Annotated in this window: 48 protein-coding genes; 27 read left to right on the plus strand and 21 right to left on the minus strand. The window is 66.8% G+C overall.

Annotated features, from left to right (window positions below; genetic code table 11):
- A partial coding sequence (locus BMY06_RS34630) for a 4Fe-4S dicluster domain-containing protein (RefSeq protein WP_208608916.1) occupies positions 1 to 318 on the plus strand: 318 nt, incomplete at its 5' end.
- Positions 319 to 411: 93 nt separating this feature from the next.
- Here BMY06_RS34630 and aroC read toward each other — a convergent pair.
- The 3 genes from aroC to BMY06_RS34645 form a co-directional block, all read right to left on the minus strand.
- The gene (aroC, locus tag BMY06_RS34635) at positions 412 to 1,512 is read right to left on the minus strand and encodes a chorismate synthase (RefSeq protein ID WP_065065852.1); all 1,101 of its coding nucleotides are present in this window, start codon (positions 1,510 to 1,512) and stop codon (positions 412 to 414) included.
- Positions 1,513 to 1,616: 104 nt separating this feature from the next.
- Positions 1,617 to 3,614: an MFS transporter gene (locus BMY06_RS34640; RefSeq protein WP_074987432.1), complete on the minus strand. Its 1,998-nt coding sequence runs from the start codon at positions 3,612 to 3,614 to the stop codon at positions 1,617 to 1,619.
- Positions 3,615 to 3,709: 95 nt separating this feature from the next.
- On the minus strand, positions 3,710 to 4,165 hold the full coding sequence (locus BMY06_RS34645) for a CBS domain-containing protein (protein WP_065065854.1): 456 nt from the start codon (positions 4,163 to 4,165) through the stop codon (positions 3,710 to 3,712).
- A 323-nt stretch (positions 4,166 to 4,488) separates the two neighbouring features.
- On the opposite strand from BMY06_RS34645, the gene BMY06_RS34650 reads away from it, so the two are divergent.
- The 3 genes from BMY06_RS34650 to BMY06_RS34660 all read left to right on the plus strand — a co-directional run bounded on the left by BMY06_RS34650 (position 4,489) and on the right by BMY06_RS34660 (position 7,177).
- The gene (locus BMY06_RS34650; protein WP_074987433.1) at positions 4,489 to 5,814 is read left to right on the plus strand and encodes an O-acetylhomoserine aminocarboxypropyltransferase; all 1,326 of its coding nucleotides are present in this window, start codon (positions 4,489 to 4,491) and stop codon (positions 5,812 to 5,814) included.
- Positions 5,811 to 6,647 carry an alpha/beta fold hydrolase gene (locus tag BMY06_RS34655; protein ID WP_074987434.1) on the plus strand — a complete coding sequence of 279 codons (837 nt, stop codon included), beginning with the start codon at positions 5,811 to 5,813 and terminating at the stop codon, positions 6,645 to 6,647. The genes BMY06_RS34650 and BMY06_RS34655 overlap by 4 nt, the downstream gene beginning before the upstream one ends.
- A 206-nt stretch (positions 6,648 to 6,853) precedes the next feature.
- Entirely contained in the window at positions 6,854 to 7,177 is a 324-nt protein-coding gene (locus tag BMY06_RS34660) for an Mpo1-like protein (protein ID WP_065065857.1), read from the plus strand.
- 51 nt (positions 7,178 to 7,228) lie between these two features.
- Here BMY06_RS34660 and BMY06_RS34665 read toward each other — a convergent pair whose 3' ends face one another.
- Positions 7,229 to 8,536: a YihY family inner membrane protein gene (locus BMY06_RS34665; RefSeq protein WP_173816803.1), complete on the minus strand. Its 1,308-nt coding sequence runs from the start codon at positions 8,534 to 8,536 to the stop codon at positions 7,229 to 7,231.
- A gap of 120 nt (positions 8,537 to 8,656) precedes the next feature.
- On the opposite strand from BMY06_RS34665, the gene wrbA reads away from it, so the two are divergent.
- The 4 genes from wrbA to BMY06_RS34685 all read left to right on the plus strand — a co-directional run bounded on the left by wrbA (position 8,657) and on the right by BMY06_RS34685 (position 12,421).
- A complete protein-coding gene (wrbA, locus tag BMY06_RS34670; protein ID WP_074987435.1) occupies positions 8,657 to 9,265 on the plus strand; it encodes an NAD(P)H:quinone oxidoreductase in 609 nt (202 codons plus the stop codon).
- A gap of 128 nt (positions 9,266 to 9,393) precedes the next feature.
- Positions 9,394 to 9,837 carry a DUF2069 domain-containing protein gene (locus BMY06_RS34675; RefSeq protein WP_065065859.1) on the plus strand — a complete coding sequence of 148 codons (444 nt, stop codon included), beginning with the start codon at positions 9,394 to 9,396 and terminating at the stop codon, positions 9,835 to 9,837.
- A gap of 299 nt (positions 9,838 to 10,136) precedes the next feature.
- Positions 10,137 to 11,573, plus strand: coding sequence for an FAD-binding oxidoreductase (locus BMY06_RS34680; RefSeq protein ID WP_065065860.1), 1,437 nt, complete (start codon positions 10,137 to 10,139; stop codon positions 11,571 to 11,573).
- 41 nt (positions 11,574 to 11,614) lie between these two features.
- Positions 11,615 to 12,421, plus strand: coding sequence for a metallophosphoesterase (locus BMY06_RS34685; protein ID WP_074987436.1), 807 nt, complete (start codon positions 11,615 to 11,617; stop codon positions 12,419 to 12,421).
- Between the two features lie 134 nt (positions 12,422 to 12,555).
- Here the strand turns inward: BMY06_RS34685 and BMY06_RS39795 are convergent, their stop codons facing one another.
- Positions 12,556 to 12,708: a hypothetical protein gene (locus BMY06_RS39795; protein ID WP_167371430.1), complete on the minus strand. Its 153-nt coding sequence runs from the start codon at positions 12,706 to 12,708 to the stop codon at positions 12,556 to 12,558.
- Positions 12,709 to 12,874: 166 nt separating this feature from the next.
- The gene (locus BMY06_RS34690; protein ID WP_065065862.1) at positions 12,875 to 13,816 is read right to left on the minus strand and encodes a LysR family transcriptional regulator; all 942 of its coding nucleotides are present in this window, start codon (positions 13,814 to 13,816) and stop codon (positions 12,875 to 12,877) included.
- A 156-nt stretch (positions 13,817 to 13,972) separates the two neighbouring features.
- Between BMY06_RS34690 and BMY06_RS34695 the strand changes: the two genes are divergently transcribed.
- The 6 genes from BMY06_RS34695 to BMY06_RS34720 all read left to right on the plus strand — a co-directional run bounded on the left by BMY06_RS34695 (position 13,973) and on the right by BMY06_RS34720 (position 21,972).
- Positions 13,973 to 15,604: an efflux transporter outer membrane subunit gene (locus tag BMY06_RS34695; RefSeq protein WP_074987437.1), complete on the plus strand. Its 1,632-nt coding sequence runs from the start codon at positions 13,973 to 13,975 to the stop codon at positions 15,602 to 15,604.
- An 11-nt stretch (positions 15,605 to 15,615) separates the two neighbouring features.
- Positions 15,616 to 17,874: an FUSC family protein gene (locus tag BMY06_RS34700; RefSeq protein ID WP_074987438.1), complete on the plus strand. Its 2,259-nt coding sequence runs from the start codon at positions 15,616 to 15,618 to the stop codon at positions 17,872 to 17,874.
- The gene (locus BMY06_RS34705) at positions 17,861 to 18,064 is read left to right on the plus strand and encodes a DUF1656 domain-containing protein (RefSeq protein WP_173816805.1); all 204 of its coding nucleotides are present in this window, start codon (positions 17,861 to 17,863) and stop codon (positions 18,062 to 18,064) included. The genes BMY06_RS34700 and BMY06_RS34705 overlap by 14 nt, the downstream gene beginning before the upstream one ends.
- A 17-nt stretch (positions 18,065 to 18,081) precedes the next feature.
- Positions 18,082 to 18,945, plus strand: a complete 864-nt coding sequence (locus tag BMY06_RS34710; RefSeq protein WP_065065866.1) for an efflux RND transporter periplasmic adaptor subunit — start codon at positions 18,082 to 18,084, stop codon at positions 18,943 to 18,945.
- Between the two features lie 302 nt (positions 18,946 to 19,247).
- Entirely contained in the window at positions 19,248 to 19,889 is a 642-nt protein-coding gene (locus BMY06_RS34715) for a HyaD/HybD family hydrogenase maturation endopeptidase (protein ID WP_231957815.1), read from the plus strand.
- Positions 19,890 to 20,058: 169 nt separating this feature from the next.
- Entirely contained in the window at positions 20,059 to 21,972 is a 1,914-nt protein-coding gene (locus tag BMY06_RS34720; protein WP_074987439.1) for a propionate--CoA ligase, read from the plus strand.
- A 3-nt stretch (positions 21,973 to 21,975) separates the two neighbouring features.
- On the opposite strand, the gene BMY06_RS34725 is transcribed toward BMY06_RS34720, so the two are convergent.
- Positions 21,976 to 22,773 (minus strand): 5'-methylthioadenosine/adenosylhomocysteine nucleosidase, encoded by a 798-nt coding sequence (locus tag BMY06_RS34725; RefSeq protein ID WP_074987440.1) that lies wholly within the window; start codon positions 22,771 to 22,773, stop codon positions 21,976 to 21,978.
- Positions 22,774 to 22,847: 74 nt separating this feature from the next.
- A complete protein-coding gene (locus BMY06_RS34730) occupies positions 22,848 to 25,226 on the minus strand; it encodes a UvrD-helicase domain-containing protein (protein ID WP_074987441.1) in 2,379 nt (792 codons plus the stop codon).
- 354 nt (positions 25,227 to 25,580) lie between these two features.
- Between BMY06_RS34730 and BMY06_RS34735 the strand changes: the two genes are divergently transcribed.
- Both BMY06_RS34735 and galU read left to right on the plus strand, forming a co-directional pair.
- Complete coding sequence (locus tag BMY06_RS34735) at positions 25,581 to 28,448, plus strand: valine--tRNA ligase (RefSeq protein ID WP_074987442.1); 2,868 nt, start codon at positions 25,581 to 25,583, stop codon at positions 28,446 to 28,448.
- 65 nt (positions 28,449 to 28,513) lie between these two features.
- Positions 28,514 to 29,395 carry a UTP--glucose-1-phosphate uridylyltransferase GalU gene (galU, locus tag BMY06_RS34740; RefSeq protein WP_065065871.1) on the plus strand — a complete coding sequence of 294 codons (882 nt, stop codon included), beginning with the start codon at positions 28,514 to 28,516 and terminating at the stop codon, positions 29,393 to 29,395.
- Positions 29,396 to 29,487: 92 nt separating this feature from the next.
- On the opposite strand, the gene BMY06_RS34745 is transcribed toward galU, so the two are convergent.
- The 4 genes from BMY06_RS34745 to BMY06_RS34760 form a co-directional block, all read right to left on the minus strand.
- Complete coding sequence (locus tag BMY06_RS34745; RefSeq protein ID WP_027815106.1) at positions 29,488 to 29,715, minus strand: sulfurtransferase TusA family protein; 228 nt, start codon at positions 29,713 to 29,715, stop codon at positions 29,488 to 29,490.
- A 152-nt stretch (positions 29,716 to 29,867) separates the two neighbouring features.
- Positions 29,868 to 30,923, minus strand: coding sequence for a Gfo/Idh/MocA family oxidoreductase (locus BMY06_RS34750; RefSeq protein WP_074987443.1), 1,056 nt, complete (start codon positions 30,921 to 30,923; stop codon positions 29,868 to 29,870).
- 100 nt (positions 30,924 to 31,023) lie between these two features.
- On the minus strand, positions 31,024 to 32,040 hold the full coding sequence (gene iolG, locus BMY06_RS34755; protein WP_074987444.1) for an inositol 2-dehydrogenase: 1,017 nt from the start codon (positions 32,038 to 32,040) through the stop codon (positions 31,024 to 31,026).
- Entirely contained in the window at positions 32,033 to 32,923 is an 891-nt protein-coding gene (locus BMY06_RS34760) for a MurR/RpiR family transcriptional regulator (RefSeq protein WP_074987445.1), read from the minus strand. Before BMY06_RS34760 ends, iolG begins: the two co-directional genes overlap by 8 nt.
- A 270-nt stretch (positions 32,924 to 33,193) precedes the next feature.
- Here BMY06_RS34760 and BMY06_RS34765 point away from each other — a divergent pair, with 270 nt between their 5' ends.
- From BMY06_RS34765 to iolB, 7 genes are all read left to right on the plus strand, one after another.
- Complete coding sequence (locus BMY06_RS34765) at positions 33,194 to 34,255, plus strand: sugar ABC transporter substrate-binding protein (protein ID WP_074987446.1); 1,062 nt, start codon at positions 33,194 to 33,196, stop codon at positions 34,253 to 34,255.
- Positions 34,256 to 34,397: 142 nt separating this feature from the next.
- A complete protein-coding gene (locus tag BMY06_RS34770; protein WP_065065876.1) occupies positions 34,398 to 35,573 on the plus strand; it encodes an ABC transporter permease in 1,176 nt (391 codons plus the stop codon).
- A gap of 13 nt (positions 35,574 to 35,586) precedes the next feature.
- Positions 35,587 to 36,450: an ATP-binding cassette domain-containing protein gene (locus BMY06_RS34775; RefSeq protein ID WP_244144456.1), complete on the plus strand. Its 864-nt coding sequence runs from the start codon at positions 35,587 to 35,589 to the stop codon at positions 36,448 to 36,450.
- Between the two features lie 39 nt (positions 36,451 to 36,489).
- Positions 36,490 to 38,523, plus strand: coding sequence for a bifunctional 5-dehydro-2-deoxygluconokinase/5-dehydro-2-deoxyphosphogluconate aldolase (locus BMY06_RS34780; RefSeq protein WP_074987447.1), 2,034 nt, complete (start codon positions 36,490 to 36,492; stop codon positions 38,521 to 38,523).
- Entirely contained in the window at positions 38,520 to 40,526 is a 2,007-nt protein-coding gene (gene iolD / locus BMY06_RS34785) for a 3D-(3,5/4)-trihydroxycyclohexane-1,2-dione acylhydrolase (decyclizing) (RefSeq protein ID WP_074987448.1), read from the plus strand. Before BMY06_RS34780 ends, iolD begins: the two co-directional genes overlap by 4 nt.
- 33 nt (positions 40,527 to 40,559) lie before the next feature.
- Positions 40,560 to 41,483: a myo-inosose-2 dehydratase gene (iolE, locus tag BMY06_RS34790; protein ID WP_074987449.1), complete on the plus strand. Its 924-nt coding sequence runs from the start codon at positions 40,560 to 40,562 to the stop codon at positions 41,481 to 41,483.
- The gene (gene iolB / locus BMY06_RS34795) at positions 41,480 to 42,283 is read left to right on the plus strand and encodes a 5-deoxy-glucuronate isomerase (RefSeq protein WP_065065880.1); all 804 of its coding nucleotides are present in this window, start codon (positions 41,480 to 41,482) and stop codon (positions 42,281 to 42,283) included. Before iolE ends, iolB begins: the two co-directional genes overlap by 4 nt.
- A gap of 87 nt (positions 42,284 to 42,370) precedes the next feature.
- Here iolB and BMY06_RS34800 read toward each other — a convergent pair whose 3' ends face one another.
- Entirely contained in the window at positions 42,371 to 44,083 is a 1,713-nt protein-coding gene (locus tag BMY06_RS34800; protein ID WP_373681713.1) for a methyl-accepting chemotaxis protein, read from the minus strand.
- 503 nt (positions 44,084 to 44,586) lie between these two features.
- Between BMY06_RS34800 and BMY06_RS34805 the strand changes: the two genes are divergently transcribed.
- From BMY06_RS34805 to BMY06_RS34815, 3 genes are all read left to right on the plus strand, one after another.
- Positions 44,587 to 45,858, plus strand: coding sequence for an MFS transporter (locus BMY06_RS34805; protein ID WP_065065882.1), 1,272 nt, complete (start codon positions 44,587 to 44,589; stop codon positions 45,856 to 45,858).
- 149 nt (positions 45,859 to 46,007) lie between these two features.
- Complete coding sequence (locus BMY06_RS34810; RefSeq protein ID WP_074987450.1) at positions 46,008 to 46,493, plus strand: adenosine-specific kinase; 486 nt, start codon at positions 46,008 to 46,010, stop codon at positions 46,491 to 46,493.
- Positions 46,494 to 46,519: 26 nt separating this feature from the next.
- Positions 46,520 to 47,425: an ATP adenylyltransferase family protein gene (locus tag BMY06_RS34815; RefSeq protein WP_074987451.1), complete on the plus strand. Its 906-nt coding sequence runs from the start codon at positions 46,520 to 46,522 to the stop codon at positions 47,423 to 47,425.
- Between the two features lie 13 nt (positions 47,426 to 47,438).
- Here the strand turns inward: BMY06_RS34815 and BMY06_RS34820 are convergent, their stop codons facing one another.
- The 7 genes from BMY06_RS34820 to BMY06_RS34850 form a co-directional block, all read right to left on the minus strand.
- Entirely contained in the window at positions 47,439 to 48,161 is a 723-nt protein-coding gene (locus tag BMY06_RS34820) for an ABC transporter ATP-binding protein (protein ID WP_074987452.1), read from the minus strand.
- Complete coding sequence (locus tag BMY06_RS34825; protein WP_074987453.1) at positions 48,158 to 48,919, minus strand: ABC transporter ATP-binding protein; 762 nt, start codon at positions 48,917 to 48,919, stop codon at positions 48,158 to 48,160. Before BMY06_RS34825 ends, BMY06_RS34820 begins: the two co-directional genes overlap by 4 nt.
- Complete coding sequence (locus BMY06_RS34830) at positions 48,916 to 50,211, minus strand: branched-chain amino acid ABC transporter permease (protein ID WP_390971679.1); 1,296 nt, start codon at positions 50,209 to 50,211, stop codon at positions 48,916 to 48,918. Before BMY06_RS34830 ends, BMY06_RS34825 begins: the two co-directional genes overlap by 4 nt.
- A 4-nt stretch (positions 50,212 to 50,215) precedes the next feature.
- Positions 50,216 to 51,154, minus strand: a complete 939-nt coding sequence (locus tag BMY06_RS34835) for a branched-chain amino acid ABC transporter permease (RefSeq protein WP_074987468.1) — start codon at positions 51,152 to 51,154, stop codon at positions 50,216 to 50,218.
- 25 nt (positions 51,155 to 51,179) lie between these two features.
- On the minus strand, positions 51,180 to 51,653 hold the full coding sequence (locus BMY06_RS34840) for an acyl-CoA thioesterase (protein ID WP_074987455.1): 474 nt from the start codon (positions 51,651 to 51,653) through the stop codon (positions 51,180 to 51,182).
- A gap of 64 nt (positions 51,654 to 51,717) precedes the next feature.
- Complete coding sequence (locus BMY06_RS34845; protein ID WP_065065890.1) at positions 51,718 to 52,248, minus strand: NUDIX domain-containing protein; 531 nt, start codon at positions 52,246 to 52,248, stop codon at positions 51,718 to 51,720.
- A gap of 266 nt (positions 52,249 to 52,514) precedes the next feature.
- The gene (locus BMY06_RS34850) at positions 52,515 to 53,783 is read right to left on the minus strand and encodes a YbfB/YjiJ family MFS transporter (RefSeq protein ID WP_074987456.1); all 1,269 of its coding nucleotides are present in this window, start codon (positions 53,781 to 53,783) and stop codon (positions 52,515 to 52,517) included.
- A 157-nt stretch (positions 53,784 to 53,940) separates the two neighbouring features.
- On the opposite strand from BMY06_RS34850, the gene BMY06_RS34855 reads away from it, so the two are divergent.
- On the plus strand, positions 53,941 to 54,858 hold the full coding sequence (locus tag BMY06_RS34855) for a LysR family transcriptional regulator (protein ID WP_074987457.1): 918 nt from the start codon (positions 53,941 to 53,943) through the stop codon (positions 54,856 to 54,858).
- A 79-nt stretch (positions 54,859 to 54,937) separates the two neighbouring features.
- On the opposite strand, the gene alaS is transcribed toward BMY06_RS34855, so the two are convergent.
- Complete coding sequence (alaS, locus tag BMY06_RS34860; RefSeq protein WP_074987458.1) at positions 54,938 to 57,562, minus strand: alanine--tRNA ligase; 2,625 nt, start codon at positions 57,560 to 57,562, stop codon at positions 54,938 to 54,940.
- Between the last annotated feature and the right edge of the window lie 109 nt (positions 57,563 to 57,671).

A 57,671-nucleotide genomic window follows, 5' to 3' on the forward strand; every position in this document is an offset into this window, starting at 1 on the left:
GGCAAGCTCACGTTCGATCGTCTTTCTTCTGTGTTTATTTCGAACACGAATCACGAAGAGAATCAGCCCGCGCATCTGACGCTCAAAGATGCGAAGGTGCCGGTCGATGTGAATCTGCGCACGTATGCGGGTCCGGAAGCGCGCTTCTGTCCGGCGGCGGTCTACGAGTTCGTGAAGAACGACGACGGCAGCGACCGTCTGCAGATCAACGCGCAGAACTGCGTGCACTGCAAGACCTGCGATATCAAGGACCCGACGCAGAATATCGTCTGGGTCACGCCGGAAGGTGGCGGCGGGCCGAATTATCCGAATATGTAAGCCCGATCACAGGCATAAAAAAACCGCTCCTCAGAGCGGTTTTTTTATTGCGGCGCCGAAAGCACCCGGCGCACTGCATGCGCACGCAACGAATCACTCGTCGCTGGCCGCGATCTTCGGCGTCGTCACCACGACGTCGCCGTTCTGGGCGCGATGACGCATCGCGTGGTCGATCAGCACGAGCGCGAGCATGGCTTCGGCGATCGGCGTCGCGCGAATGCCCACGCACGGATCGTGGCGGCCGAAGGTTTCGACGACCGCGGGCTCGCCGGCTTTGTCGATCGAACGGCGCGGCGTGCGGATGCTCGACGTCGGCTTGATGGCGATCGACACGGTGATGTCCTGGCCGGTCGAAATGCCGCCGAGCACGCCGCCCGCGTGATTGCCGTGGAAACCGTTCGGCGTGAGTTCGTCGCCGTGCGTCGAGCCGCGTTGCGCGACGCTCGCGAAGCCCGCGCCGATCTCCACGCCCTTCACCGCGTTGATGCCCATCATGGCGTGCGCGATGTCGGCGTCGAGGCGGTCGAACAGCGGTTCGCCCCAGCCCACCGGCACGCCGCTCGCCACCACGTTGATGCGCGCGCCGATCGAGTCGCCGTCCTTGCGCAGCGCGTCCATGTAGTCCTCGAGCTGCGGCACGACGTCGGCGTTCGGCGCGAAGAACGGATTCTCGTGCACATGCTGCCAGTCGACGAACGGCACCGCGATCTCGCCGAGCGCGCTCATGTAGCCGCGCACTTCCACGCCGAAGCGCTCGCGCAGCCACTTCTTCGCGACCGCGCCCGCCGCGACCGTCGGCGCCGTCAGACGCGCCGACGAACGGCCGCCGCCGCGATAGTCGCGAATGCCGTACTTCTGCCAGTAGGTGTAGTCGGCGTGGCCCGGCCGGAAGGTCTCGACGATATTGCCGTAGTCCTTGCTGCGCTGGTCCGTGTTGCGGATCAGCAGCGCGATGGGCGTGCCCGTCGTGCGGCCTTCGAACACGCCGGAGAGAATTTCGACCTGATCGGCTTCCTGGCGTTGCGTGACGTGACGCGACGTGCCGGGACGGCGGCGGTCCAGATCGATCTGGATGTCGGCTTCGGTGAGCGCCATGCCGGGCGGGCAGCCGTCAATGACGCAGCCGATGGCCGGGCCGTGGGATTCGCCGAAGGTGGTGACGGTGAAAAGCGTACCGAGCGTGTTGCCGGACATGGCGGTCGTCCAAAGTGAATCGGGGAATCCGACATTATGCCAGTCCGCGCGGCGGGCCGCCCGGCTTGCCTCGCCCCACGCGCACACGCCGCGCGCGCAACCCGCTAGCGGCGCGCGCCGCGCAACTCCGCCACGATCTCCTGCAAACCGTCGACAGTCACGTCGGCGGGCGCGATCGGCTCGCCCACCGCCAGCGTGAGCCGGCTCGTCAGCCCGCGCCGCACCGGCCGCTCCTGCCCCGACGCCGCATGCCGCGAAAACGCGCTGCCCCACAGGCCGCGCAGCGCCATCGGCACCACGGGCGCGGGTGTGCGCTTGAGGATTTCCGTCACACCGTGGCGGAACGGATTCATGTCGCCGGTTTTCGTCAGCTTGCCTTCGGGGAAAATGCAGACCAGATCGCCCTCGGCGAGCGCCTGAGCGCAGGTGTCGTACGCTTTCGCAAGCAGCGTCGCGTCTTCGTGCGCCGGCGCGATCGGAATTGCCCTCGCGTGACGGAACAGCCAACCGAGCAGCGGCGAACGGAAAATCCGGTGATCCATCACGAAACGGATCGGACGCGGACTTTCGGCCATGATCACGACCGCATCGACATAGCTCACGTGATTGCAGACCAGTACCGCCGGACCTTCTGCGGGAATACGCTCCGCATGCACGAGGCGCACGCGATAGATCGTATGCACGAGCACCCACGCGACAAAACGCAGCAGAAACTCGGGCACCAGCCCGTAGATGTATGCGGCGACGACGATATTGAGCAGCGACGTCGTCAGAAAAATGCCCGGAATGCCGACGCCCGCTGCCGTGAGCCCCATCGCCATCAGCGCCGAAACGATCATGAACAGCGAGTTCAGGATGTTGTTCGCGGCGATGATGCGTGCGCGGTGGCTCGGTTCGCTGCGGCTCTGGATCAGCGCGTAGAGCGGCACGCTATAGAAACCGCCGAACATGGCGAGCAGGAACAGGTCCGCGAGCACGCGCCAGTGCGCGGGCAGACTGAGGAATTCGCCGACCGACAGCAAATGCGGCGCGGCGGGCAGCGCGTGACTCGCAAAGAACAGGTCGATGCCGAACACGCTCATGCCGATCGAGCCGAGCGGCACGAGCCCGATCTCGATGCGTCGCCGCGACAGCTTTTCGCACAGCAGCGAGCCGAAACCGATTCCCAGCGAGAACATCGCGAGCAGCACGGTGACGACATCGGCATCGGCGAACAGCACGTCCTTCGCGAAATTGAAGAACGACGCCAGAAAGGTCGCGCCCACGAACCACAGCCACGAAATGCCGAGCAGGCTCAGGAAAACCGTGCGATTGCCGTGCGCGAGCCGCAGATTGCGCCAGGTTTCCGAGAACGGATTCCAGTTGATGCGCAGCCCGGGCTGCGACGGCGCGCACGGCGGCACGAACGACGAGGCCACGCGCCCGATCAGCGCAATCGCGATGCACATGCCGCCCAGCCACCAGGCGCCCGCGGGCGTGGCGCTCTGCATGGCGGCTTGCGTAACCGTGACGGCGGCGCGAGGCGCATCGCTCGCGCCGATGCCCGCGGCAATACCGCCCATGATCGTGCCGATCAGAATCGCCACGAACGTGCCCATTTCGACGAGCCCATTGCCGCCGACGAGTTCGTCCTCAGCCAGATTCTGCGGCAGATACGCGTACTTGACCGGCCCGAACACGGTCGAATGCACGCCCATCAGAAACGTGCAGACATACAGCAGCGGCGCGCTGTGCATCCAGAAACCCGCCGCGCCGACCAGCATCACCGCGATCTCGAAAGTCTTGACCCAGCGCGTGAGCACGGCCTTGTCGTACTTGTCTGCGATCTGGCCCGACGTCGCGGAAAACAGCACGAACGGCACGATGAAAATCGCCGAAATCAGGAACGCGACGGTCTTCGGATCGACGCCGGAAAAACGCGCCGCCTGATACGTGACGAGCGACGTGAAGCCGATCTTGAACACGTTGTCGTTCATCGCGCCGAGGAATTGCGTCCAGAAAAACGGTGCGAAACGGCGCTGGCGCAGCAGCGCGAACTGCGAAGCGTGGGCGGTCGCCGCGCGGTCGGTGGTTTCCGTCGCAGGCAAGGAACGTTCGTTCATTGAGTTGGATTTATGCTGTCAGAGTCGAGCGCCAGACGTGAAAAAGCGCGCTTGACGCGCGCTTTTTGATGCTGGTTCGGACGGGCTCGCGCGTTTCAACGCGCCGGCTGACGTTCCTCTTCCGGCCAGTCGCGAATATAGGCCTTGAGCAGCTTGTTTTCGAAGCCTTGGGCCTCGACCACCGCCTTCGCCACGTCGTAGAACGAAATCACGCCCATCAGCGAACGGCTTTCCATGACCGGCAGGTAACGCACGTGATGCTCGAGCATCATGCGGCGCACTTCGTCCACTTCGGTTTCAGGCGTGCAGGTAATGGGATGGTCGTCCATGACCTTGCGGATCGTGCTGGTGCCGACGCTGCCGCCATTCGTACGCAGCGTCATGATGATCTCGCGGAACGTGAGCATGCCGACCAGATCGCCGTACTCCATGACGACGAGCGAGCCGATGTCGTGTTCGGCCATGGTGTTCACTGCTTCGTGCAGCGACGTGTCGGGCGTGACGGTGTAGAGCGTATTGCCCTTGACCTTGAGAATATCGCTCACACGCATGATGTGTCTCCTGTGCGGGCCCGGGCGCGTCCGACTCGGGTCCCTGGCAAAAAGGTCGACGGAAAAACCGTCAAATCGTGGGGGGAGATGCTGAAAAGATACCTACCTGTTTTCGATCCTAGCGGAAAGGGAGGCAAAAGAAAAGTCGCGGGACGGCGCGCCGATCGGCCCGAAACCCCTATGAATCGGCCCTGAAATGCTTTTCGCCGACGTATTTTTGCCGATGAGGCCGGGGTTTCCGATGCGTCCCCGCACGCCCGGGCCGGTGATACGATGCCCTCACCTTTCACCCATCGCCGGTTCGCGCCGGCCGTGCTGCCAGAATGTCCGATCCCCGCTTCGACACGCTCGCGCTGCATGCCGGCGCCGCCCCCGACCCCGTCACCGGCGCGCGCGCCACGCCGATTTATCAGACCACGTCGTTTTCGTTCCGCGATACCGACCACGCCGCCGCGCTCTTCAACATGGAGCGCGCGGGCCATGTGTACTCGCGCATCTCGAATCCCACGGTCGCCGTGTTCGAGGAACGCGTCGCGGCGCTCGAAGGCGGCGCCGGCGCGATTGGCACCGCCAGTGGCCAGGCGGCGCTGCATCTGGCGATCGCCACGCTGATGGGCGCGGGTGCGCATATTGTCGCGTCGGCGGCGCTCTATGGCGGCTCGCACAACCTGCTCGACTACACGCTGCGCCGCTTCGGCATCGAGACCACCTTCGTGAAACCGGGCGATCTCGACGCCTGGCGCGCGGCGTTGCGGCCCAACACGCGTCTGCTGTTTGGCGAAACGCTTGGTAATCCCGGCCTCGATGTGCTCGACATCGCCGCCGTCGCGCAGATCGCACATGACCATCGCGTGCCGCTGCTCGTCGACTCCACCTTCACCACGCCGTATCTGCTGCGCCCGTTCGATCATGGCGCAGATTTTGTCTATCACTCGGCCACCAAGTTTCTCGGCGGCCACGGCACGACCATCGGCGGCGTGCTGGTGGACGGCGGCACCTTCGACTTCGAGGCGTCGGGGCGCTTTCCCGAATTCACGGAACCCTACGCGGGCTTTCACGGCATGGTGTTCAGCGAGGAAAGCAGCGTCGCGCCCTTGTTGCTGCGCGCGCGCCGCGAAGGCCTGCGCGACTTCGGCGCCTGTCTGCATCCGCAAGCTGCGTGGCAGTTGCTGCAAGGGATCGAAACGCTGCCGCTGCGCATGGAACGGCATGTGGCCAACACACGGCGCGTGGTCGAGTTTCTCGACTCGCACGACGCGGTGGAGACGGTCGCCTATCCGGAACTGCCGGACCATCCCGACCACGCGCTCGCCCGGCGGCTGCTGCCGCGCGGCGCGGGCGCGGTGTTCAGCTTCGACCTCGCGGGCGGCCGCGACGCGGGCAAGCGGTTCATCGAATCGCTCACGCTGTTCTCGCACCTCGCGAATGTCGGCGACGCGCGCTCGCTCGTGATCCATCCCGCCTCCACCACGCATTTCCGCATGGACGAGGCGGCGCTTGCCGCGGCGGGCATCGGCGCGGGCACGATCCGTCTGTCGATCGGTCTGGAAGACCCCGACGATCTGATCGACGACCTCAAGCGAGCGCTCAAGATTTCGCAGAAAGCGCCGGCCAAAACCGGCGCGGCCGCGCGCAAGGAGGTGTCATGATCGTCGATGTCGCGGGCAAAGCGGCTTACGCCTACACGGGCGGGCGGGCGTTCGATCCCCAACGGCCCATCGCCGTTTTCGTGCACGGCGCGCAGCACGATCACAGCGTCTGGGCGCTGCAATCGCGCTATTTCGCGCATCACGGCTTCAGCGTGCTGGCCGTCGATCTGCCCGGCCATATGCGCAGCGCGGGTCCGGCGCTCAAGAGCATCGGCGCGCTGGCCGACTGGCTGGCCGCGCTGCTCGACGCGGTGTGCCCGGCCGACAAGCAAGATATTTTCGTCGCGGGCCACAGCATGGGTTCGCTCGTCACGCTCGAATTCGCGGCGCGTTATCCGGCCCGGGCCGCGTGCATCGCGCTGCTCGCCACGGCCTTCCCGATGGCGGTATCGCCCGCGCTGCTGGAAGCGGCCCGCGAGCGCGAGGACGAAGCCATTGCGCTCGTCAACGCGTGGTCGCATTCCACGCTCGCGGCCAAGCCGTCGAGTCCGGGACCGGGCGCATGGCTGCGCGGCATGAACCAGCGGCTGATGCAGCGTGTGTCCGCGCACGGCGAGCCGCAGCTTTTTCACACCGACTTCGCTGCCTGCAACGCGTACGCGGACGGCCTGACCAGCGCCGCCGAAGTGCGCTGCCCGGTGCGGCTGATCGTTGGACAGCGCGACGCCATGACGCCGCCGCGTGCCGCCCGCGCCATCGCTGACGCGTTGACTCAGGCGCGTGAAGTGGACACCGTCGCGCTCGACGCCGGACACGCGCTGATGACGGAGCAGCCCGACGCCACGCTCGACGCACTCTATCGCTTCGCCGCGCCAAGGGTCGGAAACGGCTGAGCAGCGGGCATACAAGCATGTGAAACGCTGCCGCCGGACGCGCGCCAACCCGCCACGCATCACCTGCCGTTTGTCCGGGTTGCACGGTCGTTCGATTCGCCGCAGAATGGTTTCTGGCCGCGCAGCGAGGCGGCTTTCGGGCGCGCAGCTTGCGCCTCGGCCCTCAAGCGCTCGCCGGTCAAGCCGGAAGCGCAACGGAGGAGACAATGAGCCACGCCACCCACACCGAGCAACACTTCGCGAATTTCGCGCAGTTCTATCCGTTCTACCTGAGCGAGCACAGCAACCTCATGTCGCGGCGCCTGCATTTCGTGGGCTCGCTGGGGGTGATCGGCTGCGTCGCCATGGCCATCGCCACCGGCAACTGGCTCTGGCTGCCCGCCGCCGTCGTGTGCGGCTACGGCTTCGCGTGGGTCGGGCATTTCGTGTTCGAGAAGAACCGCCCCGCCACGTTCCGCCATCCCATCTATAGCCTGATGGGCGATTGGGTCATGTTTTCGGATATCTGCCGCGGAAAGATTTCGCTCTAGCCGACGCGGCCAGTGCCCAATGCAAGCGGCCGTTCGCGCCGCTTGCCCGCCTCAACCCGCAGGATGCGGCAGCGCAGGGGGGGAGTCGCCCGCCTCCGCCAGCCGCGCGAGTTCGCGGCGCGCGGCCAGCAAGGAAGCCAGCGAGATCGACAGCTTGTCGTTTTCCAGCGCGGCCAGCAGCGTATGCGAATCGATATCGCTCGACTTGAGCTGATACGCCAGCTCCTCGCGGTCGATCACGAAACGCCCGAAAATCCGCTCCACGGAAATGCGCGCGGGATTCGCGATCAGCACGTAATGCGGCTTCGCGCCGTCCATTTCCAGCCGGGCGATCAGTTCGTCGTCTTCGAGACCGGCTATAAGCCGTGTCACTGTCGCGAGGTCGCGGCGCAGCAGTTGCGCGAGTTGCTCGCCGGTCATGCCGGGTCGGCCGGCGTCGCGCGTTTCCGCGAGACCCGCCAGCAATTCGAGCGCATCGAGCAGATCGCTACCCGGAAAGCGCGGACGGTTGAATCGCCCGGTGCGGATTTCCGGCAACGCCGAGGTAATCATCGCGCCCACCAGCGTGATGAACCAGCTCAGATACATCCAGAGCAGGAACATCGGCGCCGCCGCGAACGCGCCGTACACCGCCGTATAAGTGGGAATGCGGCGCACGTAATAACCGAAGCCGCGCTTGGCCAGCTCGAACGCAATCGCCGCCGCCACGCCGCCCACCAACGCGTCGCGCCACTGCACGCGGCAATTCGGCAGATAGACATAGAGCATCGTGAACGCGAGCGCCGTCAGCGGCAGCGAGGCGCCGATCAGCAGCCAGTCGAACACCATCGAGACATGCTGCTCGGTGGCAATCGCGAGCGAGCGCGTGAACAGATACGACGAAATCGACAGACTCACGCCAATCAGGATCGGCCCGAGCGTGAGAATCGCCCAGTACACCAGCACGCGCTGCGCGAACGGGCGCGCCTTGCGCACGCGCCAGATCAGATTGAAGGCCGATTCGACCGTCATCATCGTCATGACGGAGGTCACGAATAGCACGATCATGCCCATGGTCGTGAGGCCCTTGGCCTTCGACGCGAACTGGTTCAGGTATTTGAAGATCTGACTATTGATCTGCGCCGGCATCAGGTGGTCGGCGAGAAAACCCTGAAGGGAATTCTGGAACGACGCGAAGATGGGAAACGCCGTAAACAGCGCGAACGCCACGGTGGCGAGCGGCACGAGCGAGAGCATCGTCGTGAACGTGAGGCTGCCCGCGACCTGGGGAATGCGATCCTCGCGACTACGCCGCGCCGCGAAGCGCGCGAGACGCTTCACGATATCGAGATCGATCCGGACTTTCGACAACACATCCATTGGCCTGCCCTGCTGAAACGATGCGTCTAACGAGGTGCGTCTGACGAGGAAGCATCAACCGTTGGGCCGCATCGGCGGCGAACCCAACCCCTATAATATCCCGTCCACCGACGAGGTCCGATGAAACCGATTCTTGTGCTCTACTACAGCCGCCATGGCGCCACGCGCGAACTCGCGCGCGCCATCGCCCAGGGCATCGACAGCGTGCCGGGCGCCGAGTCGCGCGTGCGCACGGTCCCGCCCGTGTCCAGGGTCTGCGAAGCCACTGCGCCCGACATTCCCGACGACGGCCCGCCCTACGCGGAGCTGCGCGACCTCGAGGAATGCGCCGGCCTCGCGCTCGGCTCGCCCACGCGCTTCGGCAACATGGCCGCGCCGCTCAAGTATTTTCTCGACGGCACCACGCCGCAGTGGCTCGCGGGCGCGCTCGCGGGCAAGCCTGGCTGCGTGTTCACCTCCACCGGCAGCCTGCACGGCGGCCAGGAAAGCACGCTGCTCTCGATGATGCTGCCGCTGCTGCATCACGGCATGCTGCTGGTCGGCATTCCCTACACCGAAAGCGCGCTCGCCTCGACCGAAGGCGGCGGCACGCCTTACGGCGCCTCGCATCACGCGCGCCCGGACGGACGCAACCACGGCCTGAGCGCCGACGAAAAAGCGCTCGCGGTCGCGCTGGGCGTGCGGCTCGCACGTTCGGCGCTGGCGCTCGCTCAAGGCGAACGGCCGTGAATCGCGCGGACGAAGCGGACAAACCAGCGAACGCTGATCATGCGGCCAAGGCTGCTTCCACCGCCTCGTCCGCCACGGAGCCGCGCACTTTACCGTCATCGGGCAATTCGCGTCGCGACGATGTGCCGATGCGCGACATCGGACCGGAATCGACATCAACGTTTGCCAGCGATCTCGCAGCAATCGGCGCGCCGGGCCGCGTCGCCGGCCGACGCTTTGCCGCGCTCGGCGCCTTTGCGATGCTGGCCGCGCTCACGCTGCTCTGCCTTGCCTGGGAATGGCGGCTCGCGCCGCTGCGCCCCGGCGGCAGCGCGCTCGTGCTCAAAGCGCTGCCGCTCGCCTGCGCGCTGCCCGGCGTGCTGCGGCGACGGCTTTATACGCTGCAATGGGCGTCGATGCTGGTGCTGCTCTACTTCGCCGAAGGCATCGTGCGCGGCATGACCGATCCCGCGCCGGGCAATCTGCTCGGCTGGGTCGAGGTGGCGCTGTCGACCGGCTTCTTTGCCTGCGCGCTGGCTTACGTCGCGCCTTACAAGCGGGCAGCGCGGCGCGCGAAACGCGGGGCACAATAAGGCTGCGCGTCTGGGTACGACAGTTGGGTGCGACAACTGGGGACGACATCTGGCGCGCCGTCAACAAAGTCTCAAAGCAGCCACGATAAGCGCACTGCCCGCGCCGCGCCCGGCAGCGCGTCCGACGTGTCAAACTAGCCCTTTGGCCGTCCCGCCACGCCGCGCCGACATCACGCCACGCGCAGCAAGCACCCGCCCCGAACAGCACCGATCCGCACCGAACAAGCCCAACCGACATCGAACAACAGCGCCCGCACGCCGCCACCGCCGACGCGCCCGCCCGAGACACCCGACTCACCATGACCGACACCCAAGCCTCCGTCCAGCCCGCCTTCCTCGACGCCTGCGCCGCCGCCATCGGTGCGCAGCACGTGCTCACCGACGCCCACGACACCGCGCCCTACCTCGCCGACTGGCGCAAGCGCTATCAGGGCGCGGCGTTCGCGGTGCTCTGCCCGGCCAACGCCGATGAAGTCGCCGCCATCGTGAAACTCGCGCACGCCCATCGCGTCGCGATCGTGCCGCAGGGCGGCAACACGGGCCTGGCAGGCGGCGCGACGCCCGACACGAGCGGCGCGCAAGCGGTCCTGAGCCTGCGCCGCCTGAATCGCGTGCGCGAGATCGACGCGCACAACAACACCATCACCGTCGAAGCGGGCGTGATCCTCGCCGAAGTGCAGGCGCGCGCCGCCGACGCGGGTCGTCTGTTCCCGCTCTCGCTCGCCGCGGAAGGCAGCTGTACGATCGGCGGCAATCTGTCGACCAACGCAGGCGGCACCGGCGTGCTGCGCTACGGCAACACGCGCGAGCTGTGTCTCGGTCTCGAAGTGGTCACGCCGCAAGGCGAACTCTGGGACGGCCTGCGCGGACTGCGCAAGGACAACACGGGCTACGATCTGCGCGATCTGTTCATCGGCGCGGAAGGCACGCTCGGCATCATCACGGCGGCGGTCATGAAGCTGCATCCGCAACCGGCGGCGCGCGTCACCGCGCTCGCGGCGCTCGGCTCGGCCCACGCCGCGCTCGACTTTCTCTCGCTCGCGCAGCGCTACGCGGGCCCGCTGCTGACCGGCTTCGAGCTGATGTCGGACTTCTGCATGCAGCTCGTCAATCGTCACTTCCCGCAACTGCGCTATCCGTTCCAGGCGCGCCACGCGCAGGTCGTGCTGCTCGAACTCTCGGATAACGAAAGCGAGGAACACGGCCGCGCGCTGTTCGAGAAGCTGATGGAAGCGGCGCTCGAACAAGGTCTCGTCGACGACGCCGTGGTCGCCGAAAACCTCACGCAGTCGCAGGCGTTCTGGAATATCCGCGAGCACATTCCGCTCGCGCAGGCGCAGGAAGGGCTGAACGTGAAGCACGATATCGGCGTGCCGATTTCGCGCATCGGCCACTTCATCGAGGAAACCGACGCCGAAATCGCCCGCACGGTGCCCGGCGCGCGCATGGTCACGTTCGGCCATCTCGGCGACGGCAATCTGCACTACAACGTGCAGGCGCCCGAGGGCGGCGACCCGAAGCGCTTTCTTGCGGAAAACGAGAAAACGCTGAACCGCATCGTCTACGACAGCGTCGCGCGTCATCGCGGCACGATCAGCGCGGAACACGGCCTCGGCCAGTTGAAAGTCGACGAAAACGCGCACTACAAGAGCGAAGTCGAAATGGCGATGATGCGCGCGATCAAGCACGCGCTCGATCCGCTCGATCTGATGAATCCGGGCAAAGTGATTCGCTGAAGACGTCGCTGAACCCGTCGCTGAACGCGCAAGGAGCCGATGTGAAAGTTCGCGTGCTGTCCGATCTGCATCTGGAAAACGACGAGCCGGACCTGATCCCGCACGCCGACGCCGACCTCGTCGTGCTCGCGGGCGACATCCACAATCACGGGCTCGGGCTGCGCTGGGCCGCCGAGACCTTCGACGCGGACGTGCCGGTGATCTACGTGCCGGGCAATCACGAGTATTACGACGGCGAACTCGGCGCGCTCGAAGCGGCGATGCGCGACGCCGCCGCGACGCTCGACAACGTACACTTCCTGAACAACGGCGTCTATGTCGATCCGCAGGGCCGCTATCGCGTGCTCGGCACGACGCTGTGGGCCGACTTCGCGCTGTTCGGCGCGAGCGACGCGGCGCGCGAGGCCGCCATCGCATCGGCGCTGCGCGTGATGCTCGATTTCAAGGGTTTGATTCAGGTGTCCTGGCCGGACAGTCCGCAAGCGGGCGCGCGTGATTTCACGCCCGCGGATTCGCTCGCGCTGCATGCGCGCTCGCGCGCGTGGCTGGAGGCGGAACTGGCGAAGCCGTTTGCGGGCAAGACGATCGTGGTGACGCACCACGCGCCGCATCGGCAGAGCCTGGCGGCGCGTTATGCGACCGATCCGGTGTCGGCGGGATTCGTGAGCGATCTCGGCGCGCTGGTGGGTGCGCCCGCCGCGCTCTGGGTGCACGGCCACACGCATACGTGCTTCGACTACACGGTCGGCGGCACGCGCGTGGTGTGCAATCCGCGCGGTTATCGCGACCGGCGCACGGGCCTGCCGGAGAATCCGGCCTTCGCGTGGGACAAGGTCGTGGAAATTTAAGTCAGACGAAGCGTTGCCGCTTCATGGCAGCCGGCTCGCGAACGGAGCCGGCTCGGTGAGGCAAGGAAAGCTGGCGCGCGCTAAATTGGGCTCGATCGCGCTAAATCGCGCTAAATCGCGCTTGATCGCGACAATCAGCGCAGCGGCCGCGAACGATCAACCGGGCGCTGCACGCGCAGGGCGACGGGCTGGAGCTGCGCGCGGCGCATGCGCAGCAGGTCGCGCGATGCGGCGATGCCGATCAGGCCCATCATCACGGCGATGCCGATCATCAGATGCGTATCCATGGAAATCCTCAGGTTCTGGCGAATTGACGTTTCAGTCCCGATACCTTACCAAGCCGCCCCGCGGCCGTGCGTAAGCAAGTGTTGCGAGAACCCGATCCTGTAACAGCGTGTCACGGTCCGCCCCAATAACGGGCCGGGCCGGCGCCCTGCGCGTTCAGGTATTCACTCAGGTGCGCGCGAAACGACGCAGTTCGGCCTGATCCTCGGCGAGCGTCGTCGGCAGCTTTTCGCGCAGCAGCTCGACCCATGTGCGGATCTTCGCATCGAGATACTGGCGCGACGGATACATCGCGTAGACGTTCATCTCCTGCGAGGTGTACTCGGGCAGGATCCAGACGAGTTCGCCGCTGCGCAGACCGCTGATCGCCGAATAAATCGGCAGCAGCCCCACGCCCATGCCCTCGCTCACCGCCACGGCCAGCGCCTCGGCCACGTTCACCTGGAACGTGGGCGCTGCGCCCAGATCGATCGTCTCGTTGCCGTTCGGGCCGCTGAACTGCCATTGCGACACTGGAAACACCGGCGTCACGAGTTGCAGACAGGTGTGGTTGACGAGATCGGCGGGCTTTTGCGGCACGCCGCGCCGCTCCAGATAGGCGGGCGATGCGCACGCAATGCTGAACGCGCTCGTCAGCCGCTGCGAGACGAAACCCGAATCGGGCAGATCGGTCGCCAGCACGAGCGCGACGTCGTAGCCCTCGTCGAGCAGGTCCGGCATGCGCTGCGCGAGCGTCAGCTCCACCTGCACGTCCGGATACATCTGTTGATACTGCCCCACCGCCGGCACCACATAGTGCTGGCCGAAGCTCGTCATGGCATGGACTTTGAGCTTGCCCGACGGACGCGCATGCGCGTCGCCGGCCTCGGCTTCCGCCTGATCGACGTACGCCAGGATCTGCTCGCAACGTTGCAGATAACGCTCGCCAGCCTCGGTGAGCGCGATGCGGCGCGTCGTGCGGTTCAGCAGACGCGTGCGCAGATGCGCCTCCAGATCGGAGACCGCGCGCGACGCGTACGCCGTCGTCGTATTCAGGTGCTGAGCCGCGCCGGTGAAGCTGCCGGCTTCGACCACCCGCACGAATACCCGCATGTTTTGAAGCGTATCCATACCAATCCTCTATCTGACGGACGAATTGTTACACGTTTCGTAAAATCTATTATCTCACATCCCGTAAAAATGCCTTGCATCCTTACCAGTTATTCGCCAATCGAGCAAAAAATATAATGACGCACAGTGATCTATAGCCAAGTTAAGGAGTAAAACGTGCAGTCACCGGTACCGAAAGGACTCGCCGCACTCACGGTTCTTACGTTCTCGTTGATAATCGCGGGCTGCGCCAGTACCGGGGGAATCGCACCGCAAGCGAAACACGTGGAAGCGGCCGATCTGGACGCGGGCACGGCTATCCGCGCCGCCAATACCGACGCGCAATGGCCCGCCAGCGACTGGTGGCGCGCCTATAACGACCCGCAGCTCAATGCCTGGATCGAAGCCTCGATCGCGGGCAATCCGACGCTCTCGGGCGCGCAGGCACGCGTTCGCGAAGCGCGCGCGATGGCGGGCGTCGCCCAGGCCGGCCTGCTGCCGCAAATCAACGGCAGTATGTCGGTGCAGCGCCAGCACTGGTCGGACAATATCTACTACGGTCCCGGCTCGCTCGCTAATTCGAATACGTGGAACAACACGGCCTCGCTCGGCCTGTCCTATCACCTCGATCTCTGGGGGCAGGACAAGAACAACGCCGAGCGCGCGCTCGACATGGCGCACGCCACGGCCGCCGACGCGCGCGCCGCACAGCTCGAACTCGAAGCGAACGTCACGCGCGCCTACATCGAAATGTCGATGAACTACGCGCTGCTCGACATCGCGAAGCAGACGCTCGGCGAACAGCAGAAAATTCTCGCGCTCGCGCAGCGCCGCCTGAAGGGCGGTATCGGCACCCAGCTCGAAGTGAGCCAGGCCGAAACGCCGCTGCCCGAGTACGAACGCCAGATCGACGCGCTGGAAGAATCGATCGCGCTCGGCAAGAACCAGCTCGCGGCGCTCGCGGGCAAGGGTCCGGGCGCGGGCGAATCCATCACGCGTCCGGCGCTCGTGCTGTCGGCGCCGGCCGGCCTGCCCTCGGCGCTGCCGGCGGAGCTGATCGGCCATCGCCCGGATGTCGTGGCGGCGCGCTGGACCGTCGCCGCCCAGGCGCGAGGCATCGACGTGGCGAAGGCGGACTTCTATCCGAACGTGAACCTGCTGGTGTCGATGGGCGGCTATGCCGCCGCCGGCCCGCTATTCCAGTTCCTCAAGTCGATGAGCGGCAGCTACGCGGCCGGTCCCGCGTTGTCACTGCCGATTTTCGACGGCGGACGCCTGCGCGCGCAACTCGGCGCGCAGTCGGCGGAATACGACTTTGCGGTCGATCAGTACAACCAGACGATCGTCACCGCGCTCAAGGAAATCGCCGACCAGGTCGTGCGCATGCGCTCGCTGGCGACCCAGGAAGAGGACGCGCATCGCTCGGTCGCGGCCGCGCAGCGCAACTACGACCTCTCGCAGGAAGGCTATCGCCGCGGTCTGACCGACTATCTGAACGTGCTGATCGCGCAATCGCAGCTGCTGCGTGCGCAGGAAGGCGTGGCGCGCATTCAGGCCGAACGTCTGGGCGCGCACGCGACGCTCGTGACGGCGCTGGGCGGCGGCGTGGTCGACGCATCGAACGATCCGTCCGCGAAGGGCCCGACGCAGGCCGAGCAATTGCCCGCGCACGGCAAGAAGACGCGCTCGATCCCGCTGATGCCGGCCGCGCTGCTCGCGCCGAAGTCCGGCGGCGAGAATGCCGACAGCGCGGATAGCACCGCGGGCGCGGCCACGTCGGCGAACCCGTCGGCGAACCCGGCGAACTGAGGCGCACGTCCATGCAAGCCTCCTCACCCACTTCCGCGCGGGACGGCCAGAGCGTCGTGAAGGCGTTCGCCGACTGGGCGAACACCGACGGCCTCGTCTGGCTCTATCTGTTCAAGGCGATCGCCGCGGCGCTGCTCGCGCTCGGCATCGCGATGAAGCTCGACCTGCCCTCGCCGCGCACGGCCATGACGACGGTCTTCATCGTCATGCAGCCGCAAAGCGGCGCGGTGTTCGCCAAGAGCTTCTACCGGATCTGCGGCACGCTGGTCGGCCTCGTCGTGATGCTCGCGCTGATCGGCCTGTTCGCGCAGCAGCCCGAACTCTTCATCGCGAGCACGGCGCTGTGGGTCGGCATCTGCACGGCGGGCGCGGCGCGCAACCGCAACTTCCGCTCGTACGGCTTCGTGCTCGCGGGCTACACGGCCGCGCTGATCGGCATTCCGGCCTCACAGCATCCCGACGGCGCCTTCATGTCGGCGATGACGCGCGTGGCCGAGATCTCGCTCGGCATCCTCGCCTCGGGCTTCGTGAGCGCCGTGGTGTTCCCGCGCTACACCGGCGAGCTGCTGCGCTCGACGGTGCGCCGCCGCTTCTCGTCGTTCGTCGATTACGTGTCGGCGTCGCTGGGCGGCCGCGTGGACCGTTCGCAGATCGAGGCGACCAACGCGCGCTTCGTGGCCGACATCGTCGGCTTCGAGGCGAGCCGCAGCACCGCCGTGTTCGAATCGCCCGATTCGCGCATGCGCGCCGGACGTCTCGCGCGCATGAACACCGAGTTCATGTCGGCCTCGACGCGCTTTCACGCGCTGCATCAGCTGATGAACCGTCTGCGCGACGAAGGCAAGCTCGCGACCGTCGAGGCGCTCGAACCGTATTTCCGCGAGATCGCGCCGCTGTTCGACAAGGCGGGCGAGCCCGTGCTCAAGGCCGCCGACGCCGTGCATGTGGCCGCGCAGCTCGAAGCGTATCGCGCGACGCTGCCCAAACGCGTGCGCGACACGCGCGCGCAGCTCGAAGCCGCGCAAGCCGCGGCGCGCGCCATCGGCGAGGTGCACGCGCCGTCCGATCTGCTCGACTTCGACACGGCCACCGAGCTGTTCTACCGCTTCGTGCACGAGATGAACGAGTACACGGCGACCTACGCCTCGCTCGCCGTCGACACTCACGCACGCGAAAAGTGGATCGCGCGCTACGTGCCCAAGACCAACCTCGTCGCGGCGGGCGTGCACGGCGTGCGCGCTGCGATCGTGATGGGGCTGCTGGGCGCGTTCTGGATCGCCACGGCCTGGCCGAGCGGCACGAACCTCGTGCTCAACGCCGCCGCCACCTGCGCGCTCGCCTCGGCCTCGCCGCAGCCCGCGCGCATGGCGAGCCAGATGGCGGGCGGCACGATGCTCGCGTCGCTCGTCGGCATGATCCTGACCTTCGGCGTGTTCCCGCACATCGACGGCTTTCCGATGCTGTGCGTCGCGCTCGCGCCCGCGCTCGCCTTCGGCGTGTTCCTGACGACGCGTCCGGCCTACGCGGGCTACGGCATGGGCTACTGCATCTTCCTGTGCTTCCTCGCGGGCCCGGACAACGTGGTGCAGTACAACCCGACCGGCTATATCAACGATGCGCTCGCGCTGTGTCTTTCGATGGTCGTCTCGGCCGCCGCGTTCGCGGTGCTGCTGCCGCCGTCGACGCCGTGGCTGCGCAACCGTCTGCTCGCGAATCTGCGCGGCCAGGTGGTGCATGCGTGCCGCGCGCGGCTGACCGGCCTTTCGGGTCTGCGCAACCGCTTCGAAAGCGGCACGCGCGACCTGATGTTCCAGCTCAGCGCGCTCGCGGGCAACGATCAGGCGTTCCGCCAGGAGACGCTGCGCTGGATGTTCGCGACGCTCGAAACCGGCAACGCCGCGATCGATCTGCGTGAGGATCTGGCCGCGCTGCCCGCGCATCCGCGCTTCGCGAAGGACACGGCCTGGCGCGGCCACGTCGACGCGACGCTCAAGAACCTGAGCGCGCTGTTCGACCAGCCGGGCGCGCAGCGTTACGCCGCCGCGCTCGCCGCGAACGAAGGCGCCATCGCCGCCTGCCGCGATCTGCTCGAACGCGTGCTCAACGACGAAGCGCCGCGCGAGGAACGCCATCCGGTGCAGCGCATCCTCAGCCATCTGCATTTCATCCGCACCGCGCTGATCGATCCGCAATCGCCGCTCGCGCCGTTCAGCCAGAACGGCGCGGCCCCCACTTCCGGCAATGCGCAAGGAGCCCATCATGCCTCGTGACGTTGCGTTTCTCGACGCCTACATTCCGGCGATCGTCCTGCTCTTCATCCTGGGCGCGGCGATCACCTGGGTGCTCGATTCCGTGCTGGCCCGCACCGGCCTCTACCGTCTCGTGTGGCACCCGTCCCTGTTTCGCGTGAGTCTGCTCGTAGTCGTGTGCTGCGTGCTCGGACTCGCCGTCTATCGTTGAACCGGCTACGTAGAATCATGACCATCAGAAATATCATTGGCTTTATCGCGACGGCGATCATCTTCGTCATCGCCATCCTCGTGGGCCGCGCGCTGTGGGTCCACTACATGGACGAACCCTGGACGCGCGACGGCCGCGTGCGCGCCGAAGTGGTGAACATCGCGCCCGACGTCTCAGGCGCGGTGGTCGAGCTGCCCGTGAAGGACAACCAGTTCGTGCACAAGGGCGACCTGCTGATGCAGATCGACCCGTCGCACTATCAGATCGCCGTCGAGCAGGCCGAGGCCGCCGTGGCCGCGCGCAAGGCCGAGCTGACCATGAAGCTCGACGACGCCCGCCGCCGCGCCGACATGGACAGCCTCGTGGTCTCGCAGGAAAACCGCGAAAACGCCTCGCACACCGCGAATTCGGCGCAGGCGCAGTATCAGCAGGCGATCGCCGCCCTCGACGCCGCCAAGCTCAACCTCGAACGCACGCGCGTGATCTCGCCGGTCGACGGCTACATCACCAATCTGCAGGTGTTCAAGGGCGACTACGCGATCGCGGGCCAGGCGAAGCTCGCCGTGGTCGACAGCCACTCGTTCTGGGTCTACGGCTACTTCGAGGAAACCAAGCTGCCGCACGTGAAGGTGGGCAACAAGGCCGAGATCAAACTGATGAGCGGCGGCACGCTCGAAGGTCACGTGGAAAGCATCTCGCGCGGCATCTACGACCGCGACAATCCGCAAAGCCGCGAACTGCTCGCCGACGTGAATCCGACCTTCAACTGGGTGCGCCTTGCGCAGCGCGTGCCGGTGCGCATCCACATCGACAAGGTGCCCGACGGCATGGTGCTCGCGGCCGGCACGACCTGCACGGTGGTCGTGAAGCCCGGCGCCTGAGCAAGCGCCGAACGTGCGCGCTAGCGTCGCGCGGCCAGCCGGTCCGCCGACGCCCGCGAGCACGGGACACGAAAAAGAGCGCCTTCGGGCGCTCTTTTTCGTGGTGCGCACGGACGCGCGCACCTGAAGTTCGCATGACAGTTCTTGCCAGATTCCAGGCATTGGCCGACGGCCGACCATTCGGGCTTGAAAAAATTGTCTCAGAAACAGTCCAAATCTCCGCGTCATTGACGGTCATCAAACCCAAAACCGGCTGCACCTAGGACTATTCTTATTTTTACGTCCTAGATCGGATTGCCAGCGTGGGTTTTCTCTCCGAGCACCTTCCTTTTATCTTTGCGTCCGGCCATGCGGCGCTGTCGGAAACGACGGCGCGCGCGCTCACGCCGGGGCGCATCGTCGTGCTCGGAATCGGCAATGTGCAATGGGGCGACGCGGGCTTCGGCGTGCGCGCGCTCGAACGGCTCAGATCGGCGTGGCAGTGCGCGCCGCATGTCGAGTGCGTCGATGGCGGCACGCAGGGCCGCGCGCTCCTGCCGCTCGTGGAGTCGGCGCAGCGCATGATCGTGTTCAATGCCGCCGATTTTGGCCAGCCGCCCGGCACGCTGTGCGCGCGCGCGGGCGACGACGCCACGGCGCACCTGCGCACGCACGCCGTGAATCTGCACCAGATGGATTTCGCCGATGCGCTCGCCTGCGCGCAGCTCAAGGGCCGCTATCCGCGCGAACTGGTGCTGATCGGCGTGCAGCCGCAAGCGCATGCCGAATATGGCGCGGATCTCCACGACGCCGTGCGCGCCCAGCTCGATCCGGCCGTCGCGGCCGCCTGCCGCTGGCTGCGGCGCTGGCATGCGCGCCCCCAGCCGCTCGCGGCGACCGAGGCCGCCGAACATCGCACCGAACATCGCGCGGAGCGCGCCGGCTGCGCCGACGAAATCGCCTGACGCGGGCGAACGCGCGGGCCGCTTTCGCCACATCGCCGCCACGCCCGCCGGATCCGCGCCGCGCCCACGGGTCAACCCGCGTTGCCCGCTCGCATTGCACTGCACTATGCTCGACACTCCAGGGCCAGTTCCGGCAGTCCGCGCCCCATCGCACGGGAGGAAACACCTCATGCGCCGTTACCGCGATTTTCACCGCGAGTCGATCGAACAGCCCGACGCCTTCTGGCGCCGCGAAGCCGCGCGCGTCCACTGGGAAACGCCCTTCGACGCCGTGCTAGACCGCTCGAATCCGCCCTTCGCGCGCTGGTTCACAGGCGGGCGCACGAACCTGTGCTTCAACGCCGTCGATCGCCATCTCGCCTCGCGCGCGCAGCAGAACGCGCTGGTCTACGTCTCGACGGAAACCGGCATCGAGCGCCGCTACACCTACGCCGACCTGCACGCCGAAGTGAACCGCATGGCCGCCGTGATGCGCTCGCTGGGCGTCAAGCGCGGCGACCGCGTGCTGATCTATCTGCCGATGATTCCCGAGGCCGTGTTCGCCATGCTGGCCTGCGCGCGGCTGGGCGCGATCCATTCGGTCGTGTTCGGCGGCTTCGCGGCGCCGAGTCTCGCCGCCCGCATCGACGACGCGAAGCCCATGCTGCTCGTGAGCGCCGACGCCGGCGCGCGCGGCGGCAAGGTGATCGACTACGCGCCGCTCGTCGACGAAGCGATGTCGCGCGCGGCACACGCGCCGCCGCACGTGTTGCTGATCGACCGCCAGCTCGCACCCGAACGCCTCGACGCGCCCTATCTGGTCCACTACGAGCCGTTGCGCGAGCAGTTTTACGACGCCCGCATACCGTGTGAATGGCTCGAATCGAACGAGCCCTCGTACATCCTCTACACCTCCGGCACCACGGGCAAACCGAAGGGCGTGCAGCGCGACGTGGGCGGCTACGCGGTCGCGCTCGCGGCGTCGATCGACTACATCTTCGAGGGCCGCCCGGGCGATACGATGTTCACCGCCTCGGACATCGGCTGGGTCGTAGGCCACAGCTACATCATCTACGCGCCCTTGCTCGCGGGCATGACCACGGTGATGTACGAAGGCACGCCGATCCGCCCCGACGGCGGCATCTGGTGGCGGCTCGTTGAACAGCACAAGATCAACCTGATGTTCACCGCGCCCACGGCGATCCGCGTGCTCAAGAAGCAGGACCCGGCGCTGCTGCACGCCGCCGATCTGTCGAGCCTGCGCACGCTCTTTCTCGCGGGCGAACCGCTCGACGAACCGACCGCCACCTGGATTTCGGACGCGCTCGGCAAACCGGTCGTCGACAACTACTGGCAGACCGAAACCGGCTGGCCGATGCTGGCGAACCAGGGCGGCGTGGAAGCGCTGCCGCAGAAGCTCGGTTCGCCGGGCGTGCCCTGCTATGGCTACGACCTCGTGCTGCGCGACGAGCACACCGGCGAGCCCTGCGCGAGCGGCCAAAAAGGCGTCATCACCCTCGGTTATCCGCTGCCGCCCGGCTGCATGCAGACGGTCTGGGGCGACGACGCGCGCTTCGTGAGAACGTACTGGGAAAGCGTGCCCGGCCAGCAGGTGTATTCGACCTTCGACTGGGGCATGCAGGATGAAAACGGCTACGTGACGATCCTCGGGCGCACCGACGACGTCATCAACGTGGCCGGGCATCGGCTCGGCACGCGCGAGATCGAAGAAGCGATCTCGTCGCACGCGGCGGTGGCTGAAGTAGCCGTGGTCGGCGTCAACGATGCGGTGAAGGGCCAGGCCGCGCTCGCCTTCGTGGTGTTGCGCGACGCCGCGGCGGCGGCCGACCCGAAAGCGGCGGACAAGCTCGCCACGGCCATCGCGACGACGGTGGACCGCCAGCTCGGCGCGATCGGCCGGCCCGCGCGCGTGCATTTCGTCTCGATGCTCCCGAAGACGCGCTCGGGCAAGCTGCTGCGCCGCGCGATCGCGGCGCTCGCGGAAGGCCGCGAGCCGGGCGATCTGCCGACGATCGAAGATGCGTCGGCGCTCCAGCAGATTCGCGAGGCGGTCAACGCCGCAGGCGAACGCCAAGGTCGCTGAAAATCAGCGCGCGACCGGGGTGTAGGCCGCGAGAAAACGCTTGAGAATGCCGGTCGAGTAGGTGCCGGCGATATCGGCGAGAAACGACGAAAACGACGTGCTCGCGTGTTCGTCGGCGGTGTCGGAGATGGTGCGCACGATCGCGCACGGCACGTCGTATTCGTGGCAGACCTGGGCGATCGCGGCGCCTTCCATTTCCACCGCCAGCGCGTCGGGCAGCAGCGCGCGCAACGCGCCCACGGCGGCGGCGCTCGCGACGAACTGATCGCCGCTGATCACGAGGCCGCGATGCACGCCCGGCCGCGCGTTCGCGAGGCGCGGCAGCGCGGCGCCGAACTGCGCCGACAGCGCGTCGCCCTCTTCCGCGATGAAGCGCTCGCACGCGGCGGCCAGCGCATCGGCGAGCGCGCGGTCGGCGTCGAAACGCGAGCGCGCGAGCAGCGGAATCTCGTGACGCGGAAACAGCGGCTCGGCGTTCATGTCGTGCTGGAGCAGCGTTTCGCCGACCACCACGTCGCCCACGTGCACGTTCTCGCCCACGCCGCCCGCCACGCCGGTAAACACGATCGCATCGACATCGAACGCGTGGATCAGCGCGCTCGTCGTGGCCGCCGCCGCCACCTTGCCGACGCGCGCCAGCGTGACGACGCACGGCGCGCCGTGCACGGTGCCGAGGTGGTAATCGCGCTTGCCGAAGGTGCGCGTGACGACGCCCGATTCGGCCTGCATGGCGGCGATCAGGTCGCCGAGTTCCTGGGGCAGCGCGGCGAGCACGCCGAGCGGACGGGAAGTGGTGTTCATCGTCGGAATCTTCCGGAAAAGGCGTGATGGGCGTGCGCCGTGGCACGCCCGTTTTTTACGCTTTGGCGTGTGCGTCAGTCGACGGCCTGGAGCTTGGCCACCGCCAGCGCGAGCCACTTCTCGCCGTGGCGCTTGAAGCGGACTTGCGCCTTGGCATCGGTGCCGCTGCCTTCGAGCGCGATGATCGCACCCTCGCCGAACTTGGTGTGGAACACGGCCTGACCGACGCGGAAACCCGACTCGGCGGCGCGCTGTTCGTTCGCGTAGGACGGCAGCGGCGTCTTGTCGGCCACGTAGGCGTCGCGATCGCGCGAGCCGCCACCATTGCCGCCGCTCCCATTGCCGCCGCGCGAGAACCAGTCGCGGCCCCAGCCCGCGTTATCCGAGCGGCCGCCCCAACGCGCGCCCGCCTCGACCTTCGGCGTGAGCCACTTGAGCGACTCCTGCGGCAGCTCGTCGAAGAAGCGCGAGCGCACGTTGTAGCGCGTCTGGCCGTGCAGCAGACGGCTCTGCGCGAACGAGATATACAGCCGCTCCTTCGCGCGCGTGATCGCCACGTACATCAGGCGGCGCTCTTCTTCCAGACCGTCGGCTTCCATCGCGCTGTTCTCGTGCGGGAACAGGCCCTCTTCGAGACCGGTGATGAACACCGCCGTGAATTCCAGGCCCTTCGCCGCGTGCACCGTCATCAGCTGAACGGCGTCCTGGCCCGCCTGCGCCTGGTTGTCGCCCGCTTCGAGCGACGCGTGCGAGAGGAAGCCCGCGAGCGGCGTCATGACGTCGGGATTCTGCGCGGGATCGGTGATCGTGGCCGCGTCGAGCACTTCGATTTCGCCGTCCTGCGAGACCAGTTCCGGCGCCTTGCTCGCGCCCGGACGCAGCGGAATCGAGCGCGCCGGCGTGTCCATGCCGTAGCCCTCTTCGCTGACGAAGGCCGTGGCCGCCGTCACGAGTTCCTGCAAGTTCTCCAGCCGGTCCTGGCCTTCGCGCTCGTTCTGATAGAACTCGGCGAGACCGCTCATGCGCACCGTGTATTCGACGGTTTCCGGCAGGCTCATCTGCGCCGTTTCGGCGCGCATCTTCGCGACCAGATTGGCGAACGCGCCGAGGCTCGTGCCCGCCTTGCCCGTGACGTAGGGAATCGCCGCGGCCATCGAGCAGTTGTACAGACGCGCCGCGTCGGCCAGTTGCTCGATCGAGCGCGCGCCGATGCCGCGCGTCGGGAAGTTCACGACGCGCGCGAAGGCGGTGTCGTCGTTCGGATTGTCGATCAGGCGCAGATACGCGAGCGCGTGCTTCACTTCCTGACGCTCGAAGAAGCGCAGCCCGCCATACACCTTGTACGGCACGCCGGCGTTCACGAGCGTGTGCTCGATCGTGCGCGACTGCGCGTTGCTGCGATACAGAATCGCGATTTCGTGACGCGCAAGCCCCTGGTTGATGAGCGCGCGAATCTCTTCGACGATCCAGCCTGCTTCCTGCGAATCGGTGGCCGCCTCGTAGACGCGCACCGGCTCGCCGTGCCCCGCGTCGGTGCGCAGATTCTTTCCCAGACGCCGCGAGTTATGCGCGATCAGATGGTTCGCCGCATCGAGAATATGGCCGTGCGAGCGGTAGTTCTGCTCCAGCTTGATCAGATGCTTGACGCGGAATTCCTCTTCGAAGTCGCGCATGTTGCCGACGTTCGCGCCACGGAATGCGTAGATCGACTGGTCGTCGTCGCCGACCGCGAAGATCGCGTTGCCCGGGCCCGCGAGCAGCTTGAGCCACGCGTACTGGAGCTTGTTGGTATCCTGGAACTCGTCGACGAGAATGTCGCGGAAACGGCTCTGGTAATGCGCGCGCAGCGGCGCGTTATACGACAGCAGTTCGTAGCAGCGCAGCAGCAGCTCGGCGAAATCGACCACGCCTTCGCGCTGGCACTGCTGGTCGTAGGCCTCGTACAGCTCGACGAACTTGCGGTTGAAGTCGTCGGTGACGTCGACGTCCTTCGGACGCAGGCCCTGCTCCTTCGCGTTGTTGATGAAGTACTGGAGGTTCTTCGCCGGGTACTTCTCGTCGTCGATGTTCAGGCCCTTCATCAGACGCTTGATGGCCGACAGCTGGTCGGCCGTATCGAGGATCTGGAAGGTCTGCGGCAGGCCCGCGTCGCGATAATGCGCGCGCAGCATGCGATTGCAGAGACCGTGAAAGGTGCCGATCCACATGCCGCGCGTGTCGATCGGCATCATGGCCTGCAGACGGCTCATCATTTCGCGCGCGGCCTTGTTCGTGAAGGTCACGGCGAGAATGGTCATCGGCGAGGCGAGACCCTGCTGGATCAGCCACGCGATGCGCGTGATGAGCACGCGCGTCTTGCCGCTGCCCGCCCCGGCCAGAATGAGCGCCGGTTCGTTTGGCAGCGTGACGGCGGCGTGTTGTTCGGGGTTCAGATTCGCGAGCAGTTCGGGCATGGAATAGCGAGGAGTGAGGCGCGCGCGGGGCGGCGCAACGGGAAAGCCGGACGACATTATAAATCCCGCCCGCCCGCGCTGCCGTCCGTGGACCGGTGCGTCCATCCGGGTCGGAATCCGGGCCTGAACGGCGTGCCCGGGTGAATCGTCAAGGCGCGTCCGTCATGCCGCCCTTCGCGGCGTCCTTCGCGGCGCGCAACATGTGCGCAACGTGTTCGCAACGTGTTCGCAATACCCGCTCAACCGCGCCGCCGCCGCGTGCGCGCCATGCAAGCTCTCGACAGGACGGGGCGCACGCGGCACTTCCCCTTATAATTGACCGTTTCCGCATCTCTTTTTCGGCAGATTCCACCCATGAGCGACAGCACGCTAGCGAAAAGCTTCGAGCCCCAGACCATCGAGGCCCAATGGGGCCCTGAGTGGGAGCGTCGAGGCTACGCGGCCGCGACCTTCGAGCCCGGCCGCAAGAACTTCTCGATCCAGTTGCCGCCGCCCAACGTCACCGGCACGCTGCACATGGGGCACGCGTTCAACCAGACGATCATGGACGGCCTCACGCGCTTTCACCGCATGCTCGGCGAAAACACGCTGTGGGTTCCCGGCACCGACCACGCGGGCATCGCCACGCAGATCGTGGTCGAGCGCCAGCTCGACGCGCAGAAAGTTTCGCGCCATGACCTCGGCCGCGAGAAGTTCGTCGAACGCGTGTGGGAATGGAAGCAGCAGTCGGGCTCGACCATCACCGGCCAGGTGCGCCGCCTCGGCGCGTCGATCGACTGGTCGCGCGAGTACTTCACGATGGACGACAAGATGTCGGCCGCCGTGCGCGACGTGTTCGTGCGCCTTTACGATCAGGGCCTGATCTATCGCGGCAAGCGCCTCGTGAACTGGGACCCGGTGCTGGGCACCGCCGTCTCCGACCTCGAAGTGGCGAGCGAAGAGGAAAACGGTCATCTGTGGCACATCCGCTATCCGCTCGCGGACGGCTCGGCCACGCTCACCGTCGCCACCACGCGTCCGGAAACCATGCTCGGCGACACGGCCGTGATGGTGCATCCGGAAGACGAGCGCTATGCGCACCTGATCGGCAAGATGGTCAAGCTGCCGCTGACCGACCGCGAAATCCCCGTGATCGCCGACGACTACGTCGACCGCGAATTCGGCACGGGCGTCGTGAAGGTCACGCCGGCGCACGACTTCAACGACTACCAGGTCGGCCAGCGTCACGGCCTGCCGATGATCGAGATCCTCACGCTCGAAGCGAAGATCAACGAGAACGCGCCGGAACAATACCGCGGCCTCGACCGTTTCGAGGCGCGCAAGCAGGTCGTCGCCGACCTCGAAGCGCTCGGCGCGCTCGAATCGGTGCAGCCGCACAAGCTGATGGTGCCGCGCGGCGACCGCACGGGCGTCGTGCTCGAACCGCTGCTCACCGACCAGTGGTTCGTGGCGATGACCAAGCCGGCGCCGGAAGGCACCTTCAATCCGGGCAAGTCGATCACCGAAACCGCGCTCGACGTGGTGCGCAACGGCCAGATCAAGTTCGTGCCGGAAAACTGGACCACCACGTACAACCAGTGGCTCGAAAACATCCAGGACTGGTGTATCTCGCGTCAGCTCTGGTGGGGCCATCAAATCCCGGCGTGGTACGGCGAAAACGGCGAAATCTTCGTCGCGAAGACCGAGGAAGACGCCCGCGTGCAGGCCGACGCCAAGGGTTACACCGGCGCGCTCAAGCGCGACGAAGACGTGCTCGACACGTGGTTCTCGTCGGCGCTGGTGCCGTTCTCGTCGCTCGGCTGGCCTGAAGAAACGCCCGAACTGAAGGCTTTCCTGCCCTCTTCGGTGCTGGTCACGGGCTTCGACATCATTTTCTTCTGGGTGGCGCGCATGGTCATGATGACCACGCACTTCACCGGTCAGGTGCCGTTCGAGACGGTCTACGTGCACGGTCTCGTGCGCGACGCCGAAGGCCAGAAGATGTCGAAGAGCAAGGGCAACACGCTCGACCCGATCGACATCGTCGACGGCATCGACCTGGAAACGCTGGTCGCCAAACGCACCACGGGCCTGATGAACCCGAAGCAGGCCGCCACCATCGAAAAGAAGACGCGCAAGGAATTCCCGGACGGCATCGCCGCCTACGGCACCGACGCGCTGCGCTTCACGATGGCATCCATGGCCACGCTCGGCCGCAACGTCAACTTCGACCTGGCGCGCTGCGAGGGCTACCGCAACTTCTGCAACAAGCTCTGGAACGCCACGCGTTTCGTGCTGATGAACTGCGAAGGGCACGACTGCGGCTTCTCGAAGCCGGGCGACTGCCAGCCGGGCGATTGCGGCCCGGGCGGCTACACGGACTTCTCGCAGGCCGACCGCTGGATCGTCTCGCAGCTCCAGCGCACCGAAGCCGAAGTCGCGAAGGGTTTCGCCGACTATCGCTTCGACAATGTGGCCAATGCCATTTACAAGTTCGTTTGGGATGAATACTGTGACTGGTATCTGGAACTGGCGAAAGTGCAGATCCAGACCGGTACGCCCGAGCAGCAGCGCGCCACGCGCCGCACGCTGCTGCGCGTGCTGGAAACCGTGCTGCGCCTCGCGCATCCGGTGATTCCGTTCATTACCGAAGCGCTGTGGCAGAAGGTTGCGCCGCTGACCGACGCGTACCCGAAGGGCGCGAAGGAAGGCGAGGCATCGATCATGATGCAGCGCTACCCGCTCGCGGATTCGAAGAAGGTCGACGAAGCCGCGGAGCAATGGGCCGCCGACCTGAAGGCCGTGATCGACGCCTGCCGTAACCTGCGCGGCGAGATGAGCCTCTCGCCCGCGGTCAAGGTGCCGCTGCTGGCCACCGGCAACGCCGAACGCCTCGCCACGTTTGCGCCTTACGCGCAGGCGCTCGCGAAGCTTTCGGAGGTCCAGATCATCGCCGACGAGGCCGCGCTCGACGCCGCTTCGGCGGGCGCGCCGGTTGCTATCGTAGGAACGGACAAGCTCGTGCTGAAGGTGGAAATCGACGTCGCCGCGGAACGCGAGCGGCTCTCGAAGGAAATCGCACGACTGTCCAATGAAGTGACGAAGTGCAACGCGAAGCTCGGTAATGAAAGTTTTGTCGCAAAAGCTCCGCCTGCCGTGGTTGAACAGGAGCAGAAACGACTGGCAGAATTCCAGGCCACGCTCGGCAAGCTGACCGCGCAACTCGCGCGCCTGCCTGCCTGATTCGGCTAAGGTGACGGATGGCGGCGCGCGGGCGACGTCATCCCACCACGACCAGGACCATAGACATGCTAAAAGTAACGAAAGCGGTATTCCCGGTGGCGGGCCTCGGCACGCGCTTCCTTCCGGCAACGAAGGCCAGCCCGAAGGAAATGCTGCCGGTCGTCGACAAGCCGCTGATCCAGTACGCGGTCGAGGAAGCCGTCGCGGCGGGCATCACCGAAATGATCTTCGTGACCGGGCGCAGCAAGCGCGCGATCGAGGACCATTTCGACAAGTCGTATGAGATCGAAGCCGAACTCGAAGCGCGCGGCAAGGAAAAGCTGCTCGAACTGGTTCGCAACATCAAGCCGAACAACGTCGACTGCTTCTACGTGCGCCAGCCGGAAGCGCTCGGTCTCGGTCACGCCGTGCTGTGCGCGGAAAAGCTCGTGGGCGACAACCCGTTCGCCGTGATTCTCGCGGACGACCTGCTGTACGGCACGCCGCCCGTCATGCAGCAGATGGTCGAAGTGTTCGACCACTACCATAGCTCGGTGCTGGGCGTGGAAGAAATCCCGCCCTCGGAAACGCGCTCGTACGGCATCGTCGACGGCAAGGAGTGGGAAGACTCGATCGTCAAGCTGTCGGGCATCGTCGAAAAGCCGGCGCCCGAAGTCGCGCCGTCGAACCTCGGCGTCGTGGGCCGCTACGTGCTCAAGCCGCGCATTTTCGACCACCTCCGCTCGATCAAGCCGGGCGCGGGCGGCGAACTGCAACTGACCGACGCCATCCAGTCGCTGCTCGCCGACGAGCAGGTGCTGGCGTACAAGTATCACGGCACGCGTTTCGACTGCGGCAGCAAGCTCGGCTACCTGAAGGCGACCGTGGAATTCGCGCTGCGTCACCCCGAAGTGGGCGACGACTTCGCCGAATACCTGCGCACGCGCAACCCGGTGCTCGAAGGCTGATGGAAGGCTGATCCGCTTTCCGCCGGACAGAAAAAAGCCCGCAATCTCGCGATTGCGGGCTTTTTTATGCGCGTGAGCGGCGGCGCGCGAGTTTATCGCCGGCGCATCAGGAACACGAACGTCTTGTCCTGCTGCGTGCTCTCCACGATCTCGTTGCCGGTCTGCTTCGCGAACGCGGCGAAATCGCGCTGCGAGCCGGGATCGGTCGCGAGCACCTTGAGAATCTGGCCGCTTTCCATGTCGGCGAGCGCCTTCTTGGCGCGCAGGATCGGCAGCGGGCAGTTCAGCCCGCGTGCATCCACTTCCTTGTGAACCTGAATCTGCATCGGGGTGCTTCCTTCTGTGGCGCGCCGCCGAGGCTGCTCGCGGCGCTGGTGCTCTGCTTGACGTGACGTCAGATAGCGGCGATTTTACCGCAGCAGCGCCCTGCCCCGCTCGCCCATGAACGCACGGCGGATGCACCCCGCGCGAGTCAGAGCGTCACCGCCTGCCCCGTATGCAGCGATTCGCGCAGCGCACAGCCGATGCGCGTCGCCTCCAGCGCGTCCTCCAGCGACGCACCCTCGCCAGCATCGGCCGTGGCGCCGTTGAGTCGCGCGCGCACCGACGCCACGAACGCCTGCGCCTCGATCAGAAACGCTTCCTCGAAACGCTCGAAGAACGTCGGCGTGCATTCGCTGCGCATGCCGAGCGCGTCGTAGATCTCGACGCGGTTGCTGCGCGGCACACGACCGATCGCCAGCGCGCCCGCCGTGCCGATCACCTCGCTCGACGTGTCGTTGCCGTGCGCCATCGTGCGCGAGGCGTAGAACATCGCGAGCTTGCCGCCTTCGAATTCGCAGATCGCGACGCCGTTGTCGACGTCGCCGAAATCGCGCAGGCCGTCGTGCAGCGCGATCGCGCCCGCCGCATAGACGCGCGTGGCGCGCGGCTTGCCGAGCAGCCAGCGCGCGACGTCGATATCGTGCACCGTGCAGTCGAGAAAGATGCCGCCCGAGGTGGGCGCGAAACGCACGAAAAAACCATCGGGATCATTGAGATCGCAGTTCTGCGAGCGCACGAGAAACGGTTTGCCGATCTTGCCCGCGCGCACCTTCTCGAAGGCATCGTGATAGCTCGGGTCGAAACGGCGCATGAAGCCGATCATGACCTGCTGGCCCGCATGGCGGCGCGCCTCGTCGACCACGCGCTCGCATTCCGCGACGTCGAGCGAGAGCGGCTTTTCGCAGAATACGTGCTTGCCCGCGCGCAATGCGTCGACGATCTGCTGCGCATGCAGCGACGACGGCGTGACCAGCCAGACCGCGTCGATTTCGCTATCGGCGAGCAGTTGCGCGTAGTCGCCGTAGAGCCGCGTCGCGGGCAGCGTGTCGCGCGCCCATGCGAGGTCGTCGTCGAGCGGACTGCACGCCGCCGCCAGCACCGCGCCCGGCACACGGTACGCGAGATTGAGCGCATGCCGCCGCCCGAGCCGCCCCAGTCCCACCACGCCCACGCGCAACGGCCGGGCACGTTCGTTTGCCTGCATAGTCCGCCTCCAGAATACTATTTCGTCATCCTAGCTATTTGGGCGACGCCGCGAACCAATCGCGACGCCCCTCACACTGCATCGATGCTTCGTGAACGCGTCAAGCGCCCACTTTCACCACGCGTCCTTCGCGCCACGACAGCGCCGTCGCTTCCGCGAGTTCCAGCGCCTTGAGGCCGTCGGCGACCGTCGTGCGCACCGGTTTGCCCTGCGTGACCGCTTCGTGGAAATGCGCCATTTCGCTCGCATACGCGGCGCGATAACGCTCGAGGAAAAACGCTTCGGGCACGTCCTGCGCGACCGAAGTCTTCGACCACGCCACCACTTCGGTCGGCTTCATGTTGCCGGCCTGCAGCATGCCCGCGCTGCCGAGCACCTCGAAGCGCTGGTCGTAGCCGTAGGCCGCGCGCCGCGCCGTATTGATCTGGCAAAGGCGGCCGCGCTTCGTGCGGATCGTCACGGCCGTCGCGTCGATATCGCCCGCTTCCGCGATGGCCGGATCGGAGAGGCAACTGCCCGTGGCATGCACGGTGTCGGCTTCGTCGTCGAGAATCCAGCGGAAGATGTCGAAGTCATGAATCAGCATGTCCTTGAAGATGCCGCCCGAATGCTTGATGTACTCCACGGGCGGCGCGCCCGGATCGCGGCTCGTCACCACCAGCATTTCCGGCGTGCCGATCTCGCCCGCGTCGAGGCGCTGCTTGAGCGCGGCGAAAGTCGGATCGTAGCGGCGCTGAAAACCGATCATCGCGACCACGCCCGCGCGCGCCACGGCGTCGGCGCATTCGCGCGCGCGGCCAATCGCGAGATCGACGGGCTTTTCGCAAAAGATATGCTTGCCCGCCGCCGCCGACCGCATGATCAGCTCCGAGTGCGTATCGGTCGACGAGCAGATCACCGTCGCGCCGATCGACGCATCGCCGAACGCTTCGTCGATCCCGGCCACCTGCGCGCCGTGCTGTGCCGCGAGCGCCTGCGCCGCCTCGCGGTTCACGTCGATCACGTACTTCAGGCGCACGCCGGGCTGGCGCGCGAGATTCGCCGCGTGAATGCGGCCGATGCGTCCCGCGCCGAAAACCGCTACGTCCAGCGCCTGGCCTGCTGCTCCACTAGTCATCGTATCCTCCGGTGTCGGTCGATTCTTCTACGTTGAGTTCGAGCCGGTACGCAAGCGCCACGAACAGCGCCTGGCACAGACAAAACGTGCTGGTCAGCGAGCGGAACGCGAACGCGCTCCCCTCCTTCACATAGAGTTGCGCGTCCGCGTGACGCGCGAGTGGCGACAGCTGGCTGTCGGTGATCACGAGCGTCTTCGCCTGATGCTGCTGCGCCACGCGCAGGCAGTACTGCGTTTCCTTGCCGTACGGCGCGAAGCTGATGGCGATCACCACGTCGCCCTTCTTCACGCTGCGGATCTGCTCGTGATACATGCCGCCGAGCCCCGAAACGAGGTGCACGCGTTTGCGCGTGTGCTGCAGCGCGTAGACGATATAGCTCGCCACCGCGAACGAACGGCGCACGCCGATCACGTAGATGTTGTCGGCGTGTTCGAGCATGCGCACGGCGGCGTCGAACTGCGCGTCGTCGAGACCCGCTTCGAGTTCGTCCAGCCCGCTGCGGCACGCGCCGATAAACTCGCGCGCCACCGTGCCGCCGAGCGCCGGATCGGCCTTGCCGTCCTTCTCGTCGATCAGCTGGCGAATGCGCTGCTGATAGCTCGTGGGCGAGCCGCCCTGGCCCGCGTACGCCTGACGAAACACCGCCTGCAGATCGGAGAAACCCGAAAAGCCGAAGCGCTGCGCGAAGCGCACCACCGCCGAGGGATGCACGCCGCAGCTCGCGGCGATGTCGCTCGTGCGGTCCATCATCACGCTCGCGCGGTTCTGTTCGATGTAAGTCGCGACGTTCTTCAACTGTCGCGGCAGCGCTTCGTAGTCGTGTGCGATGCGCTGCATCAATTCGTCGACGCCCGCTACGGCGTCGCTTGTCTCGTCGGCCATGATCGTTTTTTCCCCTGGCTTGCCGCAGTGCCGCAAAACCCTTGCTGGGCGGGCGTTTGAGGGCAAGCCGACGGAGCCGATTATAGGCACGCGCGCTCATGAATGGAACAGATTTTCCATTTTTATTTGCAATGAAATTTCTGTTGCAACGGCTCGAACGATCGCCTAATCTTGTCCATGAGCAACGTGAAGCACGCATGCCGACGTGCACGGCGAACGCGCACCGCGCTCACCTCAAAAACGAACGACAGACCGAGAAAGGTGGAGACAATGACGCAACGCAAGGGCAAGACCATGCTCAGACGGTTGGCCGCGGCGCTCGCGCTGGCAGCGGGACTGGGCGGCTTGAGCGGATTGGGTGCGCAGACGGCGCAGGCCGCCGACGCGCACTTCGTGCTGATCAGCCACGCGCCGGATTCGGACTCGTGGTGGAACGTGATCAAGAACGCCATCAAGCAGGCCGACGAAGACTTCAACGTCGAGACCGACTACCGCAATCCGCCCAACGGCGACATCGCCGACATGGCGCGCCTGATCGAACAGGCGGCCGCGCGCAATTACGACGGCGTCATCACCACCATCGCCGACTTCGACGTGCTCAAAAGCTCCATCGGCAAGGTCACGGCCAAGAAGATTCCGCTCGTGACGATCAATTCCGGCACCGAGGAACAAAGCGCGCAACTGGGCGCGATCATGCACGTGGGCCAGCCCGAATACGTGGCGGGCCACGCCGCCGGCGAAAAGGCCAAGGCCGCGGGCGTGAAGTCGTTCCTGTGCGTGAACCACATCGCCACCAACACCGTGTCGTTCGACCGCTGCCGCGGCTTCGCGGAGGCCATCGGCGTCGACTACAAGACCTCGACGATCGACTCGGGCCAGGACCCGACGGAAATCCAGTCGAAGGTCAGCGCGTATCTGCGCAACCATCCGAACACGGGTGCGATCCTCACGCTCGGCCCGGTGCCGGCCGCCGCCACGCTCAAGGCGGTGCAGCAGATGGGCCTCGCGAACAAGATCTACTTCTGCACCTTCGACTTCTCGGACGACATCGCCAAGGCGATCCGCGCGGGCACGATCCAGTTCGCCATCGACCAGCAGCCGTATCTGCAGGGCTACATTCCCGTGGCCGTGCTGGCGATCGTGAAGAAGGACCACACGACCGATCCGGCGAAGATCCGCCAGATCCTCGAAGCGAATCCGAAGTTCAAGCAGCGCCTCGAAACCTACGGACTGCAACCGTCCTATGGCCCGAAGAACATCCGCTCGGGTCCGGGTTTCATCACCAAAGAGAATCTGGACAAGGTGGTGAAGTACGCGGGTCAGTACCGCTGATCCGTCACGTCATTTCGTCAGCCACGCGCGGCGGCGGTTCGCTACACGCGACACCGACTCGCCTCTCGCCAGCCTCGCCGCGCGTCATTCACCGGGCCAGTCACGCCATAACGGCACATAGGTCCGGGACACAGGAGACATCATGGGTGTAGCCGGCAAACACTTTCCCTCGCATGCACCGGACGACGCGCAAGATCCGCGCGCGCCCCAGCCCGCTCAGGCGAGCGCCTCGCATGGCGATGAACGCGTGCGCCGCGAATCGTGGTTCGGCCATCTGCTCGGCCGCCCCGAATTCGCCGCGATTTCCGGCACCGTGCTCGTATTCGCCGTGTTCGCGATCGGCGCAGGCGGCTCCGGCATGTTCGACCTCGACGGCGTGATGAACTGGTCGCAGGTCGCCGCATATTTAGGCATCCTTTCCGTTGGCGCGTGCCTGCTGATGATCGCGGGCGAGTTCGATCTTTCGATCGGCTCGATGATCGGCTTCGCGGGCATGATGGTGGCGATTCCCACCATGTATTTCCACTGGCCCATCGCGCTGTCGATCGTCTTCGCGTTCGTGGGCTGCACCGCGCTCGGCGCGCTCAACGGCTACCTCGTGATGCGCACGCGGCTGCCCTCGTTCATCGTCACGCTCGCGTTCCTGTTCATCCTGCGCGGCCTCACGCTCGCGCTCTCGATCATGTTCGCCGATCGCACCATCGTCTCGGGCGTGGGCGACGTCGCGAAAGCCGACTACGTGACCAACCTGCTCTTTCACGGCACCGCGTTCAAAGGCCTGTTCGTGGCGCTCGCGCATATCGGCATCGGCAAGATGCTCGACAGCGGCCAGCCGCTCGTGCCCGGCGTGCCGAAGGTCATTCTCTGGTGGTTCGCGCTCGTGATCGTCGGCGCATTCGTGCTGGCCAAGACGCGTTACGGCAACTGGATTCTCGCCGTGGGCGGCGACTCGAACGCCGCGAAGAACGTGGGCGTGCCGGTCAAGCGCGTCAAGATTTCGCTGTTCATGCTGACCGCGTTCTGCTCGTGCCTGTTCGCGGTGCTGCAGGTGTGCGATATCGGTTCGGCCGCCGCCGACCGCGGTCTGCAAAAGGAATTCGAAGCGATCATCGCCGCGGTCATCGGCGGCACGCTGCTCACGGGCGGTTACGGCTCGGTGATCGGCGCGGCGTTCGGCGCGTTGATCTTCGGTGTGGTGCAGATCGGCATTACCTACACGAACATCGATTCGGACTGGTTCCGCGTGTTCCTCGGCATGATGCTGCTGATCGCCGTGCTCTTCAATCACTACGTGCGCCGCCGCGTCGCGCAATCGTAACGGGAGGCTCACCATGTCCGAATCACAAGACTTCGCACCGGCGGGCGCACAAAACGCGCAAAACGCGCAAACGGCGCAGGCCGCCGCGCCCGGCAGCGACACGATTCTCGCGCTCGAAAACGTCAGCAAGTACTTCGGCAAGGTCATCGCGCTCAACGGCGTCACGTTGCGCCTGAAGCGCGGCGAAGTGCACTGCCTGCTCGGCGACAACGGCGCGGGCAAGTCCACGCTCATCAAGACGCTCGCCGGCGTGCACGCGCCCACCGACGGTCAATACTTTGTCGACGGCAAGCCCGTGCGCTTCGAGTCGCCGAAAGACGCGCTCGACCTCGGCATCGCCACCGTGTATCAGGATCTCGCGCTGGTGCCGCTGCTTTCCGTTGCGCGCAACTTCTTCATGGGCCGCGAGCCGCAGAAAAAGCTGTTCGGTTTCATCAACGTGATGGATCTCGATTCGAGCGCGCAGATCGCCCGGGACCGGCTCTCGGAAATGGGCATCCATGTGCGCGATCCGCATCAGGCCATCGGCACGATGTCGGGCGGCGAACGCCAGTGTCTCGCGATCGCGCGCGCCATTCACTTCGGCGCCCGCGTGCTGATTCTCGACGAACCGACCGCCGCACTCGGCGTGAAGCAGAGCTTCAACGTGCTCAAGCTGATTCACGCGGCGCGCGCGAAAGGCATCTCGGTGATCTTCATCACGCACAACGTGCATCACGCCTACCCCATCGGCGACTCGTTCACGCTGCTCAATCGCGGCCGCTCGCTCGGCACCTACACGAAAGACACGATCAGCAAGAACGAAGTGCTCGACATGATGGCCGGCGGCGCCGAAATGCAGAAGATGATCGCCGAACTCGACGGCGCCACCATCTGAGCAGGCCCGCGTCCCGCACCGAACTCATCAGGAATGCTCATGGCTATCATCCCCACCAACCCGACCCGCACCACGCCGAGCCGTTTTGCGCCGGGCCGCAGCCGCGACATCGTGTGTCTGGGCCGGCTGGGCGTCGATCTCTACGCGCAGCAGGTTGGCGCGCGGCTCGAAGACGTGTCCACGTTCGCCAAGTATCTGGGCGGCTCGTCCGCGAACATCGCGTTCGGCTGCGCGCGCCTCGGCCTGCAGTCGGCGATGCTCACGCGCGTCGGCGACGACCACATGGGCCGCTTTCTCACCGAAACGCTCGCGAAGGAAGGCTGCGATACGAGCCACATTCGCGTCGATCCCGAACGTCTCACCGCGCTCGTGCTGCTGGGCATCAAGGACCGCGACACGTTCCCGCTGATCTTCTACCGCGAGAACTGCGCCGACATGGCCGTCGATCCCGCCGACTTCGACGAAGCGTTCATCGCCTCCGCGAAAGCGCTGCTGATCACCGGCACGCACTTCTCCACCGAACAGGTGAACCGCACGAGCCTCGCCGCGCTCGACTACGCGCGCCGCAACAACGTGCGCACGGTGCTCGACATCGATTATCGTCCGGTGCTCTGGGGTCTCACGGGCAAGGCCGACGGCGAGACGCGCTTCGTCGCCAGCGCGGGGGTGAGCGAGCATCTGCAGCGGATTCTGCCGAACTTCGATCTCGTGATCGGCACCGAGGAGGAGTTCCGTATCGCGGGCGGCAAGGAAGCGCTCGTCGATGCGCTCAAGCGCGTGCGCGAGGTCTCGTCCGCGACGCTGCTGGTCAAGCGCGGGCCGCTCGGCTGCCAGATCGTCGAAGGCGCGGTGCCCGATTCGCTCGACGACGTGCCGATGCAGCGCGGCGTGGAAGTCGAGGTACTCAACGTGCTCGGCGCGGGCGACGCGTTCGCCTCGGGCTTTCTCTCGGGCTGGCTGCGCGACGCGCCGCTCGAAGACTGCGCGCGCGCCGCGAATGCGTGCGGCGCGCTGGTCGTTTCGCGCCACGGCTGCGCGCCCGCCATGCCCACGCCCGCCGAGCTCGACTACTTCCTGAGCGAAGCGCAAGCCGACCCCGTGCGCATGCGCCGCCCCGACCGCGACGCGACGCTCGCGCGCCTGCATCGCGTCACGCCCGCACGCAAACGTCATGACGAAGTGCTCGGCTTCGCCTTCGATCATCGCAATCAGTTCTTCGATCTCGCGCAGCAAACGGGCGCGGACGAATCGCGCATTGCGCATCTGAAGAATCTCTATGTGGAAGCGGTCGCGCAAACCGAAAGCGCGCTCGGCCTGCAGGGCAAGATCGGCGTGCTGATCGACGACCGCTACGGTCAGGACGCACTCAACGCCGCCACGGGCCGCGACTGGTGGATCGGCCGCCCGGTCGAGTTGCCGGGTTCCGTGCCGCTCGTGTTCGATCATGGCCGCTCGATCGGCACCACGCTCGCGAGCTGGCCCATCGGCCATACCGTGAAGTGCCTCGTGCAATTCCATCCCGACGAACCGATCGAGCAGCGTCTCGAACAGGAAGCGCAATTGCGCGCGCTCTACGACGCCGTGCAGGCGAGCGGCCACGAACTGCTGCTCGAAGTGATTCCGCCCAAACTCGACGGCAAGCCGAATCCGCCCGGCACGATCGCGCGCGCGCTCAAGCGGCTCTACAACATCGGCCTCTATCCCGAGTGGTGGAAGCTCGAACCGCTGGACGCGGCGCAATGGCGCGAGGTCGACGCGCTGATCGCCGAGCGCGATCCGCATTGCCGCGGCGTGGTGCTGCTCGGGCTCTCCGCGCCGATGGATCAATTGATGAGCGGCTTCAAGGCGGCGGCGGCCTCGCAAACCTGCCGCGGCTTCACAGTCGGCCGCACGATTTTCTACGAGCCGAGCTACGCGTGGCTCAAGGGCGATATCGACGACAAGACGGTGATCGCACGCGTGCGCACGGCGTTCGAAACACTGATCGCCGCGTGGCGCGAGGCGCGCGCTGAAGCGCAGACCGCGCAGTCTTCGCCGGCTCATCAAGCCGCGCGCGAGGAGAAAGCAGCATGAATCAACGCATCGCTCCGATCTCGCACGCGGCGCAGGAAAGCTCGACGAGCGTTGCGCAGCATCCGCCAGGCGCCACCGTGCGCCTGACCGCCGCGCAAGCCGTGGTGCGCTGGCTCGCGGCGCAACGGGTGGCCTGCGAGGACGGTTCGGGCCGCACCGAACCGCTGTTCGGCGGCGTGTTCGCGATCTTCGGCCACGGCAACGTCGCGGGCCTTGGCGAAGCGCTCTATCAATATCGCCACGAATTGCCGACGCTGCGCGCGCACAACGAGCAGGCGATGGCGCACAGCGCGATTGCCTATGCCAAGGCGCATTTCCGCCGCCGCATGATGGCGGTGACGACCTCGATCGGCCCCGGCGCGACCAACCTCGTCACCGCCGCGGCGCTCGCGCACGTGAACCGTCTGCCGCTGCTGCTGCTGCCCGGCGATATCTTCGTGTCGCGCGAGCCCGATCCGGTGCTGCAACAGATCGAGGATCAGCAGGACGGCGGGCTCTCCGCGAACGACGCGCTGAAGCCGGTCTCGCGTTACTTCGATCGCATCGTGCATCCGGCGCAATTGCTGAGCGCGTTGCCGCGCGCGCTGCGCGTGCTGACCGACGCCGCGCAGTGCGGCCCCGTCACGCTCGCGCTGCCGCAGGACGTGCAGGCCATGGCGTGGGATTACCCGGCCAGCTTCTTCACGCCGCGTCTCGTGAACTTCCATGCGCCCGCGCCCATCGCGAGCGAAATCGACGCGGCGCTCGCGCAGTTGCGCCGCGCGCGCCAGCCGCTGATCGTCGCGGGCGGCGGCGTGCTTTATGCGCGCGCGTCGGAAGCGCTGCGAGCGCTCGCCGCCGCGCGCGGCATTCCCGTCGCCGAAACCCAGGCGGGCAAAGGCGCGCTCGCGTGGGACGACCCGCTCAACGCGGGCGCGATCGGCGTGACCGGCTCGCCCGCCGCCAATGCGCTCGCGCGCGACGCCGATTGCATCCTCGCCGTCGGCACACGCCTGCAGGACTTCACGACGGGCTCGAACACGCTGTTCGCGCACGCGAGCATCGTCAGTATCAACGCGAACGGTTTCGACACGCTCAAGCTCGATGCGATCGCCGTGCAAGCCGACGCGAAGCTCGCGATCGCGGCGCTCGATGCGCAACTGAACGCGCAATTGAACACGCAGCTCGACGGCTGGCGCGCCGACGCCGCGTGGACCGCGCAAGCCATCCGTCTCGCCGATGCCTGGCGCGCGAGCGTCACGGCGCTCACGCACGCGCAGCAGGAGCCCGACACCCTGCCCTACGACGCCGATGTGATCGGCGCCGTGCAGCGCTCGTCCCCTCGCTCGGATACCGACGATATCGTCGTGTGTGCGGCGGGCACGCTGCCGGCCGAACTGCACAAGCTCTGGCGCGCGGGACGCCCCGGCGCGTATCACGTCGAATACGGCTACTCGTGCATGGGCTACGAGATCGCGGGCGGCCTCGGCGCGAAGCTCGCGCGACCCGAGCGCGAAGTGATCGTGATGGTCGGCGACGGCAGCTATCTGATGATGAACAGCGAGATCGCCACCTCGGTGATGCTGGGCGCGAAGCTCATCATCGTCGTGCTCGACAATCGCGGTTATGGCTGCATCAATCGTCTGCAACAGGCGTGTGGCGGCGCGCCCTTCAACAACCTGTTCGACGATTGCGCGCAAGGTCCGCTCGGCGCGCCGCAGATCGACTTCGCCGCGCATGCGCGCGCGCTCGGCGCAGAGGCCGAGCACGTCGCGAACGTGGCCGAACTGGACGCCGCGATGCAACGCGCGCGCGCGGCGACGCGCACGTATCTCGTGTGCATCGACACCGATCCGGCGCGCACCACCGAGGAAGGCGGCTGGTGGTGGGAAGTGGCGGTGCCGGAAGTGTCGCCGCGCGCGGCGGTGCGCGAGGCGCGCGAGCGCTACGTGCAGCAGATCGCGGAACGCCACGCACACGCCTCGCACGCGTCAGACGGCGACGCCCCCAAAAACGAAGCATGAAGCACCCGACGCTCCACAGATCGAGGAACGCACATGAGCGCATTTGAAGTACGCATCGGCATTAATCCGCTGTCGTGGATGAACGACGACCTGCCTTCGCTTGGCGGCGAGACGCCGCTTTCCACGGCGCTGACCGAAGGCCGCGAGATCGGCTACGAGGGTTTCGAGCTCGGCAACAAGTTTCCGCGCGAGCCGCAGGCGCTCAAGACACTGCTCGCGCAATACGATTTGTCGCTGGTGTCCGGCTGGTACTCCGGCATGCTCGCGAAGCGCAGCGTGCCGGAGGAAATCGCCGCCGTGGATCGCCATCTCGATCTGCTCGCGCAGAACGGCGCGACGGTGATGGTCTATGGCGAGGTCGCCGACTCGATTCAGGGCGCGCCGCGACCGCTCTATCAGCGACCGCGTTTTTTCAGCGAGCAGCAGTGGGACGCATACGCGGAGCGCGTCGACGCCTTCGCTCGACATACGCTTTCGCGCGGCGTGCGGCTTGCGTATCACCATCACATGGGCGCGTACGTGGAAACGCCCGCCGACGTCGACAAGCTGATGGCGCGCACGAGCGATGCCGTGGGCCTGCTGTTCGACGCGGGCCACATTACCTTCGCGGGCGGCGACCCGGTCGCGGAACTCGACAAGCATATCGCGCGCGTGTGCCACGTGCATTGCAAGGACGTGCGCCCCGCCGTCGTGAAGCTCGCGCGCAATCGCAACTGGAGTTTTCTCGATGCGGTGCTCGCGGGCGCGTTCTCGGTGCCAGGCGACGGCGCCGTGGATTTCGCGTCGATCATCGCGAAGCTCAAGCAGCATGGCTATCGCGGCTGGCTCGTCGTGGAGGCCGAACAGGACCCCGTGATCGCGCCGTCGTATGCGTATGCGCAGAAGGGTTATCGCACGCTGCGCTCGCTGGTCGATTCGGATACCGAAACACTTTCTCGAACGAAGGAGGCAGCATGAGCCTGCTCGTGAAGGCCGCGCGCGAAGGCCAGACGATCGCGCGCGTCACGCCCGCCAGCGCGGGCTGGCGCTATGTCGGGTTCGCCGCGTACCGGCTCGGCAAGGATGAACTCGTCTACGTGCACGAGGTCGACCGCGAGAGCTGCATCGTCGTGCTCTCGGGCGCCGTGGATATCGAAGCCGATGGACAGCGCTATTCGAGCCTCGGCTCGCGCGACAGCGTGTTCGAGGACGCCGCGCCGGTCGCGCTCTACGTGCCGCCGGGCGTGAAAGCCGTCGTGCGCGCGACGCGCGACGCCGAAGTGGGCGTCGCGAGCGCGCCCGCGAAAGGCACGCTGCCCGTGCGCCTGATCGAGTCCGCGCAGATGAAGCGTTCGACGCGCGGCAAGAGTGCGAATACGCGTTACGTCTGCGATATTCTTCCGCAGACCGAGCCTGCGGAATCGCTGCTCGTGGTGGAAGTGCGCACGCCGTCGGGGCATTCGTCGAGTTATCCTCCGCACAAGCACGACGCCGATCGCCTGCCGCAGGAAAGCGCGCTCGAAGAGACCTACTACCATCGCCTGAATCCGCCGCAAGGCTTCGCGTTCCAGCGCGTCTACACCGACGCTCGCGATCTCGACGAAACCCTCGCCGTGGAAGATCACGACGTCGTGATGGTGCCGCGCGGCTATCATCCGGTGGTCGTGCCGTACGGTTACGACTCGTACTATCTGAACGTGATGGCGGGCCCCAGGCGCGAATGGCACTTCCATAACGATCCCGCGCACGAATGGATCATCGAGCGCGACGCGAAATAGCTGCGACATAAACGCGTCACGATGCAAAACGCCGCGTAAAACGCGGCGTTTTCTTTTCCACTTACGTGATCGCTCGCGGACGATCCGTCACGCCAGATGGAACTTGCCGACCAGCCGCTTGAGCACCTTCGCCTGATCGTCGAGCGACTGCGCCGCGGCCGTCGCTTCTTCCACGAGCGCCGCGTTCTGCTGCGTGCCCGAATCCATCTGCGTGACCGCGCGGCTGATCTCCTCGATGCCCGCACGCTGCTCGCTGGACGCCGCCGAAATCTCGCCGATGATGTCGTTCACGCGGCGCACCGCCTTCACGACTTCGTCCATCGTGTTGCCCGCGTCGGTGGCGAGCGTCGACCCGTTCGCCACGCGCTCGACCGAGGCGCTGATCAGCGTCTTGATCTCCTTGGCCGCCGCCGCGCTGCGCTGCGCGAGATTGCGCACCTCGCCCGCGACCACCGAGAAACCGCGCCCTTCCTCGCCCGCGCGCGCCGCTTCCACGGCCGCGTTCAGCGCGAGAATATTAGTTTGAAACGCGATGCCCTCGATCACGCCGATGATGTCCGCGATGCTCTTGGCGCTCTCGTTGATCTCGCCCATCGTCGCGACCACACGGCCCACCACGGCGCCGCCCTTCTCCGCGATCTGCGAGGCGTTGCCCGCGAGCGTGCTGGCCTGCTGCGCGTTCTCCGCGTTCAGGCGCACGGTCGAGGTCAGTTGCTCCATGCTGCTGGCCGTGCGTTCGAGCGCGACGGCCTGTTCCTCGGTGCGCTGCGAGAGATCGAGATTGCCGGTCGAGATCTGGCCGGACGCGGCGGCGATGGCCTCCGCGCTCGCGGCGATTTCCGCGACCGTCGTCGAGAGACCTTGCTGCATGTCGCGCAGCGCGCCGAGCATGCTGTGCGCGTCGCGCTCGCGCACGACGACCGGTTGCGCGAGATCGCCGGAAGCGATGCGCGCGGCGATGGCTTTCGCATGCGCGGGCTCGCCGCCGAGCGCGCGCGACAGCCGCCGCACGACCCATTCGCTGACGAAGAACGCCACGACGAACAGCGCGATCGTGGCCGCCGCCATCATCACGAACGACGACTTGAAGATGAACGCCGACGCCGCGATGGTCGCCTTGGCCGCCGCGCCGCGTTGCTCGACGAGTTGATCGACGAGCTTTTCGAGCTTTTCGGTTTCGACCAGCAGCGAGACGTCCTGGGTGCCGACCTGCCAGCTCATCTGCGACAGATCGAGAGGCTGCGCCTTCACGAGCGTGACGAAGTCGCGCAGATGGCCGCTCCAGGTCTGCATGGCATCGGAGAACTGTTTCTGCGAGGCGAGCGCGTCGGCGCGCGCGTGGCCGCTGCCGGCGTGGGCGGAGAGATCGTCGAGCACCTTCATTTCGTCGACGATCGCGGACAGATCCTTTTCGATGCCGTCGCCGAGTTCGTCGCGTTCCTTCGCCGTGGTCGCCGTGAGCAGCATCTTCTGCGCGCGGCTCGCGCGCAGCACGTGACCGCGCGCTTCCTCGGCGGCGCGGCTCGCGACGTGCCCCTGTTCGTAGATCGATTCCGTGGAATCGTTGAGGCGGCTGATCTGCGTGAGCGAGAACGCGCCAATCGCGAGCGTTCCCACCAGCACCACGGCGAACGCGAGACGCAGCGTCGCTTTCACCGAGAGGTGCGAGGCGGTGTCCGCCGCCGCGCGCTTCCTGCTCTTGCCCTTGCCTTTACTGCCACCGCGCCCCGTTGCGCCGTTTGCGCCTGGCGCCCCCAATTCGTCCGGCACGAACCCCGCATGGCGGCTCGCTTCAGTCATTGCTCGCATCGTTATCGGTCTCCAGCTTGTTGTACGACGTGCGCCGCGCCGGCTGCGTCCAGGCTCTCCGATATCCGCCCAAACCCGCCGACGCCTCTCGCTGAGCGCTCGTGGCGACTCATGCATGGCGCAACGCCTCAACTCCGGTCAACGGCACGGCGCCGCGCGATCTTTAGCGTGTCGCACTGGCGTCGTCGTCCGCGTACCGGCCCCGTAATGTCGCGGAAATGTTCGCGCATCTTCGCGGGTTATAACCGGCCAAAATCCGCCGCCAAAATTGCCGCGACAAATTTCCCGTTTGCGCGAGACGCCTGCGGCAAGGCGTCGCGGCGGAATCGCGGTGATCGGTGTCCGAATCGCGACAAAACTTGTCCGTACGATTCTTCCAAGACACATTACACTGCGCTTCATAACTCCTATATACGACTCTTTCATGCCGTCGCCGCATTGATTGCCTCGCGCATTCAGCCGGCGTCCGCTTGATGCTCTCCTGCCAAAGACATATGGAAACCAGCCTCGACAAGCGCGCCCTGTCCGGCGCCGCCGCTGCGTCCGCAGCGTCCACCGCCACACCTTCCGCCGCGCCGGCCGTGCAGCGCACGGTCTACAGCGTGCTCGGTGCGATCAGTTTTTCGCACCTGCTCAACGACATGATCCAGTCGCTGATCCTGGCCATCTATCCGATGCTCAAGGACAACTTCGCGCTGTCGTTCACGCAGATCGGCCTGATCACGCTCACGTACCAGATCACGGCGTCGATGTTGCAGCCGCTCGTCGGCGTCTATACGGACAAGCGCCCGATGCCGTATTCGCTGCCCGTCGGCATGGGCTTCACGCTCTGCGGCCTGCTGCTGATGTCGGTCGCGCCGAGCTTCGGCGTGCTGCTGGTCGCCGCCGCGCTGGTTGGCTGCGGCTCGTCGGTGTTCCATCCGGAGTCGTCGCGGGTTGCGCGCATGGCCTCGGGCGGCCGCCACGGCCTCGCGCAGTCGTTGTTCCAGGTCGGCGGCAACGCGGGCTCGTCGCTCGGACCGCTGCTGGCCGCCGCGATCATCATTCCGCATGGTCAGCGCAGCATCGCGTGGTTCTCGGTGGCCGCGCTGGTGGCGATGTTCGTGCTCACGCAGATCGGCCGCTGGTACAAGGCGCATCCGAATCTCAAGAAGAAGCGCGCCGAAGCGCCTGCCGTCGCGCTCTCGCGTGGACGCGTGGCGATGGCCATCAGCATCCTCGTGCTGCTGGTGTTCTCGAAGTACTTCTACCTCGCGAGCATCAACAGCTACTTCACGTTCTATTTGATCGACCGCTTCCATCTGCCCGTGCAGGCCGCGCAGGTGCACCTGTTCGTGTTCCTCGCCGCCGTGGCCGCGGGCACGATCATCGGCGGCCCGGTCGGCGACCGCATCGGCCGCAAGTACGTGATCTGGGGTTCGATCCTGGGCGTCGCGCCGTTCACGCTGCTGCTGCCCTACGCGAACCTGTTCTGGACCAGCGTGCTCACGGTGATCATCGGCATCGTGCTGGCCTCGGCGTTCTCGGCGATCCTCGTCTACGCGCAGGAACTGATTCCGGGCAAGGTGGGCATGGTCGCGGGCCTGTTCTTCGGCTTCGCGTTCGGTCTCGGCGGCATCGGCGCGGCCGTGCTCGGCCAGCTCGCGGATGCCACCAGCATCACGTTCGTCTACAAGGTCTGCTCGTTCCTCCCGCTGATCGGCATTCTCACGGTGTTCCTGCCCGACGTCGAAGGGAAAAAGAAACGCGCGAAGGCCGCTGCTTAAACCGCACTGCGCGCGTCGCACCGAAAACGGCCGGCTGCCTGCGAAGGCGCCGGCCGTTTTTTCGTCGACGATCCGCGCCGCTTGCATTGGCCGCGACTTCGAACCATGCTGGAAGCCTCTGCCTTCGAGACGTTCGCGCGAGGTCCGCCATGCAGCTTTCCACGGTTGAAATCGTCAAGCCCGAAGCGACCAACTTCATCCTCGGGCAATCGCACTTCATCAAAACGGTCGAGGACCTGCACGAAGCGCTGTACGGCGCGGCGCCGGGCATCGCGTTCGGGCTGGCCTTCTGCGAGGCGTCGGGCAAGCGCCTCGTGCGCCGCTCGGGCACGCACGAAGCGCTCGTCGACATGGCGACCGATAACGCTCTGCGCATCGCGGCGGGCCACAGCTTTATCGTGTTTCTCGGCGACGGCTTCTTTCCCGTCAACGTGCTCAACGCGGTCAAAGCCGTTCCCGAGGTGTGCCGCATCTTCTGCGCGACGGCCAATCCGACCGACGTGCTGATCGCGGAAACCGATCGCGGACGCGGCATCGTCGGCGTGGTGGATGGCGCGCCGCCGCTCGGCGTCGAGACCGACGACGACGTGCGCTGGCGCAAGGATCTGCTGCGCGCGATTGGGTACAAGTCGTGAGCGCCGGGTCCGTCACACATTCGCCGATGACATCGACACCGCTCACGTCCGCCACGCTGCGCGCCGCGCTCGACGCGCAAACGCGCCACGCGCTGCAATGCGGCGCGCTGCAACCCATCGACACGGTCCTCACGCATCTCGACGACGGCGGCGTGCGTTTCGCCGTGCGCCAGGTGTCGAGCCTCGCGCGCAAGGAGATGGCGCGGCGCACCGAGGCCATTGAAAGCAGCGCAACGCGCCGCAACCCATTTCTGCCCTGCGACGACGATCTGTGCGTCGGCACGCTCTCGCCGACGCATCTCGCGCTGCTCAACAAATACAACGTGATCGACGATCATCTGCTGATCGTCACGCGGCGTTTCGTGCCGCAGGAAGCGCTGCTCGATCTCGACGATTTCGCGGCGCTGCTCGTCGCCTTGCGCGGGTTCGACGCGCTCGGTTTCTACAACGGCGGCGCAGCGGCGGGCGCGAGTCAGCCGCACAAACATCTGCAGGCGGTGCCGTTGCCGCTCGACGCGTCCGGGCCCGCGATTCCGATGGAAGTTTTATGGCAATCCGCGCAATCGGAAAACGGCATCGCGCGCGTGCCGGGCTTGCCGTTCGCGCACGCACTCGCCGCGCTCGATCTGCGGCAAGGCACCGCCGACGAGGCCGCGCGGCATGCGTGGCGCACCTATCGCGCGCTGCTCGATGCGGTGGGAATCGGCGCGATCGACGTGGAAGGACTCGCGCATCAACGTGCGCCCTACAACCTGCTCGTCACGCGGCGCGAGATGCTGGTGGTGCCGCGCACGCAGGAATGCGTGGACGGCATGTCGATCAATGCGCTCGGTTTCGCGGGTTCGCTATTCGTGCGCGACGCGCAGCAGTGCGCCGCGCTCGCGCACATCGGAGCGATGACGGCGCTCGCACGCGTCGCTCAACCTCGTTGAGCGCGCAACGATCTCAACCCACGCCGAGCCATTCGCGCACGATGTCCTCGCGCTGCGCGAGTTCCGCCGGCACGCCCTCGAACACGATGCGGCCATGCCCCATCACCGCGACGCGATCGGCGAGTGTCGGCGCGAGCGCGAGCCGCTGCTCGATCAGCAGCACCGCGACGCCGCGCTCGCGCAACGCGCGCAGCGCATCGCCGACGCGCGCGGTCATCTGCGCGGACAAACCTTCGGCCGGTTCATCGACGATCAACAGATCGGGATCGCCCATCAGCGCGCGGGCCAGCGCGAGCATCTGCTGCTCGCCGCCCGAGAGCACGCCCGCGCGCGCCGCGCGCCGCTCGTGCAGGATCGGGAACAGCGCGCGCGCCTCGTCGAGCGTAAAGCGCGGCGCGCGGCGGCCGCGCTTCACAACGCCGAGCCGCAGGTTCTCGTCGACGCTCAGCGTGGGGAAAACGTCGCGCTGCTCCGCCACGTAGCCCAGGCCGAGGCGCGCGATCTCGAAGGTCCGCAGCGGCGCGAGATCGACGCCAGCAAAGCGGCGCACGCCGTCGGCGGCGACCATCGACATCAGCGCCTTTGCAAAGGTCGAGCGCCCCGAGCCATTGCGGCCCGCCAGCGCCACGATTTCGCCCGCGTGGATGCGCAGATCGACGCCATGCAGCACCTGGCTCGCGCCGTACCACGCGCGCAGGCCCGCGACGTCGAGCAGTAACGGTCTCGTCGTGCTCATGACGATGCCGCGCCGAAGTCGGCGCCCAGATAGGCCTCGCGCACGGCGGCATCGGCGCGAATCGCCTGCGGCGTGCCGGTGGCGATCACGCGGCCTTGCACCAGCACCGAGACGCGATCGGCGAGACCGAACACGGCGTCCATGTCGTGCTCGACGAGCAGCAGCGTCTTGCCCGCCGTGGTCGCGCGGATCAGCGCCAGCGCGCGCGCGGCTTCGGCGCGGTTCATGCCTGCCGTGGGTTCGTCGAGCAGCAGCGTCTGCCCGCCGCCCGCGAGCGCGAGGCCGAGGTCGAGCGCGCGTTGTTCGGCGTAGCTCAACGTCGCCGCTTCGCGTTCGGCGGCATGCGCGAGGCCGATGGCGTCGAGCACATCTGCGGCGCGCGCGTCGGCCTGCGCGGAGCCGAACCAGCGCGCCGCGAAGCCCGCGCCGCCGCGCAACGAGGCGAGCACGGCGCAGCGCAGGTTCTCGCGCACCGAGAGACGCGCGAACACGCTGGTGGTCTGGAAGCTGCGCGCGAGGCCACGGCGCGCGAGCGCGGGCGGGCCGAGCCGCGTGACGTCGCGGCCATACAGTTCGATGCGGCCCGCGCTCGCGCGCTGCTCGCCTGCGATCAGGCTGAAGAGCGTGGACTTGCCCGCGCCGTTCGGGCCGATCAGCGCATGACGTTCGCCCGCGCGCACGTCGAGATCGACGCCGCGCAGCACGGGCGTCGCGCCAAAGCGCTTCTCGATACCGCTCAGCCGCAGTGCGATCGTCATGGCCGCGTCTCCGGGTGAGCGACGTTCGCGCCGAAGCGTGCGCGGCGCAGCGCAGAGGCGCGGCGTGCGGCCAGCCAGCCGATTGCACTGAACACGCCGATCGCCGCGCCGAGCGACCACTGCGCATGCGTGGACAGCGCGGCGAAGGCGTTGGCCGACGCATCGTCGTCGCCGAAACGGATGGCGTAGGCCCATTGCACCGCGAGCACGAACGCGAGCGTGCCGCTGATCGCCGCGAGCAGCGCCAGGCACCACGGCGCGACGCAGGCCCGCCAGCCGGTGCGCGCGAGCGTCGCGCGTTCGCGCGCGGCGAGGCCCGCGAGACCCTCGGGCGCCATCAGCACGACGACGATGAAAAACACGCCCACGTAGAGCATCCACGCGCGCGAGAGGCTCGCCACGCCCACGCTGAAAGCCACCCACACGAGCGCGCCGAGCACCGGGCCGAAGAACGCGCCCGCCCCGCCCGTCACCGTCGCGATCAGCACGGCGGCCGAACGCATCATGCCGACGCTCTCGGCCGCGGCGAGTTCGACGTTGATGAGCGCGAGCGTGCCCGCGACGCCCGCGAACGCCGAGCCCAGCACGATCATCGCGGCCCGCGCGCGCGCGGGCGACGCGCCCAGCGAGGCGGCGCGCCGCGGGTTGTCGCGCACGGCGTTGGCGAGGCGCACGAACGGCGCGCGCGACAGCACGCGCATCGCCACGCACGCCGCGAAACACCACGCCGCGATCAGCCAGTACGCCTGACGATCAGGGCCGAAGCTCCAGCCCGCGAGCGCCGGGCCGCTCGCGCGATCGATCGGCACGCCGGCCTCGCCGCCGAACCAGCCGGGCAGCGCCCACGCCGCGGCGGCGACCAGTTCGCCGAGGCCGAGCGTGATCATCGCGAACGCGGTGCCCGCGCGGCGCGCGGCGACGCAGGCCGTCAACGCGCCGACTGCCGCGCCCGCCACGCCGCCGATCACGGGCAGCAGCGGCAACGCCATCGCGTAGCGGTTGAAGCAATGCGCGGCCGCCAGTGCGCCGAGCCCGGCCGGCACGGCGTGGCCGAACGAGAGCAAGCCGGTCTCGCCGAGCAGCAGGTTGTACGAGAGCGCGAACACGATCATCGCGGCGGCTTGCGCGAGGCAGGCCAGCAGCCAGCCTTGCGGCGCGCCCGACGGCGAAAGCCACGCCGAAACGAGCGGCGGCGCGACCAGCAGCACCGCGAGCGCGAGCCACATCAGCGCCGACGCACGCATGTGCGGCGGGCGAGCGAGGGGGCGATCGGCGTGAGGTTTGGCGCGCATGGCGTCACGCATCCTCGCCGCGCCGGCCGAACAGCCCTTGCGGACGCACGGCGAGCATCGCGACGAGCAACAGATACGGCAGCAGCGGCGCGGCCTGCGCGAGCGTGAGCGCGCTCCACGCGGGCGCGAGCGTCACGCCTGCGCGCGCGGCGAGCGCACCGAACGACACGTCGCTCGCCACCGCGAAAGTCTGCAGGAAACCGACTGCGAGCGACGCCACGAACGCGCCGCCGAGCGAGCCGAGCCCGCCCGTCACCACCACCACGAACACGATCGAGCCGACCGATTCGGCCATCGCGGGCTCGACGACGAACAGCGGCGCGGCCACCACGCCCGCCAGCGCCGCGAGCGCGGTGCCGAGCGCGAAGACCAGCGTGCGCACGCGCGGCACGTCGTGGCCGAGCGCTTCGACGGCGGCCGTGTGCGTAAGCGCGGCGCGCACGACGAGGCCCGTCTGCGACACGCGCAGCGCGACGAAAATCAGCAGCAGCATGGCCGCCGACATCAGCATCGCGAACCCGCGATAGCGCGAGAACGCCGCGCCGCCGAAAGTGAACAGCGCACCGTCGAGCCATGCGGGCACGGTCGCCGCGAGCGGTTGCAAACCCCAGACGAGCTTGACGATTTCGCCGATCGCCCAGGCCGCGCCGAAGGTCAGCAGCAGCGCATTCAGCGGACCGCCGGGCCGCGCGCGGCGCAGCAGCGCGACTTCGAACAGCGCGCCCGCGAGTCCGGCCGCGAGCGGCGCGAGCACGAGCGCCCAGCCGAAGCCGCACCAGCCCGCGAGCGTCACGCCCAGATACGCGCCGAGCATGTAGAAGCTCGCGTGCGCGAAGTTGAGCACGCCGAGCATGCTGAAGATCAGCGTGAGCCCGGCGGAGAGCAGGAACAGCAGCAGGCCGTAGCTCGCGCCGTTGAGCGTATCGATGAGAAAGGCCTGCACGACAGCGTGTCGATGTGCGCGGCGGCTAGCTTCGTGCGCCGGCGTCGGCGTCGGCGTCATCCTCGACGACGAGCGGCGCGAGCGCCGCGCGCAACGCGTCGGGCAGCGCTTTCACGGGACGGCGCGTCTCGCGATCGACATAGACGTGCACGAAATGGCCCTGCGCGGCGGGCGTGGCGTCGCCCTCGCGAAACAGGCCGACCTCGTAGCGCACGCTCGACGAACCGAGCCGCGCCACGCGCAGTCCCGCCTCCACGCGATCGGGAAAGACGAGCGGCGCGAAGTAATTGCACTGCGTCTCGACCACGAGGCCGATCGTCTCGCCGTGCTCGATGTCGAGCGCCTGCGCGCGGATCAGATACTCGTTCACCACGGTATCGAAGTAGCTGTAGTAGACGACGTTGTTGACGTGTCCGTAGACGTCGTTGTCCATCCAGCGCGTGGTGATGGTGAGGAAGTGGCGATAGCCGGAACGGTCACGGGCGAGCGGTCGGTTCATCGGATCGGGAACATGAAGTTGAGGAAGCCTGCGCAGGCACAGGCGGCATGACGGCGCGCCGGACTCACTGCCCCGGCCGCTCGACGAACTCGAACGGCAGGCCGCGACGGCGCATCCATTCGCCGAGCGCCTGACCGGTGCCCGCGCGCCAGGGCCGCAGCTTCGCGGGCTCGACCAGACGGTATTCGAGCAGTTCCGGCGACAGCGCGATCGTGCCCGTCGCCTTCACGTGATACGCGATGATCAGTTCGTTCTTGCGGATGAATTCGTAGACGCCGATCAGCTCGACGCTCTGGGCGTGCAGCGAGGTTTCTTCGAGCACTTCGCGCGCGATGCCCTCTTCGGGCGTCTCGCCGTTTTCGAGGAAACCGGTGATCAGCGCGAACATGCCCTCCTGCCAGGCCGCGTTGCGCGCCAGCAGAATGCGCCCTTCATATTCGACGATGGCCGCCACGACGGGCAGCGGATTGTCCCAATGCGTGTAGCCGCAGACAGGGGCCGGACAGGCGCGGCGCACGCGGCCGCCTTCGTGCGCCGCGTCGGCGCGCTCGATGAGACGCGAGGCGCAGCGCGGGCAAAACTGGTATTCGCTCATGGCTCGATGGATTCGCAGGGCACAGACGCAGGAAGCAGGCGCGGGACACAACCGCGCCGCCGCGAGCCGCCCGGTGGGCGCGCGCAGGCGGCGCGAAGCAGCCATTTTAGTGCGCTATCGGCGTTGGCGTGCGAGCGGGCTTCGACGGGCGTGGACGTGACGGCGCGCAGCGGCGCAACATTCCACGAAACACGTTCACCAAATGGCGGGAGATGCGGGAGGCGCCTGGCGATCCTGACGAAACCGGCGGTGCCGCTCGACCCGTTTCAGGCGCGCGAACGCAGCGCGCGCCAAACGAGCCCCAGCGCGCCGAGCACGAGCGCGGCGGCGGCGAGCGCGAGCGAACTCGTGAACGAGCCGCTCGACGCCGCCAGCGGCGCGGCCACCAGCGGCCCGGCGATCTGGCCGATGCCGTAAGCGCCCGTCGCGTAGCCCATCAGCGCGGCCGCGTGTTCGCCGCGCAGCAGGCGCGCTTCGCGCATCGCGAACAGCGTAATCGCCGTGAACGGCAAGCCGATCAGCACGCTGCCGAAAGCGAAGCCTGCGGCGTTCGGCCAGACGATGCCGAGCGCGATCCCGAGCGCCTGCAATACGTACGAGACGGCCAGCATCAGGCGGTTGTCCCAGTGCAGCGGCAGACGCGCCGCCGAGAGCGCGCCCACGATCAACGCGACGCCGAACATCGGCCAGAACAGGTCGGGCCACATCGAGCCCGGCAGCGCGTGGCGCGCGATCACCGGCAAGAAAGTCGCCGTGATGATGTAGCCGAAGCCCGGCACGCCGTAGAGCAGGACGAGCCAGAAGGCGTCGGCGCGGTTCGACGTGTTGCCGCTGCCGGAAGACGTTGCGGCTTGCGCCGAAGCGCCGGACGCAGTCGATGCAGGCGATCCAGACGCTGCCGCTGACGTCGCCGCCTCGGCCGCCTCGCGCGTTTCATCGCCGAAAACGGGCCACACGCAGACCGCGATCAGCACGCACACCAGCCCGAACCCGAGCCAGCCGACGCGCGCATCGATGCCGCCGAGCGCGCCCGCCGCGCTCACGGCCAGCCCCGTCAGCGCGATGCCGACGCCCGGTCCCGTGAAGATCACGCCGCCCCACTCGTGCGCGCCCAGTTGCGCGAGCCGGCGCAGTCCCCATTGCGACGCGAACACGAAGGTCGCCGCACTCACCGCGCCGCCCAGGAAGCGCACGATGGCCCAGATCCAGAACGCGTGCGTGAGGCCCATGACGAGCGTGAGCAGCGCCGTCGCCGCCAGCCCGGCGCGCACGATGCGCGCGGGCGCGAAACGCAGCGCCGCGCAGCCGACCGCGCCGACGAAGTAGCCCGCGTAGTTCAGCGACGCGAGCCAGCCGCCGTGTTGCAGATCGAGTCCGCCGCCGTGCAGCATCAGCGGCAGGAGCGGCGTGAACGCGAAACGTCCGATGCCGAGCGCTGCGGCGAGCGTCGCCATGCACGCGAGCGCGGCGCGTCGGGCGGCATGCGGGCGGCGGGCGGTCTGGGAGCCGGAACGGCGGGCGGCAAGGTCGGTCATGATCGGCGAAACAGGGTGGAGAAAAGTCGAGAAAACGGGGCGGCATAGGCGACGCGAGGCGGCATCGCGCAACGAGGTTTCCCAGCATGGTAGTCGCTGAAAACCTTCCTTAAAAATGAATTATGATGAACGAATCATTCCCGTTTAGAGAACTATCATGGATCTCGCCGAGCTCGCGATCTTCCGGGCCGTCGTCCGCGAAAACGGCGTGACGCGCGCCGCCGCCAAGCTCAACCGCGTGCAGTCGAACGTGACCACGCGCATCAAGCAGCTCGAGGAGGAGCTTGGCACGCCGCTGTTCACGCGCGACGGCCGCCGCCTCGTGCTCACGCCCGCCGGCGAAACGCTGCTGCCCTACGCCGAACGGATGCTCGCGCTCGCCGATGAAGCGCGTCACGCGCTCAAGGCGGCGCGGCCGGCGGGGCGGCTGCGGCTCGGCACCATGGAAAGCGCTGCCGCGAGCCGTCTGCCCGGCGTGCTCGCGCGCTATCACCAGGCGTGGCCCGACGTCACGCTCGAACTGGAAACGGCTACGACCGGCTGTCTGATGGAGCGGCTGCGCGAATTCGAGATCGACGCCGCGCTGGTCGCGACGCCGTTCGCGGGTCCGCCCGCCGCCGACGTCTTCGAGCACGTAAGCGTTTATCGCGAGGAACTGGTGATGATCACGCCGCGCGGGCATCGGCCGATCCGCCAGCCGGGCGACGTCGCGCTCTCGACGCTGGTCGCGTTCGAGCGCGGCTGCGCGTATCGCAACTACGTGGAGGCGTGGTATCTGGAGCACGGCATCCGGCCCACGCGCGTGCTGGAGCTGGGCTCGTATCACGCGATCGTCGCGTGCGTGGCGGCAGGTGCGGGCGTGGCCGTCGCGCCGCGCTCGGTGCTCGATCTGCAGCGCAATGCCGACGACATCGCCGTGCATTCGCTCGGCACGCTCGGCCAGATCGACACGCTGCTGGTCTGGCGGCGCGGGCATCTGTCGCCGGCGCTCGATGCGCTGAAATCGGCGTTGCTTGCGCATGCGCGCGGTGAAACGCACACGCCCGCCGAAGCCGCCTCGGCGGCTGTGGCCTGAAGCACGCGCGCTCGTCGGCACAAAAACAAAAAGGGCTGCCCTTGCGGACAGCCCTTTTTTCATCGGCGAATCTGCGCGATTACAGCTTCGCTTCGACCCAGCCCTTCACGCCCGCGAGCGCTGCCGGCAGGTTCGCCGGCTCGGTGCCGCCCGCCTGCGCCATGTCCGGACGGCCGCCGCCCTTGCCGCCCACCTGCTGGGCGACGAAGTTCACGAGTTCGCCGGCCTTGACCTTCTTGCTGGCCTCGGCGGTCACGCCCGCGATCAGGCTGACCTTGCCGCCTTCGACAGCCGCCAGCACGATGGCCGCGCTCTTGAGCTTGTCCTTGAGCTTGTCCACCGTTTCGCGCAGCGTCTTCGAGTCCGCGCCTTCGAGCGTGGCGGCGAGCACGTGCACGCCGTTCACGTCGATCGCCTGACCCGCGAGTTCGTCGCCCTGGCTCGACGCCAGCTTCGACTTGAGCGCGCCCAGTTCCTTTTCGAGCGACTTCACCTGATCCTGCACTTGCACGATGCGCTGCGTGAGTTCAGCCGGTTGCGCCTTGAGCACCGCCGCCGCCGCGTTGATGCGCGCGTCGAGGTCCTGCACGAAGCGCACGGCGTTGTCGCCGGTGATCGCTTCCACGCGGCGGATGCCGGCCGCGACGCCGCCTTCCACCACGATCTTGAACAGGCCGATGTCGCCGCTGCGCGTCACGTGCGTGCCGCCGCAGAGTTCGCGCGAGAAGCCGAGGTCGAGCACGCGCACTTCGTCGCCGTACTTTTCGCCGAACAGCGCCATCGCGCCGCCCTTGACCGCTTCGTCGTAGGACATCACGCGCACGATGCCGGGCGCGTTCGCGAGCACTTCCGCGTTGACGATCTGCTCGACGCGACGGATTTCGTCGTCGGTCATCGGTGCGTTGTGGGCGAAGTCGAAGCGCGTTTTATCGGCGTCGACGAGCGAGCCCTTCTGTTGCACGTGCGCGCCCAGCACTTCGCGCAGCGCCTTGTGCATCAAGTGCGTGGCCGAGTGGTTGCGGGCCGTGCGGGCGCGACGCACGGCGTCGATTTCCGCCTTCACGACGTCGCCGACCTTCAGCGTGCCCTGCTCCAGCGTGCCGTGGTGGCCCGAGACGTCGGCCTGCACCTTGAGCGTGTCGGCGACGGAGAAGCGGATGCTCGCGTTCGAGATCACGCCCTGGTCGCCGACCTGGCCGCCCGATTCGGCGTAGAACGGCGTGTGGTCGAGCACGACCACGGCGTCCTGACCGGTCTTCACTTCGTTGACCGACGAGCCGTCGACATACAGCGCGACGACCTTGGCGTCGTCGAACGCGATCTCTTCGTAACCGTGGAACGTGGTCTTGGCGCCCGAGTATTCGAGACCCTGCGCCATCTTGAACTTGCCCGCGGCGCGCGCCTGCTCGCGCTGGCGCGCCATGGCTTCGTCGAACGCCGGTTCGTCGACCGTGACGTTGCGCTCGCGGCAGACGTCCGCCGTGAGGTCGAGCGGGAAGCCGTAGGTATCGTGCAGCTTGAACGCGAGTTCGCCGTCGAGCGTCTTGCCGCCCTTCGCTTCGAGGTCGGCCAGCGCGCCGTCGAGGATCGACATGCCGTGCTCGATGGTCTCGAAGAAGCGTTCTTCTTCCTGGCGGAGCACATCCGTCACGCGCTGTTGCGCTTCGGTCAGCTCCGGATAGGCCGCGCCCATTTCGACGACCAGATCGTTCACCAGCTTGTGGAAGAACGCTCCCTTCTTGCCGAGCTTGTAGCCGTGGCGGATCGCGCGGCGCACGATGCGGCGCAGCACGTAGCCGCGGCCTTCGTTGCCCGGAATCACGCCGTCGACGATCAGGAACGAGCATGCGCGGATGTGGTCGGCGATCACCTTCAGCGAGTTGTTCGTGAGGTCGCTGATGCCGGTTTCGCGCGCGGCGGCCTTGATCAGGTTCTGGAACAGGTCGATCTCGTAGTTGCTGTGCACGTGCTGGAGCACGGCGGCCAGACGTTCGAGACCCATGCCGGTGTCGACACACTGCTTGGGCAGCGGCGTCATGTTGCCCTGCGCGTCGCGGTTGAACTGCATGAACACGAGATTCCAGATCTCGATGAAGCGGTCGCCGTCTTCCTCAGGCGATCCCGGCGGGCCGCCCCAGACGTCCGGACCGTGGTCGTAGAACACTTCCGAGCACGGGCCGCACGGGCCGGTGTCGGCCATCTGCCAGAAGTTGTCCGACGCGTAGCGCGCGCCCTTGTTGTCGCCGATGCGGATGATGCGCTCGACCGGCACGCCGATTTCCTTCGCCCAGATGTCGAAGGCTTCGTCGTCTTCCTTGTAGACCGTGACCGTGAGCTTGTCCGCCGGCAGGCTGTAGACCTTCGTCAGCAGTTCCCAGCAGTAGTGGATCGCGTCGCGCTTGAAGTAGTCGCCGAACGAGAAGTTGCCGAGCATCTCGAAGAACGTGTGGTGGCGCGCCGTGTAGCCGACGTTTTCGAGGTCGTTGTGCTTGCCGCCCGCGCGCACGCTGCGCTGCGCAGTGGTCGCGCGCGAGTACGGACGCGATTCGGCGCCGAGGAACACGTCCTTGAACTGCACCATGCCCGAGTTGGTAAAGAGCAAGGTCGGGTCGTTGCCCGGCACGAGGCTCGACGAGCGCACGATCGTGTGGCCCTTCGATTCGAAGAACTTGAGGAATTTCTCGCGGATTTCGGAGGCTTTCATGGCGTGCTGTATTTACCTTCGGGGCGTCTGTGCTGAATCTTGTTTGATCTCGAAAACACGGGCCGCAGCTTGCGCGTGCGCGGTTTCCTCGATGCTGAATCGAACGATT

The organism is Paraburkholderia tropica, assembly GCF_900109265.1.
In the GTDB taxonomy this organism is placed as follows: domain Bacteria; phylum Pseudomonadota; class Gammaproteobacteria; order Burkholderiales; family Burkholderiaceae; genus Paraburkholderia; species Paraburkholderia tropica.

Bases quoted from the DNA above. Each gene is read 5' to 3' on its own strand.
- BMY06_RS34840 (WP_074987455.1), bottom strand. From the start codon at position 51,653: ATGAACCGACCGCTCGCCCGTGACCGTTCCGGCTATCGCCACTTCCTC.
- BMY06_RS34700 (WP_074987438.1), top strand. From the start codon at position 15,616: ATGCAAGCCTCCTCACCCACTTCCGCGCGGGACGGCCAGAGCGTCGTG.
- BMY06_RS34820 (WP_074987452.1), bottom strand. From the start codon at position 48,161: ATGAGCACGACGAGACCGTTACTGCTCGACGTCGCGGGCCTGCGCGCG.
- iolG (WP_074987444.1), bottom strand. From the start codon at position 32,040: ATGACTAGTGGAGCAGCAGGCCAGGCGCTGGACGTAGCGGTTTTCGGC.
- BMY06_RS34660 (WP_065065857.1), top strand. From the start codon at position 6,854: ATGAGCCACGCCACCCACACCGAGCAACACTTCGCGAATTTCGCGCAG.
- BMY06_RS34765 (WP_074987446.1), top strand. From the start codon at position 33,194: ATGACGCAACGCAAGGGCAAGACCATGCTCAGACGGTTGGCCGCGGCG.
- BMY06_RS34850 (WP_074987456.1), bottom strand. From the start codon at position 53,783: ATGACCGACCTTGCCGCCCGCCGTTCCGGCTCCCAGACCGCCCGCCGC.
- BMY06_RS34720 (WP_074987439.1), top strand. From the start codon at position 20,059: ATGCGCCGTTACCGCGATTTTCACCGCGAGTCGATCGAACAGCCCGAC.
- BMY06_RS34730 (WP_074987441.1), bottom strand. From the start codon at position 25,226: ATGCCCGAACTGCTCGCGAATCTGAACCCCGAACAACACGCCGCCGTC.
- BMY06_RS34725 (WP_074987440.1), bottom strand. From the start codon at position 22,773: ATGAACACCACTTCCCGTCCGCTCGGCGTGCTCGCCGCGCTGCCCCAG.
- BMY06_RS34760 (WP_074987445.1), bottom strand. From the start codon at position 32,923: ATGGCCGACGAGACAAGCGACGCCGTAGCGGGCGTCGACGAATTGATG.
- BMY06_RS34855 (WP_074987457.1), top strand. From the start codon at position 53,941: ATGGATCTCGCCGAGCTCGCGATCTTCCGGGCCGTCGTCCGCGAAAAC.
- alaS (WP_074987458.1), bottom strand. From the start codon at position 57,562: ATGAAAGCCTCCGAAATCCGCGAGAAATTCCTCAAGTTCTTCGAATCG.
- BMY06_RS34650 (WP_074987433.1), top strand. From the start codon at position 4,489: ATGTCCGATCCCCGCTTCGACACGCTCGCGCTGCATGCCGGCGCCGCC.
- BMY06_RS34645 (WP_065065854.1), bottom strand. From the start codon at position 4,165: ATGCGTGTGAGCGATATTCTCAAGGTCAAGGGCAATACGCTCTACACC.
- galU (WP_065065871.1), top strand. From the start codon at position 28,514: ATGCTAAAAGTAACGAAAGCGGTATTCCCGGTGGCGGGCCTCGGCACG.
- BMY06_RS34780 (WP_074987447.1), top strand. From the start codon at position 36,490: ATGGCTATCATCCCCACCAACCCGACCCGCACCACGCCGAGCCGTTTT.
- BMY06_RS34710 (WP_065065866.1), top strand. From the start codon at position 18,082: ATGACCATCAGAAATATCATTGGCTTTATCGCGACGGCGATCATCTTC.
- iolE (WP_074987449.1), top strand. From the start codon at position 40,560: ATGAGCGCATTTGAAGTACGCATCGGCATTAATCCGCTGTCGTGGATG.
- BMY06_RS34825 (WP_074987453.1), bottom strand. From the start codon at position 48,919: ATGACGATCGCACTGCGGCTGAGCGGTATCGAGAAGCGCTTTGGCGCG.
- iolD (WP_074987448.1), top strand. From the start codon at position 38,520: ATGAATCAACGCATCGCTCCGATCTCGCACGCGGCGCAGGAAAGCTCG.
- BMY06_RS34735 (WP_074987442.1), top strand. From the start codon at position 25,581: ATGAGCGACAGCACGCTAGCGAAAAGCTTCGAGCCCCAGACCATCGAG.
- BMY06_RS34800 (WP_373681713.1), bottom strand. From the start codon at position 44,083: ATGACTGAAGCGAGCCGCCATGCGGGGTTCGTGCCGGACGAATTGGGG.
- wrbA (WP_074987435.1), top strand. From the start codon at position 8,657: ATGAAACCGATTCTTGTGCTCTACTACAGCCGCCATGGCGCCACGCGC.
- aroC (WP_065065852.1), bottom strand. From the start codon at position 1,512: ATGTCCGGCAACACGCTCGGTACGCTTTTCACCGTCACCACCTTCGGC.
- BMY06_RS34810 (WP_074987450.1), top strand. From the start codon at position 46,008: ATGCAGCTTTCCACGGTTGAAATCGTCAAGCCCGAAGCGACCAACTTC.
- BMY06_RS34805 (WP_065065882.1), top strand. From the start codon at position 44,587: ATGGAAACCAGCCTCGACAAGCGCGCCCTGTCCGGCGCCGCCGCTGCG.
- BMY06_RS34655 (WP_074987434.1), top strand. From the start codon at position 5,811: ATGATCGTCGATGTCGCGGGCAAAGCGGCTTACGCCTACACGGGCGGG.
- BMY06_RS34750 (WP_074987443.1), bottom strand. From the start codon at position 30,923: ATGCAGGCAAACGAACGTGCCCGGCCGTTGCGCGTGGGCGTGGTGGGA.
- BMY06_RS34770 (WP_065065876.1), top strand. From the start codon at position 34,398: ATGGGTGTAGCCGGCAAACACTTTCCCTCGCATGCACCGGACGACGCG.
- BMY06_RS34845 (WP_065065890.1), bottom strand. From the start codon at position 52,248: ATGAGCGAATACCAGTTTTGCCCGCGCTGCGCCTCGCGTCTCATCGAG.
- BMY06_RS39795 (WP_167371430.1), bottom strand. From the start codon at position 12,708: ATGGATACGCATCTGATGATCGGCATCGCCGTGATGATGGGCCTGATC.
- BMY06_RS34680 (WP_065065860.1), top strand. From the start codon at position 10,137: ATGACCGACACCCAAGCCTCCGTCCAGCCCGCCTTCCTCGACGCCTGC.
- BMY06_RS34830 (WP_390971679.1), bottom strand. From the start codon at position 50,211: ATGCGCGCCAAACCTCACGCCGATCGCCCCCTCGCTCGCCCGCCGCAC.
- BMY06_RS34675 (WP_065065859.1), top strand. From the start codon at position 9,394: ATGCGCGACATCGGACCGGAATCGACATCAACGTTTGCCAGCGATCTC.
- BMY06_RS34815 (WP_074987451.1), top strand. From the start codon at position 46,520: ATGACATCGACACCGCTCACGTCCGCCACGCTGCGCGCCGCGCTCGAC.
- BMY06_RS34690 (WP_065065862.1), bottom strand. From the start codon at position 13,816: ATGGATACGCTTCAAAACATGCGGGTATTCGTGCGGGTGGTCGAAGCC.
- iolB (WP_065065880.1), top strand. From the start codon at position 41,480: ATGAGCCTGCTCGTGAAGGCCGCGCGCGAAGGCCAGACGATCGCGCGC.
- BMY06_RS34640 (WP_074987432.1), bottom strand. From the start codon at position 3,614: ATGAACGAACGTTCCTTGCCTGCGACGGAAACCACCGACCGCGCGGCG.
- BMY06_RS34775 (WP_244144456.1), top strand. From the start codon at position 35,587: ATGTCCGAATCACAAGACTTCGCACCGGCGGGCGCACAAAACGCGCAA.
- BMY06_RS34665 (WP_173816803.1), bottom strand. From the start codon at position 8,536: ATGGATGTGTTGTCGAAAGTCCGGATCGATCTCGATATCGTGAAGCGT.